The sequence below is a fragment of the Pseudoscardovia suis genome, assembly GCF_002797875.1.
Classification (GTDB): Bacteria; Actinomycetota; Actinomycetes; order Actinomycetales; family Bifidobacteriaceae; genus Pseudoscardovia; species Pseudoscardovia suis.
Genome location: NZ_PGFC01000002.1, coordinates 346,027 through 403,697 on the forward strand (window position 1 = coordinate 346,027; position 57,671 = coordinate 403,697).

General features: G+C 61.6%; 26 protein-coding genes (1 of these 26 running past the window's edge). 21 read left to right on the plus strand and 5 right to left on the minus strand.

All coding sequences use genetic code 11. The annotated features are described in order from the left end of the window. Nucleotides 1-171 precede the first annotated feature (171 nt). The 12 genes from CLV65_RS04140 to CLV65_RS04200 all read left to right on the plus strand — a co-directional run bounded on the left by CLV65_RS04140 (nt 172) and on the right by CLV65_RS04200 (nt 31,179). Nucleotides 172-1,161: a biotin--[acetyl-CoA-carboxylase] ligase gene (locus tag CLV65_RS04140; RefSeq protein ID WP_094690559.1), complete on the plus strand. Its 990-nt coding sequence runs from the start codon at nt 172-174 to the stop codon at nt 1,159-1,161. A 177-nt stretch (nt 1,162-1,338) separates the two neighbouring features. Beyond that, nucleotides 1,339-3,237, plus strand: coding sequence for an ATP-binding protein (locus CLV65_RS04145; RefSeq protein WP_211278390.1), 1,899 nt, complete (start codon nt 1,339-1,341; stop codon nt 3,235-3,237). Nucleotides 3,238-3,374: 137 nt separating this feature from the next. Continuing rightward, nucleotides 3,375-4,913: an acyl-CoA carboxylase subunit beta gene (locus CLV65_RS04150; RefSeq protein WP_244569084.1), complete on the plus strand. Its 1,539-nt coding sequence runs from the start codon at nt 3,375-3,377 to the stop codon at nt 4,911-4,913. A gap of 95 nt (nt 4,914-5,008) precedes the next feature. Next, a complete protein-coding gene (locus CLV65_RS04155) occupies nt 5,009-14,485 on the plus strand; it encodes a type I polyketide synthase (protein ID WP_094690558.1) in 9,477 nt (3,158 codons plus the stop codon). 75 nt (nt 14,486-14,560) lie between these two features. Next, complete coding sequence (locus tag CLV65_RS04160) at nt 14,561-15,097, plus strand: holo-ACP synthase (protein WP_094690557.1); 537 nt, start codon at nt 14,561-14,563, stop codon at nt 15,095-15,097. Nucleotides 15,098-15,215: 118 nt separating this feature from the next. Next, a complete protein-coding gene (locus CLV65_RS08710; RefSeq protein WP_144441834.1) occupies nt 15,216-19,898 on the plus strand; it encodes a PD-(D/E)XK nuclease family protein in 4,683 nt (1,560 codons plus the stop codon). Then, nucleotides 19,895-24,670 carry a UvrD-helicase domain-containing protein gene (locus CLV65_RS04175; RefSeq protein ID WP_094690555.1) on the plus strand — a complete coding sequence of 1,592 codons (4,776 nt, stop codon included), beginning with the start codon at nt 19,895-19,897 and terminating at the stop codon, nt 24,668-24,670. Before CLV65_RS08710 ends, CLV65_RS04175 begins: the two co-directional genes overlap by 4 nt. A 223-nt stretch (nt 24,671-24,893) precedes the next feature. After that, on the plus strand, nt 24,894-25,607 hold the full coding sequence (locus CLV65_RS04180; RefSeq protein WP_094690554.1) for a GNAT family N-acetyltransferase: 714 nt from the start codon (nt 24,894-24,896) through the stop codon (nt 25,605-25,607). Between the two features lie 199 nt (nt 25,608-25,806). After that, a complete protein-coding gene (locus tag CLV65_RS04185) occupies nt 25,807-27,183 on the plus strand; it encodes an MFS transporter (RefSeq protein ID WP_420848379.1) in 1,377 nt (458 codons plus the stop codon). 241 nt (nt 27,184-27,424) lie between these two features. Continuing rightward, nucleotides 27,425-28,171, plus strand: a complete 747-nt coding sequence (dapB, locus tag CLV65_RS04190) for a 4-hydroxy-tetrahydrodipicolinate reductase (protein WP_094690649.1) — start codon at nt 27,425-27,427, stop codon at nt 28,169-28,171. A gap of 59 nt (nt 28,172-28,230) precedes the next feature. Next, nucleotides 28,231-29,136 carry a 4-hydroxy-tetrahydrodipicolinate synthase gene (dapA, locus tag CLV65_RS04195; RefSeq protein WP_094690552.1) on the plus strand — a complete coding sequence of 302 codons (906 nt, stop codon included), beginning with the start codon at nt 28,231-28,233 and terminating at the stop codon, nt 29,134-29,136. Nucleotides 29,137-29,328: 192 nt separating this feature from the next. Then, nucleotides 29,329-31,179, plus strand: coding sequence for a ribonuclease J (locus CLV65_RS04200; RefSeq protein ID WP_094690551.1), 1,851 nt, complete (start codon nt 29,329-29,331; stop codon nt 31,177-31,179). A 143-nt stretch (nt 31,180-31,322) separates the two neighbouring features. On the opposite strand, the gene CLV65_RS04205 is transcribed toward CLV65_RS04200, so the two are convergent. Further along, nucleotides 31,323-32,951 carry a sodium/proline symporter gene (locus CLV65_RS04205; protein ID WP_094690550.1) on the minus strand — a complete coding sequence of 543 codons (1,629 nt, stop codon included), beginning with the start codon at nt 32,949-32,951 and terminating at the stop codon, nt 31,323-31,325. A gap of 971 nt (nt 32,952-33,922) precedes the next feature. Here CLV65_RS04205 and CLV65_RS04210 point away from each other — a divergent pair. Further along, complete coding sequence (locus CLV65_RS04210; RefSeq protein ID WP_094690549.1) at nt 33,923-37,471, plus strand: SpaA isopeptide-forming pilin-related protein; 3,549 nt, start codon at nt 33,923-33,925, stop codon at nt 37,469-37,471. A 316-nt stretch (nt 37,472-37,787) separates the two neighbouring features. After that, on the plus strand, nt 37,788-39,527 hold the full coding sequence (locus tag CLV65_RS08715; RefSeq protein WP_157847215.1) for a SpaH/EbpB family LPXTG-anchored major pilin: 1,740 nt from the start codon (nt 37,788-37,790) through the stop codon (nt 39,525-39,527). Between the two features lie 286 nt (nt 39,528-39,813). Here the strand turns inward: CLV65_RS08715 and rlmH are convergent, their stop codons facing one another. Continuing rightward, on the minus strand, nt 39,814-40,293 hold the full coding sequence (gene rlmH / locus CLV65_RS04220) for a 23S rRNA (pseudouridine(1915)-N(3))-methyltransferase RlmH (protein WP_094690548.1): 480 nt from the start codon (nt 40,291-40,293) through the stop codon (nt 39,814-39,816). Nucleotides 40,294-40,427: 134 nt separating this feature from the next. Between rlmH and CLV65_RS04225 the strand changes: the two genes are divergently transcribed. From CLV65_RS04225 to CLV65_RS04240, 4 genes are all read left to right on the plus strand, one after another. Continuing rightward, nucleotides 40,428-41,558: a hypothetical protein gene (locus CLV65_RS04225; protein WP_144441831.1), complete on the plus strand. Its 1,131-nt coding sequence runs from the start codon at nt 40,428-40,430 to the stop codon at nt 41,556-41,558. Nucleotides 41,559-41,956: 398 nt separating this feature from the next. Next, nucleotides 41,957-44,587 (plus strand): aminopeptidase N, encoded by a 2,631-nt coding sequence (gene pepN, locus CLV65_RS04230; protein ID WP_094690546.1) that lies wholly within the window; start codon nt 41,957-41,959, stop codon nt 44,585-44,587. 157 nt (nt 44,588-44,744) lie between these two features. Beyond that, complete coding sequence (gene glmM, locus CLV65_RS04235) at nt 44,745-46,121, plus strand: phosphoglucosamine mutase (protein ID WP_094690545.1); 1,377 nt, start codon at nt 44,745-44,747, stop codon at nt 46,119-46,121. A gap of 126 nt (nt 46,122-46,247) precedes the next feature. Continuing rightward, nucleotides 46,248-46,904, plus strand: a complete 657-nt coding sequence (locus CLV65_RS04240) for a peptide deformylase (RefSeq protein ID WP_094690544.1) — start codon at nt 46,248-46,250, stop codon at nt 46,902-46,904. A gap of 162 nt (nt 46,905-47,066) precedes the next feature. On the opposite strand, the gene amrB is transcribed toward CLV65_RS04240, so the two are convergent. Both amrB and phoA read right to left on the minus strand, forming a co-directional pair. After that, nucleotides 47,067-48,917, minus strand: coding sequence for an AmmeMemoRadiSam system protein B (gene amrB / locus CLV65_RS04245; RefSeq protein WP_158216087.1), 1,851 nt, complete (start codon nt 48,915-48,917; stop codon nt 47,067-47,069). Between the two features lie 1,303 nt (nt 48,918-50,220). Further along, a complete protein-coding gene (gene phoA / locus CLV65_RS04250; RefSeq protein ID WP_420848378.1) occupies nt 50,221-52,314 on the minus strand; it encodes an alkaline phosphatase in 2,094 nt (697 codons plus the stop codon). A 453-nt stretch (nt 52,315-52,767) separates the two neighbouring features. On the opposite strand from phoA, the gene xseA reads away from it, so the two are divergent. Both xseA and CLV65_RS04260 read left to right on the plus strand, forming a co-directional pair. Further along, on the plus strand, nt 52,768-54,081 hold the full coding sequence (gene xseA / locus CLV65_RS04255; RefSeq protein ID WP_157847216.1) for an exodeoxyribonuclease VII large subunit: 1,314 nt from the start codon (nt 52,768-52,770) through the stop codon (nt 54,079-54,081). A 334-nt stretch (nt 54,082-54,415) separates the two neighbouring features. Next, entirely contained in the window at nt 54,416-54,673 is a 258-nt protein-coding gene (locus CLV65_RS04260) for an exodeoxyribonuclease VII small subunit (RefSeq protein WP_094690647.1), read from the plus strand. Nucleotides 54,674-54,846: 173 nt separating this feature from the next. Here the strand turns inward: CLV65_RS04260 and CLV65_RS04265 are convergent, their stop codons facing one another. Next, entirely contained in the window at nt 54,847-55,935 is a 1,089-nt protein-coding gene (locus CLV65_RS04265; protein WP_094690540.1) for an endonuclease/exonuclease/phosphatase family protein, read from the minus strand. 281 nt (nt 55,936-56,216) lie between these two features. Here CLV65_RS04265 and CLV65_RS04270 point away from each other — a divergent pair, with 281 nt between their 5' ends. After that, nucleotides 56,217-57,671: the 5' portion of a peptide ABC transporter substrate-binding protein gene (locus CLV65_RS04270; RefSeq protein ID WP_094690539.1), read on the plus strand. The gene runs 219 nt beyond the window's last position; 1,455 of the gene's 1,674 nt are visible here — the first part of the coding sequence; the start codon lies at nt 56,217-56,219; its stop codon lies beyond the right edge, outside the window.

Below are 57,671 nucleotides of genomic sequence, written 5' to 3' on the forward strand. Positions count from 1 at the left end.
TTTGTAGAAACCTACAAAACCGATCGTGATGGTCGTTTGGAAATCACTACAAAAAAGGCGTAATCAAAGCGCTTTCTTCACATGGTAACGACACGTATCGGGTTCACTTTTGTAAAAACAAACAAAGTTTTTTGAAGATATTTGTTGACCCCGAGGTCGAATCCGAAGGGGATGGCGGGTAATTTCGCGTATGTGTTAATTACGGATTCACGTACTGAAGCAACAGCAAGTCGTGGTGTGCAGGAGGCGAGCGCAGCGCCGATGCGCGTGCCGGATGTCATTGCCGCCGACCGATGCGTTGTGCTTGACACCGTGGAGTCCACGAACACGCAGGCTCGCAAATTGCTGAGCGAAACGATCATGGCGGATGAGAACCGTTTCCCTCTGTATGTGCTGCTTGCGGATGAACAGACCGGCGGGCGCGGCAGGTTGGGGCGCACATGGATGAGCGGGCGCAATACGTCGTTCCTCAGCTCGTTCGTTGTGCGAATCCCCACGGCGCTTGCAACGGGCGCCACCAGCGGATGGCTGACCACGATCGCCGGCATCGACGCCGTTGAATCCCTGCGGTCGATCGCGCGCGAGCATGGCGTCGATCCTAGCCATATCGGGCTCAAATGGCCCAACGACATGTATTGGGATGATTGCAAGCTCGGAGGAATCCTCACGGAGCTTGCAGCAGTGCACACCGGTCTCACCGATGACGCCGTCGTGATTTTCGGTATCGGAATCAACCTGTTTCTTAGCGACCGGCCGACGCGCATCGCCACGTCATTGCACCGGCATGTGCCTGGGCTTCCCGCATACCCCGTGCTGCGCAACGAACTGGCGCAGCTCATCGCCCAACGTTTGCGGGTGGATGTGCAGCATTATTGCGAAGGCGCGCAGTCGAGCATTCCGCGGTTTGCAAAACGGGCGACCGCCCTCAGCTGCACGATAGGGCGGCGGGTGAGCGCCGAACTGCCTGGCGGAACGCGCATCACCGGCACGGCCATCGCCATACGCCCCAATGCTGCGTTGGAAATCCGCACGAATGACGGCGACATGGTGAGCGTGACGGCAGGCGACGTGGGACTGATACCCCAAGCGATGCCCGGACAGGAGCCATCTGCCAACGCCGCCGGAAGTGCAATGCCAGCGCATTCGCTGCGCTTGGGGTAACAGGAGCGAACGGTCGGCATCGCGGCATCGCGACATAGCTTGGTGCGCGCGCACTCGGCGAAATCGGATAGCAGTGCGAAAGGCCGTTCAGCACAGACTCACAGGCCTACAAGCTCCAGACCTACAAACGCAGACCATTCTTTCCAACCAACGGACCATTACCAGGGAGGACAATCCATGACCGATTCGCAGCTTACGCACATCAGCAAGCTGCTCGTCGCCAACCGCGGCGAGATTGCGTTGCGCGTCATCCGCACCGCACGCGAAATGGGCATCGCCACGGTGGCTGTCTACTCGGAATCCGACCGCGATGCGCCGTTCGCCTCCGCGGCAGACGAAGCGTATCGACTGCCAGGCGACACCTACGCCGAAACGTATCTCAATGAGTCGCTGATCATCGACGTGGCGCGTCGCAGCGGAGCGGACGCCATCCACCCTGGCTATGGATTCCTCTCGGAAGTGCCGTCCTTCGCCAAGGCTGTGCTGGATGCCGGGCTCATCTGGGTGGGTCCCAAGCCGGACGTGCTGGTGGACTTGGGCGACAAGATCACCGCGCGTCGCTTCGCCGAACGCGCCGACGTGTCACCGGTGCCCGGAATCTCCGAACCGGTGACGGACATCGCCACGTTGCTGCGCTTCTGCCATGACTACGGCTACCCAGTCATGCTCAAACGCACCGATGGCGGCGGCGGCCATGGCATCACCGTCGTGCGTGACGACGATGCGCTGCGCAGCTTCTTCATGAGCCATGACGCGCTCCAAGGCGGCGACCTGGGCAAGTACTTCATCGAGAAATTCGTGGCGAAGTCGCGGCATGTGGAGACGCAATGCGGCCGTGATTCACACGGCAACTTCACCGTGTATTCCACCCGCGACTGCTCCGTGCAGCGCCGCAACCAGAAGCTCATCGAGGAGGCTCCCGCGCCGTTCCTCACCGCCAAGGAGAACGCGCGGCTCGTCACGTATTCACGCAGGCTGTTCGAAGCCGCCAATTACGTGGGCTTGGGCACGTGCGAATTCATGCTCACCCCCACGCAGGATATCTACTTCCTCGAAGTGAACCCGCGCCTGCAGGTCGAGCATACGGTGAGCGAGGAAGTGTGCGGCATCGACCTGGTGCGTGAGCAACTCGTCATCGCCGATGGCGGCACCCTCACGCAGGCCGGGGAACCGCGCGGCCACAGCTTCGAGCTGCGCATCACCAGTGAAAACCCCGACACCAACCTTGCCCCGGGCTCGGGCACCATCGAGACCCTTGAATTCCCCTCCGGCCCTGGTGTGCGAGTGGACTTCGGCGTGAAGCAGGGCAGCGTCATCTCTCCCAAATTCGATTCGATGATGGGCAAGATCATCGTGACGGCGCAGAACCGCCAGGCCGCCATCGCCCGCGTGCTGCGCGCGTTGGGCGAATTCAAGCTCGAAGGCGTGTCAACGCCGTGTTCGCTGTTCGCCACGATCTTCCAAGACCCTGATTTCATTGGCGACGACCATGGATTCGCGGTGACGACGAAATGGCTGGAAGGCAAGTACCTGACGAAGAAGCCCGCCAGCGCCAAGGCCGGTCAGCCGGCATCCCTCACGGCGGGGCTTGACACGGCTCCCACGCAGGCCGAACAGCCGAGGGAATCGTTCGTGTTCGAAGTCAACGACAAGCGCGTGCAGGTCACGATTCCCGAGGAGTTCATCGGTGCTCTCGGCGCCCGCGGCGCCCATGCGGGGCGTCGTCGCGCGCAACCGTTGCGCGGCGCCGGCACCCAGGTGACCGGTGCGCCGCAGCAGCGCGGCGGATTGCACGACGGCAACATCTGCTCGCCCATGCAGGCGGTTGTCACGCGTGTCAATGCGGCGGCCGACGAGCATGTCAACAAGGGTGACCTGCTCATCGTGCTCGAATCCATGAAAATGGAGAACTACGTGTATGCTCCGGCGGCCGGAACCGTCAAGGAGATTCTCGTGGGGCCCTCCGATGGCGTGGATGCGGGCGAGCCGCTCGTGTCGTTCGACGTGGATTCGGCGAAGGGATCGGACAAGACAGCCACCAAAAACGCCAACAACACCGCAGCGAAGGAGGAGTAATGACAACGCTTGCCAATCCTGATGTGACGATCCGTGGCGCTGCATCTCCCGCAGAGCAAGGGGAGCGATCCCGGCGCACGGACATGCGAATCCCCACGCCGGCCGGCCCGAACGCATACGGCGGGCAGAGGCAGCCGATGCGCGAAGACCTTGCGCGTGCCGCGCAACTGGCGCAGGCCGCGGAGGACCATGCCCGCGAACGCCAGCATCCCAAGGGCAAACTCACTGCCCGTGAACGCCTCGATTTGCTGTTTGACTCCGGCACATTCCAAGAAATCGGACGTTTCGCCGGCGGCAACATCAACAAGGGCGTGCCCGGCGCCGCGGTCATCACCGGTTTCGGCGAGGTGTGGGGCCGCAAGGTCGCCGTTTACGCGCAGGACTTCTCCGTGCAGGGCGGTTCGATGGGCGTTGCGGAAGGCAACAAGATCTGCCATCTGATGGACATGGCACTCGAGATGAAGGTGCCGATCGTGGCAATCGTGGATTCCGGCGGCGCGCGCATCCAAGAAGGCGTGGCGGCGCTCACGCAATACGGCCGGATATTTCGCAAGACATGCCAGGCCTCCGGATTCGTGCCGCAGATTTCGCTGATCCTGGGGCCGTGCGCCGGTGGCGCCGTGTATTGCCCGGCATTGACGGATTTCATCATCATGACGAAAGAAAACTCGTACATGTTCGTCACCGGGCCGGACGTGGTCAAGGCGGCGACGGGCGAGAAAATCTCGATGGAGGATCTGGGCGGCGGCACCGTGCACAATTCCGTGAGCGGTGTGGCGCATTACTTGGGTGAGGATGAGCCGGACGCCATCGATTATGCGCGCACCGTGCTCGCCTACCTGCCCTCCAGCAGCGACGAACAACCGCCCGTGTATGCCTACAGTTCCGGCCATGCAGAAGATGTTGCCGCCCGTCGCATCGGCACGATCGTGCCGGTCAACGATCGCCAGCCCTATGACGTGGTGGACGTGATTCATTGCATCGCCGATTACGGGGAATTCGTGCAAGTGCAGGAACTCTACGCGCAGTCCGCCGTCGTGGGCTTCGCCTGCCTTGCCGGGCATCCGGTGGGCATCGTGGCGAACCAGCCGTGCGTGAACGCCGGCAGCCTTGACGTGAACTCCTCGGAGAAAGTCGCCCGTTTCGTGCGCATGTGCGATGCGTTCAACCTGCCGGTCGTCACATTGGTGGACGTGCCCGGTTACAAGCCCGGCAGTGACCAAGAGCATGCGGGAATCATCCGGCGCGGCGCCAAGGTCATCTACGCCTACGGCAACGCCCAAGTGCCGATGGTCACGGTGATTCTGCGCAAGGCCTTCGGCGGCGCTTACATCGTCATGGGTTCCAAAGCGATCGGCGCCGACCTCAACTATGCGTGGCCGCATTCGCAAATCGCGGTGCTTGGCGCGCAGGGCGCGGTCAACATCATCCACCGCAAGGAGCTGCGCCGTGCCCGCGAGGATGGCGAGGAGGCGGCTGAGAAGCTGCGAGCCAAGCTCGTTGCCGACTATGAGGCGACGACGGTGAACGCAAACCTGTCGCAGGAAATCGGCCAAATCGACGCGATGATCGACCCGGAGCAGACCCGCGACGTGCTCATCAACTCGCTGGCGACGCTGCGCACCAAGAAGCGGCAGCGCCTCACCGGCAAGAACCATGGCAACCAGCCGATGTGACGGCTACAGCTGCCTCCCAGGCACTTCTTCCTATGAATCCATCAATTCCATCACAAGACGAACAACATCAATCACAACACGAGACAAGAGGAACCATGACATCCTTCCTGACACGCCTGTGCGACGAACAAGTCATCCTGACCTTCGCAGGCCAGTCCACGCCGTGGACGGCAGCGCTCAAGCAGCTGGCCGATGACGCCGACCTTTCCGACCGCCTGCACGCCTTGGCGGCGGACTCCGAGCGCCTGCTCGAGCCCATCGCCGCCGACCTGCTTGCCACGACCGGCAAGCGCGTCGATCTGTTCGACTATGCCAGCGACTCCCCGGTATTGGGGGAGGCAGCCGACTCCACCGTGAGCGTGCCTGGCATCGCCCTCGCCCAGCTAGGCGCGCTGCTCTCCGCCGCAGACCTGGGCTTCAAGGCATCCGCCGTTTCCCCGGTCGCATCCCTGGGCCATTCGCAGGGCGTGCTCGCTGTGGACATGGTGCAGGCCGCCCATGAGGCGTCGGACGCGCAGTCCGAACGCGACGCCATCGTGCGCATCCTCGCCATCGCCAGGCTCATTGGCGCGGCTGGCGCCCGCCAAGCGCATCTGCTGGGACTCGACGGGGAGCGCGGCACATCCCCGATGATGTCGATCAAAGGCGCCACGCGCGCCCAAGTGGAGGAGCTCATCCGCCGTGTGAACAACCCGGCAGGCCCCATCAACATCGGCGTCATCAACTCCCGTACGCACATGGTCGTCTCCGGCCATCCCGCCGACCTCGCCAAGCTCGAGCAGCAGATCGGCCGCGAGCATGAGCGCCAGGCGAAGCTGCGCGCCCAGAAGGTGCGCGGCGGCAAGGTGTTCGACCCATCTGTGGAATATCTCGAAGTCACCGTGCCCTTCCACTCGGGGCTCATGGAGCCTGCGGTGCAGCAGGTGGCGGCATGGGCGAGCGAATGCGGTCTTGATGGCGCGCAGGCGCAGCGTCTCGCATCCCAAGTGCTCACCGATGATGTGGATTGGCAGCAGCAGGTGGATGATGCGCTCGCCAAGGCGGATGCCTCGAAGGTGTGGTTCGTGGACTTCGGCCCGGGCATCACGGCATCCAAGCTCACGACGGCGCTCGTGGACGGCACGGGCGCGGGCATCGTCTCGCTCGCCACGGCGAAGGACCGCATCGCCGCCATGGAACTCGACGGCGAACCGGAACGGCTCGCCGACTGGTCTGCATTCGCGCCGCGCGTCGTCGCGACAGCCAACGGCCGTGAAGTGAGCACCGCATTCACCCGCCTCACCGGCAAGAAGCCGGTGTTGCTCGCCGGCATGACGCCCACCACCGTGGATCCCGAAATCGTGGCGGCGGCCGCGAACGACGGTTATTGGGCAGAGCTCGCAGGCGGCGGCCAAGTGACGGAGGATGTGCTCGACACGCATGTGAATGAGCTTGAAAGCCAGCTGCGCGAAGGTGCATCCGTTGAATTCAACGCGATGTTCATGGACCGCTACCTGTGGAACCTCCAGTTCGGCGGCAAGCGACTCGTGCCGCGCAAACGCGCGTCGGGCGCCCCGATCGATGGCGTCGTCGTCTCCGCCGGCATCCCTGAGTTCGACGAAGCCGTGCAGCTGGTGCGCACGCTCAACAAGGACGGCTTCCCGTATGTGGCGTTCAAGCCCGGCACCGTCGACCAGATCCGTCAGGTGCTGCGCATCGCCGCGGCGCTCGAACCGACACAGGTCATCATGGAGGTCGAAGGCGGCTCCGCCGGCGGCCACCATTCATGGGAAAGCCTCGATGACCTGCTCATCAGCACCTACGCGCAGGTGCGCGACCACCGCAACGTCGTGCTCGTCGCCGGCGGCGGCATCGGCACGCCCGAACGCGCCGCGGACTACATCTGCGGCCAGTGGAGCCAGCGCTACGGCATGCCGCTCATGCCTGTGGACGGCGTGCTTGTGGGCACGGCGGTGATGACTGCGAAGGAAGCGCACACCAGCGACCAAGTCAAGGACCTCCTCGTGGCAACGCCCGGCATCAACCCGGACGCCAAGGACGGTGACGTGTTCGCCCCGCTGGGAGAAAGCTGGGTGCCTTCCGGCAAGGAACGCGGCGGCATGACCTCCGGTTTGTCGCATCTGCACGCAGACATCTACGAGATCGAGAATTCCTCCGCCAAGGCCGGGCGTTTGCTCGTCTACTTGGAGAAGCATCCCGACGAGTTGCCCGCCCGCCGTGACGAGGTGATCGCTGCGCTCGCCGCCACGAGCAAGCCGTATTTCGGCGACATCGAGACAATGACCTACCAGCAGTGGGCCCAGCGTTTCGCTGATCTGTGCTATCCGTGGGTGGACCGCACGTTCGCCGACCGCTTCCTTCACCTGCTGCACCGCATCGAAGCGCGCGTGGCACAGCAGGACAGCGGTGAATTCGAATCCGCCTTTGCTGACACCGACGCCGTGCTCGATGCACACGCGGCGCTCGCGAAGCTCGCAGAAACGTATCCGCAGGCGGCCAACCTGCATGTGACGCCGACCGATGCCGCATGGTTCCCGGCATTGTGCCGCGAATACCCCAAGCCCGTGCCGTTCGTGCCGGTCATCGACGGCGAACTGCTCGGCTGGTGGGGTCGCGACCAGCTGTGGCAGTCCGAGGACCCGCGGTATTCCGCGGATTCCGTGCGCATCATCCCCGGACCGATCGCCGTGGCGGGAGTCACCACGAAGAACGAGCCCGTCACACAGATCCTGGGACGCTTCACCGAGGCTTGCCTCGACCGTGCGCAATCCGAGCAGACGGCTAACGCTGCATCCGACAGCACGGTGTTCGCCGCCCTTGACGGTGCGGTGGACGCTGAGGCCGCCATCCGCCGCAACCCGCACATCAGCTGGATGGGCCACATGATGGACAATCCGGCCTTCGACACACCGCAGGGCGACGCAACATACGAAATCATGCCGGTCACAGGCGATGCCGAAGCCGCTGACACCGATGGGACCGTGTCGAAGTGGAACCTTGACGTGCACCTGGACACCCATTGGGATGGCGAAGCGGACGGCGGCACCGACAAGCACGCCGTGCGCGACATCGTGATCCCGCTGAACCTCGACGCCAGTGCGCCGTACCTGATGCCGGTCGTCGACAAGGCGCGCCTGCCCAAGCATGTGTATGCGATGCTTGCAGCCACCGCCGGAATCGGCAACACCGCCATCACCGGCGATGTGCTCGACGCAATGCCCCAGGTCGTTTCTGACGACACCGACCGGGAACAAGGCCATCCGTTCGGACATGTGGAGGCGCACTACACGCTGTCCGCCAACCTCGGCCCCGACCACGAGACGGTGACAGGCGCAGCCCTGCCAGCCAAGCTTGCCAAAGCGCGCATCGTGCCCGATGCGCTCGTGGGACCCGCATGGCCAGCGATCTACGCCGCACTGGGCTCCGTGCACGACGGCGACACGCCGATCATCGAAGGCCTGCTCAACGCAGTGCACCTCGACCACCTCATCAAGCTCACCGACGACCGTGATGCGCTCGCGGCTCACACCGGCCAGACCATCGACCTCACCGCATGGGCGGAGAACTATGCGGAATCCGCATCCGGGCGCGTCGTCACGATCCATGTGACGCACACGACCCAGGACGGCACCGTCATCGCCGAGCAGATCGAGCGTTTCGCCATCCGCGGTCGTGCCTACAGCGCCGAGCTGCCCGTCGACGCACCTGCATACGGCGGCATCGACGCGGATGTGCGCGACACCCCGCGCCGCCTGCTGCGCCGCGTCACGGTCACCGCCCCGACGGACATGACGGCGTTCGCCCGCACATCCGGCGACTTCAACCCCATCCACACGTCCCGCCGAGCCGCTGCAATCTCCGGGCTTGCAGCGCCCCTCGTGCACGGCATGTGGCTTTCCGCCACGGCGCAGCACGCCGTCGAAGCGCGCGATGTCAAGGGCAACGCCTGGCCGATCGAAGGCTGGACATACACGATGTATGGCATGGTGCAGCTGGGCGCCACGGTCACCATCGACGTGGAACGCACTGGCCGGGTCGCCGGCCGCGGCATCGTGCTCGAAGTGACATGCCACGCCGACGGTGAGCTCGTCTCGCGTGGCACGGCCATCACCCGCGCGCCCATCAGCGCATTCGTCTACCCTGGCCAGGGCATCCAGCACAAGGGCATGGTGCTCGACGAGCGCACCAAGAGCGCCGCCGCACGCGAAGTGTGGGAGCGCGCCGACGCCGTGACCCGCAGCAAGCTGGGATTCTCGATCCTCGCCATCGTGCGCGACAACCCCACCGACATCACCGCCAACGGCGTGCACTACCATCACCCGGACGGCCTGCTCAACCTCACGCAGTTCACGCAGGTGGCGCTCGCCACCGTCGCGTTCGCCCAGTCCGCGCGCTTGCGTGAAGCGGGGGCTCTCATCGAAGGCTCGTACTTCGCAGGTCATTCCTTGGGCGAATACGATGCGCTCAGCTCGTTCGCCGGCATCATTCCGCTCGAAACCGAGCTTGTGCTCGTGTTCCACCGCGGTTCCACGATGCACCATCTCATCGAACGCGACGAACAGGGACGCTCGAACTACCGCATGGGCGCCCTGCGACCCAACCAGTTCGGCGTGGGCGACGACGGCGTGAAGGAATATGTGGCGCAGGTTGCCAAGGAAAGCGGCGAATTCCTCGAAATCGTCAACTACAACCTCGAAGGCGCCCAGTATGCGGTGGCGGGCACGATTGCTGGCCTCAACGCTCTGCGCGCCGATGCGAACCGCCGTGCCAAGGAGGCTGGCGGCAAGCCAGCGTTCATGTTCGTGCCCGGCATCGACGTGCCGTTCCATTCGAGCAAGCTGCGCCGCGGCGTGCCCGAATTCCGTGACAAGCTCGATGCGCTGCTGCCGCAATACATCGACTACTCGCGTCTCGAAGGCCGCTACATCCCCAACCTCGTCGCCCGTCCGTTCGAGATGACGAAGGACTTCGCCCGTTCGATCCTCGAGGTCGTGCCCTCCGAGCGCATCAAGAAGGCGTTGGAGAAGGATTCCGTATGGGATTCGTATGCCAAGGATGACCAAAAGCTCGGCCGTCTGTTGCTTACCGAGCTGCTCAGCTGGCAGTTCGCATCCCCGGTGCGCTGGATCGAAACGCAGCGCCTGCTGTTCACGCCGCGCGAGGAAGGCGGCCTGGGCGTCACCAATTATGTGGAGGTCGGCCTGGGCAAGGCCCCGACGCTGGCGAACCTCGGCACGAAGACGCTGCGCCTGCCGCGCTTCGAAGGGCTTGACGTGAACGTGTGGAACGTAGGTCGTGATGAGGCGCGCGTGTATTGCACCGACACGGATTCGCTCGTGCCGCAGGAGGACCTTGACGCCACGTCGATCAGCATGGCGTCGGATTCGGCTGCGACCGCGGCACCTGTTGCGGCACCTGCTGCGACGCCCGCTGCACCGGTGGTAACGGCACCGACGGTAACGGCACCGGTGGCAGCGCCTGCCCCGGCTGCTGCAGCCGCCTCCGGTCCCGCCGCTGACATCCCGTTCACCGCTGCCGATGGCATCCGCACGCTGCTTGCCTACGAATCCAAGGTGCGCCCCGACCAGATCGGCGACCAAGACACCACCGACACGCTGACCAACGGCGTCTCGTCGCGCCGCAATCAGCTGCTCATGGACATCACCGGGGAACTGGGTGTGCCCAGCGTGGAAGGCGCCGCCGAGGCCACCGTGGCGAAACTGTGCGGCATTGTCACCTCCGTGGCACCCAAGTACCATGCCTTCGGCCAGGTGCTGAGCGACGCGGTGCGCGAACGCCTCCACGCGCTCTTCGGATCGGCGGGCATCAAGCCCACTCACATTGCGCAGCGTCTGCAAAGCGCCTGGGGCCTGGGCGAGGGGTGGACGGCGTTCGTGACCGCCGCCATCCTGCTGGGCACCCGTGACGGCGCCAGCTCGCGCGGCGGCGATCTTGCGACGCTTCCCGCGAACCCGGTGGCGAACGCCGCCGAGGCGGACGCCCTCATCGACGCAGCCGTGCAACAGGTGGCCACCGACCATGGTGTGGCGGTCGCACCGCTGTCGGCAGGCTCGGGCAGCGGCGGGGCAGTGGTGGATTCGGCAGCCCTCGATGCCTTCGCCGACACAGTGACCGGCAAGGATGGAGTGCTCGCCTCCACCGCACGCTTCGTGCTCGGGCAGCTGGGGGTCGACGCTCCCAAGTCCACCGGCGACGCTGACGAAGACGCCCGCCGCACCGTGCAGGCCGTCGAGGCCGAGCTCGGTTCTGGCTGGGTTGACCAAGTCGCGCCGCGGTTTGACGAACGCAAGGCGATTCTGTTTGACGACCGTTGGGCATCCGCTCGCGAAGACCTCGCGCACATCTACTACCAGCATGACGAGGAGCGTGCGGCGCTTGACTTCACCGGCGCCGGCGAAACCGTCGCCCAGCAGGCACGCTGGTATGAGCAGCAGGCGAAAGAGAGCGGCGACAAGAAGCTGCGCGACGTGTTCCGCACCATTGCGCAGCAGGCAGCGATGAGCGATGCTGACCTTGCCGCGGTCGATGAGGAAGCCGCCAAGAAGGCCGACAAGAAGCATGCAAGCGACGCCGACGTGCGTGCCGCGCGCCGCTTCGACGGCGACATCGCCGTGGTGACCGGCGTTTCCGCCAATTCAATCGCCGGGCAGGTCGTGGCGGGTCTGCTCGCCGGCGGTGCGACGGTCATCGCCACGAGCCACAGCTTCCGCCTCTCCATCGTGCAGTGGGCCAAGAAGACATACCGCACGCACGCCACGCGCGGCGCGGCCCTGTGGCTCGTGCCCGCGAACCTGTCGAGCTTCCGCGACGTGGATGCCCTCATCGAATGGATCGGCACGGAGCAGCGCGAGACGCACGGCGCCACGACCACCGTTGTCAAGCCCGCGATGGAGCCCACGGCATTGTTCCCGTTCGCCGCGCCGCCCGTGCATGGCACGATGGCGGATTCGGGCGCACTGTTCGAATCGCAGGCGCGCCTCATGCTGTGGAGCGTGGAGCGTCTGATTGCCGGACTTTCCGCCATCGGAGCGGATTCGGACGTCGACCACAAGCTGCACGTCGTGCTTCCCGGCTCGCCCAACAGGGGCGTGTTCGGCGGCGACGGCGCCTACGGCGAAGTCAAGAGCGCATTCGACGCCCTCGTCAACCGTGCCCGCCCCGAGCATGTGTGGTCCGATCGCGTGACATTCGCCCACCCCAAGATCGGTTGGGTGCGCGGCACCGGCCTCATGGGCGGCAACGACCCGCTCGTCAAGGTCGTGGAGAAGCATGGCCTCACCACCTACTCCACCGAGCAGATCGCCGACCGGTTGCTTGACTTGGCTACGGCGAAGTCTCGTGCCAAGGCCGCGGCGGATGGCCCCCTTGATGTCGATCTCACTGGCGGACTTGGCAGCGAACCGCTCGACATCCGCGCGCTGCGTGCAGAAGCCGAGGCGGACGCCGCCGCATCCGCACGCACGGAGATGGCTGATGAGGCTGCCGGGCAGGGCGCGGATGCTTCTGCGCAATCCCTGTCGCAGCCGACGCTCATCAAGGCGCTGCCGACGCCGCGCGTGCCCCAGCAGCCCAAGGCCGACCTTGCTGAATGGGGCGGCGTGACCGCACGTCCCGAGGACGAGGTCGTCATCGTGTCGATCGGCGAGCTTGGCCCGTGGGGCTTCGGCCGCACGCGTTTCGAAGCGGAGCTGGGCATTCATTCGGATGGCACAGTCAAACTGTCGGCAATGGGAGTGCTTGAGCTCGCATGGAACATGGGGCTCGTCTCATGGCAGGACAACCCCCAGCCTGGCTGGGTGGACGCCGAGGGCGAGACCATTGCCGAAGAGGACATCGCCGACCGTTACCGTGACGAGGTCATCGCCCGTTCCGGCATCAGGCCGTTCAACGAGGCGATGGGCGTGTCGTACAAGGATGGCGCCGACGAGGAATCCGCCGAGGTCTTCCTTGACCACGACGTGACGTTCACGGTGGCAAGCCAGCAGGAAGCCGACGAATACGTCGCCGCCGACCCCTCCCATACGCGCACCGGCAGGGACGATGAGACGGGCGAATGGACCGTCACATGCCTCAAGGGCGCCAGCGCCTTCGTGCCGCGTCGCGCCACGATGACGCGCACCGTGGGCGGTCAGTTCCCCGACGGTTTCGATCCCACCCGCTGGGGCATCCCCGCTTCGATGGTCGGTGACGTGGACCCGATCGCGTTGTGGAACATCGTCACCACCGTGGATGCGTTCCTCTCCGCGGGGTTCAGCCCCACGGAACTGCTGCAGGCCGTGCACCCCTCGCAGGTCGCCGACACGCAGGGCACCGGCTTCGGTGGCATGCATTCCATGCGCGAACTGTATGTCGACCGTTACCTCAACCGCGAGTATCCCAGCGACATCCTGCAGGAAGCGCTGCCGAACGTCGTGGCGGCGCACGTCATGCAGTCCTATGTGGGCGGATACGGCGCGATGATCCAGCCGGTCTCCGCATGCGCCACCGCAGCCGTCTCCATCGAGGAAGGCTTCGACAAGATCCGCCTCGGCAAGGCTGATTTCGTGGTCGCCGGCGCCATCGACGACATCGGCGTCGAATCCGTCAACGGCTTCGGATACATGAACGCCACCGCAAACTCCCAGGAGATGGCGGCAAAGGGCATCGCCCCGCGCTTCTTCTCCCGTGCGAACGACAGGCGCCGCGGCGGATTCATCGAATCGCAGGGCGGCGGCACCGTGCTGCTCACCCGCGGCGACATCGCCTTGCGCCTGGGGCTGCCGGTCGCCGGCGTCGTGGGCTACGTGCGTTCGTTCGCCGATGGCGCGCATACGTCGATCCCGGCTCCCGGCCTCGGCGCGCTCGCGGCTGCGCAGGGCGGCAAGGACTCCGTGCTGGTGCGCGACTTGGCGAAGCTCGGCGTGACGCCGGACGACATCGCCGTGGTCTCCAAGCACGACACGTCCACGAACGCCAACGATCCCAACGAATCCGAGCTGCACAACACGATTGAGCATGCCATCGGCCGCACGGCGGGCAATCCGCTGTACGTCGTGTCGCAGAAGAGCCTGACGGGTCACGCGAAGGGCGGTGCGTGCGTGTTCCAAGTGCATGGGCTCACGCAGATGTTCGAATCCGGCATCGTGCCGGCGAACGCGGCGCTCGATTGCGTGGACCCCAAGCTCAAGCGCGACGATTTCATGGTGTGGTTGCGCGAACCGCTCAATCTGCGCACCGCCGGCCGCACCGTGAAGGCGGGGCTCGCCACGTCGCTCGGCTTCGGGCATGTCTCCGGCTTAGTGGCGCTGGTGCATCCGGGTGCGTTCGAGGCATCCGTGGCGCATAGTGCCGGCGAGCAGGCTCTCGAGGCGTGGCGTGAGCGCGCCAACCAGCGCTTGGCTGCGGGCGCGGCGCATCTCGCGGCAGGCATGCTCGGCCATGCGCCGCTGTTCGAGCCGGTGGACGGCCGTCACCTGCGTGAGGACGGTCCCCATTACGACGGGCATGAGGTCGAGAAGGCCATGCTTCTCAACCCGGATGCTCGTTTGGGCGCCGACGGGTATTATGACTGATTGCAAGAATCGGGTGTTCGATGCCTTGTGGTCGGGCACCCCATGATCAGATACCCCTTGGATGAGGAGTGACGCATGACCGTACTGGGGCTTGGGCATGATGTGGTCGACGTGGAGTCGTTCCGCAGGCAATGCCTGAGCCCCGGTTCGTTATTTGTGGCACGTGCGTTCTGCCAGGCGGAGCGTCTGCAATGCCAGGCGCGGGCACAGGCGAGCGGCGATGACGAGCTGATGCATCTGGCGGCGCGGTGGGCTGGCAAGGAGGCTGTGCTCAAGGCGTGGTGCGAGGCGCTGGGCGAAGCGGAATATCCGTTGGGGCTCGATGGATTCGAGTGGAGCGGCATTCGCATCGTGGAGGACGCTCGGCGCCGGCCGCATGTGGAGTTCTCGGCTTCGCTGGGTCAGTCGGTGGCCGGCAGCCTGGGCAAGGTGCGCGGCAATGGCGCAGCGCGCGAGGGTGGCGATGGCCTGGCACACTGGGTCGGTGATGGTCTGGCTCGCGGGGTTGGTGAGAAATCCGGGAATGGCGATGGCATGGCGTTGCATTGGCATGTCTCGCTGAGCCATGATGGTCCGATTGCCTCGGCGATTGCGCTCGTTGAATGCAACTGAGACGTATCCATATGGTTGATGCTGGCGCGACGATGCGTCGGTTGGCATGTCGCGAAGAGAGATACGGTATGCTTGAAGACATTCGAACAAGTGTTCGAAGCAGACGATAGGGGGCATTGTGAAAACAGTATCCGTGGATGCGGCGCTTGACGACGTCGAATCATTGATGGGCGGCACGCTCATCAATGCGGACGGGGAGCCCACGCATGTGCTGCTCGTTGAGGGTGCGCCTCGCAGCGGCAAGACGACTTTCGCTTTGCAGACGCTGAAGAAGGCTTTGGAACGCTATGGCAACGATGGCGCGATGATGATCAGTTCCAACAGGCTCACCGCTCGCGACCTCAACGCCAAGGCGTTGCAAGACGTGGAATCAAGCACGAACCCGCGCATCGTGCGCACGCTGTCCGCTCTGGCCTTCTCTGTGCTCGCTGCCGTGCGCCGTGAGCTGGGGCTTGTGCCACCGCGGTTGCTCAATGGCGCCGAGCAGGATGCTGTGCTCACCGATGTGTTGAATGTGCACAAGGCCCATGCCGCTGCCGGAGAACTGTGCTCTACCTGCCGGTTGCTGCTTGACTACTTCGCTGCCGCTGATTCTGCAACGCCGCCCGGTGCTGCAGGCGCCGCGAATGCAACTGGCGTAACGGGTGCGGAAGGTGATGCGACGTCGGTTCGCACCACCACCGAAGAGACTTTCGCACAGTGCCTGTCGCAGGAGTTCGTCTCGCAGTTGCGCGACATGCTGGCGCGCATCAATGAGGTCGGTGCCGAGCACAGTGACTTGGGGCGCATTCTCCAGCGCCTCGATGAGCAGCAGATTCTCGTCGAGACCAAGATGCGCATGCGGGTGCAGTGGCAGCTTGCTTTCCGCTTGCGGGGAGAATACGCGCAAGCGGTGTCGCAGCGTTTCCCCGATGAGTTTCGTCTGGACTCGTCGTATCTGCTTCGTGAGGCGACGCAAGCATTGGCGCAGCGCAGCGCCGCTATGGCGGGTGACGGCTTGCCCCAGCTGTTGGTCGTCGATGATGTGCAGGACGTCACCCTTGCAGGCATGGCATTGCTGCAAGCCCTGAATCGCAGGGGAGTGCTGCTGGTGCTCGTCGGGTGCAATGACGAGGCGGTGCAGGTGTTCCGCGGCTCCTACCCGGAGTTCCTCATGCTGCGCGCACTGAAAAAGCCTGTGGCGCAAGGGCAGGTTTCGGATGTTTTTGCTGCGTCGGCGGTCGATGGTGAGAGAGGGCTTGCTGATTCGAATCTGGGCAGGTTCCATGCCGCTGCGGTGGAACTCGAACCGTGTATCAGCGAGGCGGATGTCACATACAAGGATGTGATTGCATCCCGTGTGTCGCTGGCGATTGGCGCTGATGAAGAAGGACTCGGCGCCGGCACGGCGCGCCCTGGCAAGCTGCCGGATGTCCGCGGTGCTTTGGCTTTGAAGCCATTGCCCCAAGACGACCCGTTGCTGGAACCTTCGCGAATCAACGTCGAGGGAAGTCTCTACCGGTCTGCATCGAATGAGGCTGATGCCACGATTCGTCAGATCAAGGACCTGCATGTGAGCCAGCCGAACGTGATGTGGAACGACATGGCGGTCATCGCGCATGACAACGCCACCGTGCATGCGCTGGGCATGCGTCTGAGGAACGCGGGAGTGCCGGTGCGGTATTCCTCCATCACCGCATCGTTCGCCAAGGATTCCACGGTGCAGGGGCTTTTCGCCCTCATCCGGCTGGGTATCCTGCGGTCGCGAGGCTACCGTGAGACCAAGGAGCTCGAAACGGAGCGCCTGCGCCGCAAACTCAGCCAGCAGCAGATGCGCAACGAAATCATCCAGTCCGCCATCAAGACATACCTTGCCAGCCCGCTGATCGATTCACTGGCCGGAACGAAGCCGACTGCCGCAGGCACTTCCGTGAAACCCACGGAAGACAGCCCACAGGGAAACACGCCGGGAAGCACACTGGAAAACACGCAGGGAAACACGCCGGCTGTTGGTGACCCCAGTGATGATGACGTTCACGTCGGCGTGACCCAGACCAATGACGCCATGAGAGCGTGGGAGAAGGCCCGCCCTGTGCGTATCGGCGCTGTACGCAACTCCATCCAGGCGTTACTGATGGTTCTTCTCACGATTCGCCAGAACCAGGCGGAAGCGCAGGAACAAGCGGACGGTGCGGTTTCACAGGAGGCGCGCCCTGTTCCGGGAATCTCCTTGGCGACGCCGTCGGAAAGCCTCGAGCCGCTGCTTGCTCTGTACGACGATGTGGCGACCGTTGATGTGGTGGATGAATACGACGAGCTGTGCGCCCAGCTGGTTGTCGGCGACACAACGGTGCGAGACAGCATCATCAAGGCATTGCGCAACATTGGCAAAGGTTCCGCTGATGTGCAGGCCTTCTGCACGCTGCCCGCACGTATTGACGCCGTGGCGCAGGCATACCAGGCGTCGCACGACCCGTATGAGATTCTGTGGGCAGCGTGGCAGGCAAGCGGCGTCGCCGACCGTTGGCAGCAGCAGGCGGTTGAGCTTGGCAGCTATGGCGACGCGGCGAACGACCGCCTCGACATGATGATGCGACTGTTCGACTACGCTCGCACGGGTGGGGAATTCGACTCCATCGAGGATTTCATGGACCAAGTGCGGCAGATGGATGTCATCGCCGATTCATTGTCGAAAACAGGACCGAATCCGGATGCCGTGACGCTTACCACGCCCGCTGGCGCCTGCGGCAGGTCATGGGATTACGTGTGGGTTCCCGCTGTGCAGCAGGACGTATGGCCGAACCTCACGGTGCGCAACACGATGTTCGCCACCGAGGATCTCACGGATATCATGCTGCGCGGCACGCTGGGAGTCTTGGGAACGCAGGGTGATTCCCACCGTGGACGTGTGGCGTCCGTGCTCCACAGCGAAGAGAAAGGTCTGCTCGTCGCCATCACCCGTGCCGCCAAGCGGCTTGCCGTCAGCGCCGTGTGGAGCGATGACACGACACCGTCCGACTTCCTCTTCACCTTCATGCCGGAATTGTTCCCGGTCTCCGATGACATCGCCAAGGTCAACTTCACCCAAGTGTCGGCGGATTCTGCGCCAGCGGCGAGTATCCCGATGCTTATCGAACGCGCTCGCAACGTGATTGCAAAAGAGGCGTATGAAGCGTTGGAAAGCCAGAAGAATGCGGCTGAAACGCTGGGCGTGGGTGAGCAATTCGACCCGATGAAGGTGCCGGGGCTTAGTTATGAGAAACTGAGCCCCGAAGCGCGTGATGCCGTGCGGACACTGAGATACCTTGCGTCACAAGGCTATGCGGATGCCATGCCCGACCAGTGGGCGTTCGTGTACGGTCGCACCGAGCGCGAGACATCTGCTGGCGCAACCGGTTCTGATGCCAGCTCCGTTGCGAATGACGGTTCCAACGCCGACAGATTTCAGGATGACAAATCCACAGGCGGCGAATCCTGGAGTGGCACATCCGCTGACAACAGTTCGGGGGTGCCAAGCATCTCGCAGGTGTCGCTCAGCCCATCGATGGTGGACACGTTGTGGGATTGTCCGGTATGCGCACTGCTTGACAGGGCTCTGGGAGGTCCCTCCGCCACGAAGATCAACCAATCCTTCGGCATCATCGTTCACAAGGTGGCGCAGATTGCCACCGAAAGGGGATGGGACAAGCCAGGATTCCCCAATGATGAACTGAGCCGTGACGAACGCATCGCGCAAATCACCAATCGGATGCAAAACGAGTACAACCGGCTGTCGGAAGCCATGCACGTGGACAACGACCCGCAGTCCCAATACTCCGCGCGCCGCAAGGAAATCACTGTGCACGACACGTTGCAGCACATCGCCTCGTACTTCGTCAACGTGAACAGCGAGGGTTACGCGGCGGATGCGAAATACGGTCCTCTCATTGGTAAATACGACCGTGTCGAGAGCGAATATCCTCTCCACGTGCAGTTCAGCATCCGCGAACTGCTTCCCTTCTTCCAAATGATGGATGTCGAGAATCTTGCGAGTGTGAGTGTGGAACGTTTCCAGCTCCTGCTGGATATTCTTGCCGGCGGTTTCGCACCAGGACTGACGCCAGATACGAAAGTCACGCTCAATGCGCGCATTGACCGTCTTGAGGTGCGCAATGACGTCGAGACGGGATTCCCTTTCTACCGCATCGTTGACTACAAGACGGGGCAACAAGGTCATACGGGTGCTGAAAACTACTCCGATTTGCAGCTGGTGTGCTACCAGCTCGCTTTGACGATGAGCCAAATACACGAGAATGGCGTGGACCTGCCGCTGATTCCCATCGCATCGGCAGGCTTGTTTGATATCGAGAAGAACGACGCACCATCGTCTTTCCACGCTGCAGAGAACTGCGCACAGCCTCCGCTGTTTGTCGACATGCCCTACCAAGACGGCGATGAATCCGGGCGGGTGCCCTGCTTGAACAACAGCAAGGATAGGCTGGATTCCCACTCCTTCGGATCCTCATTGCGCACATCGATCAACAACAGCGCTATCGACTCCATTGCTCGGGTCGTCGCTGTGGCGCAATACGAGTATGACAGCATCGGGGAGATTCCTGTTGAACTCGCATTTGTGCTCAGCAGCTTTGAGAATCACACGCTCGGCTGGTGGTCACTCACGATGCTGTCTCGTATTTTCTACGCTGCTTCTGTTGCCGGTACGCAAGGTACGGTGCCGGCTCATGAGGCTTCGAGGAAACATATGCGCTACTGCAGGCACAAGAGGGTGTGTCCTGCATGCGGAGGAGAGCTGACCACCGTCATGGGGAAGGAAGAACGATGAGCAATTCCATCGAGCAGCAGCGCGTCATTGATGTGCCGGAATCCAGTGATGTCCTCGTCATTGCAGGCGCTGGTTCCGGTAAGACCTACACCATGACGCAGCGCATCATCAAGCTCATCTGCGATGACCATGTGCCTGCCGAGAAGATCCTGGGCCTCACCTTCACCCGAAAGGCGGCAGGGGAGCTGCTCACGCGTGTGTCGAATGCCGTGTCGCAGGCCCGTCGCGATGCTCGGAAGGCAGCAGGCAATGCGGGGCCGGGCGATGCCGGGAACGTCGCTGGTGCCACTAACCCGGATTCGGCTTTCATGAAGCCACGGGTCTACACGTATGACGCATTCTTCCAATCCATCGTGCGCCAATACGGTTTGCTCATCGGCATGGACCCTGGCACGCAGCCGCTTAGCTCGGCGGGCGCTGTTCAGATGATTTCCGACATCATCGGCAAGAACATGGACTCCCTCTTCGCCGCCCACTACTTTACGGGTGATGATGGGAACGGCGATGCCGCCGGTTTGAGCCCCGATGCGGGTTCGGGCCAGTCGAATGCCAGCGGCATGTCTGACAGCGAGGATAAAGAATCCGACGCAGGCTCTTTCGAAGCCTTGGTCAGCGACATCCATTCGCTTGCCAACGAATGCGCGAGCTCCATGATCGGTGCAGATTGCCAGACCATTGCCGAGGCGCTCGACCGCATCCAGCGGTGGGACAATCAGTTCCTTGGCCAGCTTCGAGAAGCGCGAGCCCAGCTGCTTGGCATTGCACTCGAGGATGTCAAGGATCCAGTCGGTGCCGTGAAGAAACCGCAGCCGAATGCGATGCCCAAAACGGCACGAGAAGTTTTCTCAGGGGATTTTGAAGCATGGCTTCATGCTGTTTTCGATGAGAAAGCATGGACGGCTGCTGTGGATGAGGCAAAGAGCGCAGGACTGATTAAGAGACGCATTAATCTTCCGAAATGCAAAGACTCCGATTACGCCAACCCGATACAGAGGTACTACGATCAGGTCCTCCAATACCTGTTTTATGTGACGAAGCGGCGCAACATGCTCATCCCGCTGGCACGTCAGTTCGATGCGCGCAAACGCGAAGCAAAATTGGCGGAGTTCTCGGACTTCACCATTGCGGCGTTCCAGCTTTTGACACGCTTCCCATCCATCGGCGCTGACTATCGCCGGCGCTTCACCCATGTGTTCCTGGACGAATACCAAGACACCTCCACCACGCAGGCGACGCTGCTGGCACAGATCTTCCACCCTCAAGATGTGAATTCCACGGACTTAGTGAGTGGCGCGTCTCCGCGCAAGTCCGCGGTGACTGCGGTGGGCGATCCGTATCAGGCCATCTACGCATGGCGTGGAGCGAGCCCAGGTGCGTTCCGTCTGTTCCGTGAGAAGTTCGGCATCACCTCCGAGCCATATTCCCTCTCCGTCACGCGCCGCAATCCCAAGCTCGTTCTCGATGCCGCAAACCGGCTCACCGATGCATTCCGCAAACAGTGGACGCCTGATTCGAATGTGCCCCACAACAAGCGAGAAGTGGAGGTGCTTCCGCTCAAGCCTTTGGAAACGGAGGAAAGCGGTGGCGCTGCGATGGAAGCCTCCGTTGCAACAGACGCGAACGGAGCTGATCGCGCTGCAGATGCCGACGCTGACCCCGCGACGCATTCCCCGACGGGGGCGTCTTGCGGTGAGAAGGCGCCATTCCTTGGCCTCGCCGCTTTTGAAACGGGCGCTGAAGAGATTGCCGCAGTCGTGGAATTTGCAGCGCATGCGCAGATGTACAAGAAGGTGCCCAATCCTGCGAAACCAGGGGAGTTCGAGAAGCGGACGCCAGTCGCCATTCTGTTCCGTTCCACACGTCCCATGCAGGATGTGGCGGATGCCATCAGCCAGGCCGGCATGACGTACGAGATCATCGGCGCCAGCGGCTTGTTGCACCGAGCGGATGTCGCAGACCTCAAGGCGTTGCTGGAAGTCGTGGCAGACCACTCCAATACACCGGCGCTGCAGGAGCTTCTTGCGTCGCCTCGCTTCTCCATTCCTCACAGCGCTTTGAAGAAGCTCGCCACCATGGCGACGCAGAAGAACATCGACTTCCAGTACCGTACGTTGGAAGAGGCGGGCTATGTCACCTCTGACGAGAACACGACCGAATCCGACCGGAAGGATGCGGTGAACCGCCTGCGCGACGACGTGATGCTCCCCACTGGGGTTTTTCTCGCCGACCTGCTCATGGACGACGATTTCGATGAGCAACTGAGCTTGCTCGAAGTTCCCGATGACGTCGCCTTCAGGCTCCATGAGGCAAGCCTGATCCTGCGGCGCGCAGAGAAGGCATCGGAGCGTTCCCTGCGTGACGCGATGCATACGGCAAGTGCCGCATTGACGCTGCCGATGGATTCTTCGCTCGCTCGTATCGTGGCCGATGGCGAAGGGATGCCGAACTCCACGTATGGCGCGGCGTTCGATGCTGTGATGCAACAGGTGGATTCCTACGAGCAGGAGCTGCCTGACTCCATGCACCCTACGGTGCGTGGGTTCTTCGCATGGATGGCGGTGCAGGAACGCGAACCCGCTCCGCCTGCGGCGAACCTCGACCAGACCGCCGACGTGCAGCTCATGACCGTGCATCAGGCAAAGGGCTTGGAATGGCCGGCTGTCGCGGTCATGGACATGCGGAAAGATACGTTCCCCTCATCAACGGGAGACAATCTTCTGGTTGTCAAGCCTGGCAGCGCTTCATGGACTGAGAAAGACGGTCCGTCATACACCGCGACAAAGAGAAGCTGGCTGGAGAACCCAACCGCAATACCTGCTCCCGTGCGCGCGGATGCGGATCTTCTGCCCCGTTTCCCGCATGATGGCAGCTCCATCAGCGAGTGGAATGATGCCGCAGGGGAGTCCGACACGGATGATGGGCGTTCGACGTTCCCGACGATGGCCGTTCGTATTGAACGCGAGACATTGGACGCGCTGCGACTGAAAAACGGCTTCGGTCCGTGCGGAGCACAGGACTATCTCAGCCAGGCCGAGGAATATGGCCGGCGCGGGCATGATGAGGAACGTCGCTTGGCGTATGTGGCGCTCACCCGCGCTAAGAACGAGGCATTGCTCGTATGCTCGCGCAATGCGATGAGTGCGCCTGGCACATGGCGTTGGTCGGGATTGCCGAACACGCTTGACACCGATGCTGGGGCATCCAATTTTTGGAGCGAGCTCTACCATGCTTACGTGCCGCAGGGCCGCGAGGAGCATCCAGAAAATGACTATGCGGTCGCTCACATGTTGCAGGAAGGCGACGACGCGGACAACGATGCGCAACAAGACAAGCAGCTGATGCAGATCCTTGCGGCGCTGTTCGCCAATAGCTCCTCGCATTCTGCAAAAGGTTCGGAGGATGCGAAGGGTACTGCAAATGGCGACCCCCGTGCCTTCACCTTCGCTCGCAGTGAGGAGGAAGCCGAGCCATTGGTGCGTGACGAGCCTCATGAACCGCTGACCACGCTTGATGGCGTCCCGGTCGTCCAGCTTGCCGATGCTGTGAAGAACCGTCTTGACGATCCGTCAACAATCATCCCCGATGGATACAAAGTGCCCACGGGTGTCTTCATTGGCGAAGGTGCGGAGCAGTTGTCCCGTCTTGTTGTCAATGTGGCTTTTACATCCGCGGCGCAGCAGATGGCCGACAACGAGAACGAACATCTGCCGCAATGGCCATCCGATTTGCAACGCAGCACGCGTGCCGCGCTCGCAATGACCGCTGAGGTCATTGATCCGGCATCCGGTGGCGATCTGGCACAGGATGCCGCCGATGCCCGTGGCGTGATTCCCACTTCGGATATGCGCAAGCAGGCGGATGAGCATGCGAAGCAGATCATTGACGCAAGCGCGAAGTCCGCGAATGCAAACTCGCAAAGCGTTGCGTTGCTCAGCCGTGCGCGCCTGCTGGTCGCAGCCGATGCACAACGCCACGAGCAAGCACAGGATGTGATTGCCAGGGCGAACGCCGCGCGCAAAGGCACGAATGTTGGCACCACGAATCTGCGGTTCATCGCCTCGATCGCTGGGGACTCCGCCAAGACCATGCAGGTCGCGCGAAGCATACTGCGGCCAGTGCCGATGCCTCCGAACTCCGCGGCATCAGAAGGCACACGCTTTCACGAATGGGCGCAGCAGTTCATTGACGTGGCAACGGTTACAAAGGATGATTTGCTCTCTGGCGCGGAGTCGACCGATCACGGAGGCCTGGCAGATGTGGACTCCACGGATTCTATGGCGACTACCGTCAATGGCAAGCGCCAGGCGATGCTTGACGATGTTGACGCCGATGATTCCCTGACCAATGCAGAGAAGGAGTGGCGTCATCGACTCGCCACGTCGCCATGGGCGTCGCGCACACCATATGCCACGGAAGCGCCGTTGACGCTCGCCACTCCGGATGGTCCGGTGAACGGCACGCTCGATGCCGTGTTCTACGGCGGTTTGGATTCCCCTGATGCCGAGGGCAGGTTCACGATCGTCGATTGGAAGACCGGACGCATGCCATGCACCACAGCCGATCGCGACGTGTATCTCATCCAGCTCGACGTGTACCGTCTGCTGCTCGCCAGCCAATTGGGTGTGCCGCTCGACGCCATCGACGCCACGCTCTACTTCCTGTCGCAAGCTGATCCCGCGAAGCGAGTAATCCACGCTGACCTGAAAAGCGCGCAGGACATCGAGAAGGAGATTGCCCAAGGTCGATACCTTCGCATCGACACCGATGCTTGACAGCGCGGCCGCATGTCAACTTGGGTTGCGCTATTGGCGGAACCCAAGTTGACAGCTCCGGGTAGCGTGGAGTGCGTGAGGGGCGATCACCAGGCGTTTGCGCTTCAAGATACCCGTCGCTTGCTGATGCACGTCCGTCGAGATGTCGTCGACTGACATCAGCGAAGTGTCGGGAATCCGCCATGGTGCGACTCCTTGCTGTTATGAACGGAGGAGATATCTAATGACACTGGCGCACAGCAACGCGCGGCAGCGGGAGCATATCCATCATGCGTCATGCGCTCAGACGGTGCATGATGACGGTGGTGCATGCGAACATGTGGCGTTCAGGCCGGTCACGTCTGATGACGCGGATGAGCTGGCAGCCCTTAACATGCACACGTGGTTTCCCAAAGACCTGTATTCATACGCGCAGACAAGGCATTACGCGGCGCGTCTTGACGTGCTGCACTACCTGCGTTCCAGCACGTATGGAGAGGTGGCGACGCTGCGGGGCACAATCCTTGGCGTGGTGCTCGGGGCGGTCGAAGGCAAAAGACCAATCGTGCCTGCGGCAGCGGGATGGTATCGACAGGCGCATGTCAATGCGCCCATGGTTCCCGAAGGCATAACGGTGCGTCGCAATCTCGACAAGGAAATTCGCACCGACCTCGCATTGGAGCGTGACGTGCGCAAGGATGTTCCCGCTGAGCTCCAACTGTTCATCGTCTCCGCCGCCGCACGCGGCAAAGGCGTGGGCGGTCAGCTCTACAGCAGGTTCCTGGCGCATTTGCGCGAATGCGGCGAAAAACGCTACTTCCTCTACACCGACAGCGACTGCGACTACGGCTTTTATGAAGCCCATGGGCTCACGCGGGTCGCGCAAGGAACCGGAGACGATTACACCGGTTCAGGCAGGACGCTCGACAAATTCATTTATGTCGGCAAGCTCTCGTAGCGGTGTCTGCAGGTTGCGCAAGCCATATGACCGCGCAACCCATCCGCACGCTCGCTTGTCCCAACCGGCGACACCAGCCGTCAATCCGACGCGCAGACCAGTTGATCCACAAACTGCCTAACCGACCCGTCCGGTGCGTTTCAACCAACACGCCCGGTCTCCACCCCACCCTCAGTCCACTCCAGCCGGCATGCACACCATTGCCATGCCGCAGATCTGCATGAAAGGAATGACCATGGCCTCGCCATACGCGCGCATATTCTCCCTGCCGGGCGCTCCCGCCTTCGCGATTTCCGGCATGGTGGCGCGCCTGCCGATGTCCATGACAAGCTTGGGCATCGTGCTGGCCCTCAACAACTTGTATGGCAATTGGACGGTGGCCGGCACCATGAGCGCCGTATGCGTGCTCGCCATGGGTGTCGCCACTCCGGTCTACGCGCGTCTGTTCGACCGCCATGGGCAGAGCCGTGTAGGATGGCCAGCGCTTGCAGCGCAAGTCTCCATGCTCGTGGCTTTCGCCCTGGCAGCCATGATGCGCGTGCCATTGCCTGTTCTGTTCGTGCTCGCCATAGGGATTGGCGCCACGCAATTCGCGTTCGGCGCCCTCGTGCGCACCCGCTGGTCGTGGGCATTGCGTGACGTGGGCGACCCGAATTTGCTCAACACAGCGTATGCATTCGAATCAGCCGTGGACGAAGTCGTGTTCATCCTCGGACCGATCATCACCGCGGGTCTGGCCACCATGATTCATCCGGTCGTGCCGTTCTTTGTGGCGGCCGCCGCGGTGGGCATCGGCGGCGCCACCTACTTTCTGCAAAAACGCACCGAACCGCCTGTCGCGATTCTCACACCGGTAAATATCAAGGCGGGGGGTGCTGCGACGTCTGACGCGGCACACGCTGCGGCGGCTGATGGCGTCGTGGTTGATGGATCCGCCGCAGATGGTGCGACGTCACGGATGCGTGCGGTCGCAGATCCGTCGAAACACACGGCACTGCAATTCCCGGGCATATTCATGCTCATGGTCATGTGGGTTGTGTTCAACATGTGCTTCTCGATGTTTGATGTATCCATGACCAGCCTGACCAAGGCGCTGGGGCGCGCGAGCATCGTGGGCGTGCAGCTGGCCATGTTCGCGGTGGGCTCATGCATCGGTGCGCTTGTATTCGGCAGCATCCGGTTGCGCGGATCCCATTGGACACACATGCTGGTGTTCATGACCTACCTCACGCTCGGTTTCGTAGGCATCTATCTGGCGGGGAGCAATCTGCTGCTCATTGGCGCCATCGAACTCATCGCCGGGCTGGGCGTCGCTCCGATTTACGCGACCGGCAACCTTATTGTCAAACAGACCGTGCCGGCGAACTTCCTGACGGAGGGACTGTCGTGGCTGAGCACATCCGTGAACATCGGGCAGTCCATTGGCTCCACCATCGTGGGCATCGTGCTTGATGCGCACGGCCCTGCCGCCGGCCTTGCCCTGCCGATGATGGCGTGCGCGGTATCGATTCCGCTGATCGCGCTTTCCGCTTTGTCGGCCCGCCGCGGTTTGCGACGAGCAGGCAAGAGCGAGTGAGAATGGCGGGTGTGAATGGACGTCGCGCTGATAGCCTGCCACATCCGTAGTGCCATCGCACAGGAGTCCACTTGCCATAGGCCGAGGCCTGACGGTGAAAGGATGGCGGGCAACCCAGTGATTCTGTAGCGCCCGTCGAGTAAAACAGGGTGAAGAAGCGGTTTCGGCGGTGGCCCCAACCGCAGTCATTGCCGGCGCTGCCGGCATCGCACAGGAACATCGATACAACGGAGGAATCATCATGACGATTCGAGTCTCAGTGGTGGGCGCCAAAGGGCGCATGGGAGCGACTGTCGTGGGCGCGGTCCAGTCGGCGCCGGACATGGAGCTCGCACTCGCCCTCGACGCGGGCGACGACCTTACGCAGATCACCCCAGCCAACACCGATGTCGTCGTGGAGTTCACGGTTCCCGCTGTGAGCCTCTCCAATGTGCTCACGCTCGTGGGGCAGGGTGTGAACGTCGTTGTCGGCACCACCGGCTGGACCGATGAGAAGCTCGCCCAAGTGGGCGAGGCGCTGGCGGCGCATCCCGACAATTCCGTGTTCATCGCCCCGAACTTCGCCATCTCCACGGTGCTCGCCGAGCATTTCGCCGCCCAGGCAGCCCGTTACTTCGAATCCGTCGAAATCGTGGAAATGCATCATCCCAACAAGGTGGACGCGCCTTCCGGCACCGCCATTCACACCGCTCACGTCATTGCCGCCGCCCGCAAGGAAGCGTCCATGCCGCCGATCCCTGACAACACGCAGACCGACGGCGGCTCCCGCGGCCAGGTCGTTGACGGCATCCACGTGCATGCGGTGCGTCTGCGCGGCCTCAACGCCCACGAGGAGGTGCTGTTCGGCAATGCTGGCGAGCAGCTCGTATTGCGTGCCGACAGCTTCGACCGCAGCTCGTTCATGCCCGGCGTGCTGCTCGCCGTTCGCCATGCCGGCGAGAACCCCGGCAAGGTGACTGTGGGCCTTGACGCGTACTTGGAACTGTAGACGCTGTAAAAATGGACGATGCGCGGGACCCGTCTCACCCAAGGTCTACCGTGGGAGCCATGACTGAAGCAACTTCTCATCTGCTTGATCCCGCGCCTTTCGGGCGCATCATTCCGGCCATGGTCACCCCTATGAAGGCTGACGGCGCCATTGATTATGATGCCGCACAGAACCTGGCCAAGCAGCTGGTGAAGGACGGAGCCGACGGCCTGCTCGTCAACGGCACGACCGGCGAATCGCCCTGCACCCACATGGATGAGAAAATCGACCTTGTGCGCGCTGTCAAGGAAGCCGTGGATGTGCCCGTGATTTCGGGCGCTGGCTCCAACGACACTGCGCACACTGTTCGCATGGTGGAAAACATCCAGGAGGCCGGTGCGGACGCGCTTCTCGTGGTCGCTCCGTATTATTCCCGCCCGTCTCAGCGTGGCATCCTCGAGCATTACAAGGCAGTGGATGCCGTGGCTGAAAAGCCCTTCATCGTCTACGATGTGCCTGGCCGAACCGGCGTGAAGATCGCCACCGAAACCTACGACGAGCTTGCGAAGCTTAAGCACGTGACGGCCGTCAAGGACGCCACCGGCAATCTTGGCAACGCCCTTGAACGCCACAGCCGCACGGGACTGACCTGGTATTCCGGCGACGACGGCATCTTCCTGCCGTTCCTGTCGGTGGGCGCCGTGGGCGTCATCTCCGTCATCGCGCATGTGGCCAGCAAGCCTATGCGTGAGCTCGCCGACGCGTTCGACCGCGGAGACATCCGCGAAGCGCAGCGCATCGCCGCCCAGCTCGTGCCGCTTGTGCACGCGCTCAACGGCGACGGTTTCCAGGCCGTCATGGCCAAGGCAGCCCTCAAGGTGAAGGGTTACATCCCGTGCGCTGCGATGCGTCTGCCGAATGTGGAAGCGAACGCAGAACAATACAAGAAGGTCGAAGACGGCATGCGTGCCGCCGGTCTGCTCTGACCCAGATCTGACCGTTTGCATAGCACTGCCGCATAGCTCAGCGAAGCTGGCCGATCTGCGCGATGCCATGATGCATCGCGCGCAGACCGGCCGCTTCTGTGATTGTGAGGTTCGCGCATAGGGCGCGGACGAAAAAGCCGCGATGCAGGCGCCTTCGGCGTTTGCAGCGGCGTAAGGAAAAAGAAAACAGCTATGGCAGAAACAACAGAAAAGCGAAATCCTGCGAAATCACGGCGTTCGTCCGGTTCTCGCAGGTCCCGTGGCGGCAGGGGAGGCCGTCGCTCCGCCGCACCGCGCTCCCATGAGGTGGGCGGCAACCAGACTCCGGAACTGGGCCTCGTCGCCCCTCCGAAGTATCGCAAGGGTTCGATGCGCATCGTGCCGCTCGGCGGCTTGGGCGAAATCGGCCGCAACATGAATGTGGTCGAATACAACGGGCACATCCTCATCATCGACTGCGGCGTGCTCTTCCCTGAGGAGGAACAGCCGGGCGTCGATTTGATCCTGCCTGATTTCTCATACATCAAGGACCGTCTCGACAAGGTCGACGGCATGGTGCTCACGCACGGCCATGAAGATCATATCGGCGGCGTGCCCTACCTGCTCAAGCTGCGCCCGGACATCCCGCTGTACGGTTCCGAGCTCACGCTGTCGTTCGTCAAGGCAAAGTGCGATGAGCACAACATCAACCCGATCCTGCACGTTGTGGAAGGCCGTGACAAGGCCAAGGTCGGCCCGTTCAACCTTGAGTTCATCACGGTCACGCATTCCATCCCGGATGCTCTCGCCGTGTTCGTGCGCACGCCTGCCGGCAGCCTCATCGATACCGGCGACATCAAGCTCGACCAGCTGCCCCTCGACCACAAGATCACCGATCTGGTGGAATTCGGCCGCTTGGGCGAGAACCCGGGCGTCGACCTGTTCATGTGCGATTCGACGAACGCCGAGGTCCCCGGCTTCGTCAAGCCCGAGACGTCCATCGGCCCGGCGCTTGACAAGGCGTTTTCCGAGGCCACGCGCAAGATCATCGTCGCGTCGTTCTCCAGCCACGTGCACCGTGTGCAGCAAGTGGTCGACACCGCTCACAAGTATGGCCGCAAGGTTGTGTTCGTGGGCCGTTCGATGGTGCGCAACATGGCCATCGCCGCCGACAAGGGCTACTTGCACATCCCCGAGGGCACTGTCGTGGACCTCAAGAAGTCCGCTGACATCCAGGACGACAAGATCGTCTACATGTGCACCGGATCCCAAGGCGAGCCTCTCGCAGCCCTCGGCCGCATTGCCGACGGCAACCATCCGGACATCCACATCGAGGAATTCGACACGGTGATTCTCGCCAGCTCGCTGATCCCGGGCAACGAGAACAGCGTCTACGGCGTCATCAACAAGCTCACGCGCCTGGGCGCCAAGGTCGTCAACCGCGACAACGCCGCGATCCACGTCTCCGGTCATGCCAATCAGGGCGAGCTGCTGTATCTGTACAACATCATCAAGCCCAAGTGCGCCATGCCGATTCACGGCGAAAACCGCCATCTGGTCGCCAATGGTCTCGTTGCCGTCAAGACTGGTGTGCCGCCGCAGAACGTTGTGCTTGCCGAGGACGGCGACGTGGTCGACCTGTATCACGGTCAGGCTGCGGTCGTCGGTTCCGTGCCGTGCGGCTACGTGTATGTGGATGGCGATTCCGTGGGCGAGCTCACCGAGGAAGACCTCGAGAAGCGTCGCATCCTGTCGGAGGAGGGCTTCGTCAGCGCATTCGTCGTCGTGGATTCCGAGAACCACGACGTCGTGACCGAGCCGAAGATCTTCCTCAACGCCGTTGCCGAAGACGAATCCAGCATCGAATCCGTCAAGGATCAGATTGTGCGCGACCTTGAGGATGCGCTCATCCATGGCAACACGAACACGCAGAAGCTGCAGCAGGTCATGCGCCGCACGCTTGGCGCGTGGATTTCGCGCAAGTGGCATCGCCGTCCGATGATCGTGCCTGTCGTGGCCGACATCGCCGACGAGGAAGAGGACGCTCATCCCGTCGCTGCGTGAGCAACGTGCGTGAATCGCTAGCTTGAATTAACGGTTGCATAAAGGCCCGGGCGCATTGCCCGGGCCTTTTGTATATGCTATGCGCGTGATGCGCACAGGGTGTCTGAAACCGACATCAGGCGAGAACATGCCTGAAGCGCGGATCAGATTTTCTCGCGCTCCTCGGCGGCGTGGATTTCGGCGGCGACCAAGTCGTCGTCCACCACGCGGTCCTTCGGATCGTCGAGATAATGGTCAAATTCATACAGCACCGTGTCATCAGGGGCAGGCGTGAGCAGCGACACGACGATGATGAACAGCAGCGACACGAGGAACGCCGGCAGCAGTTCGTAGATGGCGAACACGCCGCCGAGCGGCTTGATGAGATTGTGCCAGATGAGCACGGTTGCGGTGCCCGAAACCATGCCGGCGATGGCGCCGTATTTATTGGTGCGGCGCCAATACAGGGACGTGAGCATCAGCGGACCGAACGATGCGCCCAAGCCCGCCCACGCGTAGGAGACGACTTGGAAAATCGAGGAATTCTGGTCGAACGCCACGAAGATGCCGAAAAGGAACATCACAAGCAGCGTGGTGCGTGCCACCATCATGACCTGGCGGTCGCTGGCTTTGCGGTTGATGACACCGCGGTAGATGTTTTCGCCCACCGCGCTGGCGCCGATGATCATGTAGCTTGACGACGAGCTCATGGATGCGGCGAAGATGCCGGAGACCACGATGCCGCACAGGAAGCTGGGCAGCAGTGCCTGCGCGATGACGATGAAGATGTTTTCAGCGGATGCCTCGGTGCCGAATTGCGTGGGCATCATCGCGCGTCCCGCCAAGCCGATGCACACACCGCAGGTGAGGGAGATGACACACCAGACGGTGGCGATGATACGGGATTTGCGAATCTCTTCGGAGCTTCGGATGGAGAGGAACCTCACCAGCACCTGCGGCATGCCGAAGTATCCCAGGCCCCAGGCGAGCATGGAGATGATCGTGATGATGCCGTAGTTCGTCGGTGCGCCGAACACCGCCTGCCCGTCCTTCACAATCTGCTGGCCCATCGAATCAAGCACCGGCGTCGCCAGATGCGTGCCATCGAGGAAGCCGGGAATGCCGCGCAGGAATGCAATGGTGTTGTCAATGCCACCGGCGGAGGCGACGGAACCGATGAACACGACGGCGAGCGCGAAGAACATCAGCATGCCTTGGATGAAGTCGGTGACGACGACGGACAGGTAACCGCCGATGAGGGTGTAGGCGAACACCACGGCGGCGCCGATCACCATCGTCAGGTGGTAATCCCAGCCGAACAGCGTGGAGAACAGCTTGCCCACCGTCACGAAGCAGCTGCCCACATACACGCAGAAGAACACGAGGATGATGACCGCGGAAATCGTGGAGATGACGTTCTTGGAATCATGGAAGCGCTTGGAGAAGAAATCCGGGATCGTGATGGCGTCGCCGGCGACCACGGAGTAGCGGCGCAGACGGCGTGCCACGAGCTTCCAGTTGAGGTATGTGCCGATTGCCAGGCCGATGGCGGTCCACATTGCGTCGGCGGCGCCCGTGAAGTATGCCAGTCCCGGCAGGCCCATCAGCAGCCATCCGCTCATGTCGGACGCTTCGGCGCTCAGCGCCGTCAGCCACGGACCGACCCCGCGGTTGCCTGCGAAGTATTGTTTGGCGGATGAATTCGAACGCTTCGAATAGGCAAAGCCGATGGACAGCATGGCCACGAAGTAGATGACCATGGCAAGCATTACCCAGAAGTCTTTGGTGACCATGAGGTTCAATGATCCTTTTCTCGTTCTTGATCGTGCTCTTGACATGTAATTGCGCTTGTAATTGCGTGCAGTCGCGGTGCGATCGCCGGTCGTTCGCGGCGCCCAATCCAATTCAAGTCCAATTAACCATTGTCCAACTTACTCACGGGTTGCTACCGGGGGACTAGAGGTTGTGGATGGCGTGGTGATACGGCCGGTGTTTCGTTCGGTGCTGGTGCGCGTGCGTGCGTTATGAGGAACACGGACTGGTGTTCGATGTATGTCTGATCCGCGGTGTTTTGCCGGTTAATTGCCGACGATGGAGGCGAAGATTCCCTTTACCAGTGGTTGTGGCTTCCGTCTTCGGCGAGCTTTTGGTCCGGTCGCCGATTTTGGAGGTTTGGGGGTCTTTTGGGGGACTCCTAACCTCTTTCTTCGGCGTCTCGTGGAGGGGTCGCCGATGGCGGAGGTTTCGGTCTTGGGAGTTGGGCGTGTGACTTCCGTTTTCGGCGAGTGGTGGATTCGGTCGCCGATTTTGGAGGTTTGGGGGTCGGGGAGGGTGCTTGTGGCTTCCGTTTTCGGCGACATTTGAATTTGTCGCCGATTCTGGAGGTTACGGGTGAATTGTCTGGGGGGGGGTACGTTCAAAGCAATTCGTTTTGCACGTTGGTGCGTGATACCGCGGGGATACAGTGTTTCGGCTTGGTTTCTCTCGCCATCGTGACCGTGGCGGAACGGTAACGCTGTCCCGTGATGCTGCGGTATTCCGTTCCGACAATCCCCACCACAGAAACTTAAACATTAGGGAATGCTGGAACTGTATCGGCTCGAATGCATTTGCGGTGTTGCGTACACATCGCATGGTTTCTCAGAGGGCAGCGTTGCAAGTATCGGTTTGCTAAAAGACAGGTATTTGTGGACTGGTTGGGAGAATAGTCATGGGGACGGCTCGGCACAAGGAACATGGTGCGAGGAGGAACAAAATATTCCTCTTGCTGACGTTCGTGCTGTCTGTGGCGTTAATCGTCACGGCTTCCGTAGGGGTCTCGCGGTCTTGGGCGGCAATTCCGAAGAGCGATGACCTGTCGAAGTTCGTCACAGACGTGTCGATATCCGGGATTTCAGCGGACAGTCAAGGTGTGTACCAGTATCGCGATGGGGACGAGGCGACACTGCGATTCACCTTCGCCGAAAACGATAACATCCAATTCGGCGACTCACAGCTGACATATGTGCTCCCTGCAGGCTTCGATGCGGTGAATGCCTCAGGTACTTTTGACGTGCCTGTGCTTGAATCCGGTGTGATGCACACGGTGCGGGGAAACAAATGGGAGATTCGCAATGGCGCGTTGATCATCACCTGGAATACGGACGATTCCAATATCGAACACTTGCGAGATTCGGCGAATGCGCGAATCGTGCTTGGCATTAAATTCACCCTGCATGGGGTCAACGGTATGGTGAAATTCGGCGATGGTGTCGAACGAACCTTCGCGCTTGACACCAGCAACGACCTGTCGACGACGAAAAGCTCCGTCTATGACGAGGCGGCAGGGAAAATCCATTACACCGCCACTGTGAAGTCAACGGGAATCAGCACGGGCGTGACGACAACCGACACCATTGCGGGGAACGCCATCGCCTACGATCCCAGTTCACTGCGCATAGCGGGGAACTCAGGAACCTATTCGGTCCAGACCCAGGGCAACGGATTCGTATTGTCGGTCCCCACGATGGCCAATGGCGAGACAATCACCCTCACTTATGACGGCATCATCGACTATTCAGCGTTCCATGGCTCTGTGACCGCTGACAACGCCAGCAACACCCTCACCGCAACAAGCAACGGTGATTCGAATCCGTCGAACAACACCGTCACCACGGATGACTCCCACACCATTGCCTTGTCGGATGTGAGCAAGAGCGGAACCGCGGAATCATCTTCGCAATCCTCCGGTTCCAGCCGGACCGTCCACTGGACGATTGATTCCAACAGCAAACGCCACGTCTCGCTTGCGGGCGGCACCATCAAGGACAGCATCGCCCAATATTCGCAAAGCCGCATGTCATACGCCGGAGATGGAATCACCATCACTGTCACGGATGCCAGCGGCACCCAGATCGCCACAAGGAAGGTCAGCTGGGCCGATCTCGGCGTCACCGATCCTTCCTCAGACAAGGCATGGACGTATGCCGTCCCTTCCACGGACGGTGTGTATTCGTATCACATCGCATATGACACAACGGTTGACATGACGGGAGCGTTGTCGGATCTCACAGTAGCCAACTCTGCTACGTCCGCCTCGGTGCAATCAGGCACGCAGAGCACCAACGCATACGTGGGGATTGGCACGCAATTCAGCCTGGAGACTCACAAAACCGCGGTGGCGAACGAATCCGATTACCACCACACGGTGTGGAGCATAGACGCCTCGGTTCCCGCCACTGGCTACAACAGCCTTATGGTCACCGATAACCTTCCCTCCACATGGGGAACCGTTACTGATAGCTCCGGCGCCTCGGTTTCTCGGCAGTTGTATGACGCATACGTGGATGGCTCCCTGAGCGTCACGGGTCTGGAAGCGGGGGAGTCCTACACCGTGGATGCTTCCGACCCCTCGAAGGTGGTTATCACTTTTTACGCCGATACGGCTCACACCATTCCCGGGCTATCCGCCACGTCCACGGCTCGCACCATCGCCATCAAGCTCACCACGCAAAATAACGACGATTGGCTCGCCATCGGTAAAAACGGCGGATGGCAGGCGACTCACACCAACAACGAGACGGTTACGGCCAACGGACAGTCGAAAAGCGCGTCCGCCAGCGTGACCCCGATGCAGCAGTCCATCACCAAGCAATCCGAATACATGGGCACGCGAAACGTCAACGGCGTCGACCTGCCCGTTTACAAGTTCACACTCACCCTCGAGGGGGTCAACAGCGACGACTTCGACATCTCCGACGACTTCGACGCATCCTTGTTTTCATTCGCAACAACCGATCAGGTGGGCATGTGGGGACAGAACAAAGTGTTCGGAGGCGACCAGTATTACCAAGGGCAGGAAGGCAGCGCGCCAATCACCTGGAGCGAGACCTCGTCCGGGGCGATCATCCACGTGTCCTCTGGGGCGATTGCGAAAAACAACGGCGCATATTATTCGCGGTACAAAATCTGGTACTGCCTTATTGCCAAGGATGCCAACGCCGTGAGCACGCTCAACCAGCGTGCTACCGACAACAACGGCACCACGACGTTCACGAACACCGCTACATGGAATGGCAACAGCTCGGGGAGCATCGTCTCCACATACACGTATCGCATGGTGAACAAGGAGCAGACGTCGGTCGATCCACAGAAGAGGACCGCGACCTTCAGAATCACGTTGAACCCTGCGAGCACCGACATCAACCCCTATGGCGATACGCTCATCCTGACCGATACGATGTCGTCGAACATGGCACTTGACGTGAATTCCCTGCAAACGACACCGACCGATGGTGTCTCGTTCCAGCTTGACAGTCAGACGAATACTTTAAGCGTCACGTTCCCCGACAAGACGCCCGTGACCCTTACATACACCGTTTATCTCAAGGGAAGCGGCTACATCACTTATTCCAATAAAGCATCATTGCATGGGCAGACCAGTAGCATTGAAAGCTCGACGAATGTGTCCAGCGAATCCTCCAGCGGCGCTTCCGTCCCCAGCATCCGCCTGCTGAAAAACGATTCCGGAGACCTCACGAAGCCCCTGCCGGGTGCGCATTTCAAGCTGTACAAGGCGGATGATGACTCCTCCCCAGTCACGGAGAACGAGTTCGTGTCGGGCAGCGATGGAATCGTCACAGTCACCGGCCGGCAGGATCGCGATGGGTGGTCTCTGCACCCAGGCACGAAATACTATCTCAAGGAAACCGCCGCGCCCAGTGGATATTCCCTGCGGTCCGACCCCATCTACTTCACAATCTCCGACTCTCCCACAGGAGAAGACGAATACCCGGATTCCTACACCATTCCTTGGGTGAACACACCGGTGAGCAACAGCACGTCGTTCACTCTCCGAAAGGTGGATGAAATCAACAACAGCACGGTGCTTGCCGGGGCTCAGTTCACCCTCACCGGGACGAATGCGGACGGTGTGAGCACAACCTCATCGGTGGTGACCGCAGCGGACGGCATGGCCAGTTTCACTGGCGTCACGCCAGGGACCTACACCCTCAAGGAGACCCGGGCGCCGAATGGATATGAGGCGTCGGATGTCGAGCATTCCGTCGTCGTGTTGTCGACACTGGCCATCACCTATGACGGACAGGCTATTGCGCAGGAAACCGATGGAACGGCATCGATTACCGTGCAAAATCACAAGAAACAGTTTTTCCTTCCGAATACAGGGCGCTTCGGTGGCATGTGGGCTTTTGCAGGGGCGGGGGGAATCACCATGCTGCTGGGAAGCACCGTTGCGTTGGCCGAGACGGGGAAAGCACCGCGTCATGGCTCAAGACGGTCAGGTAAGCATCCTCGACGGGATTCCCGCAGGTGAGGGGTGGCGAAATGACACGATTGCTGCTGCCTCGCGGACAGCCTGTTGCCGAGCCCGGATGTGTCTGCGTCTGCCGAATCCATCATGTTTCGGTTGTGCCCGTTGGCTCATTCCGGCCACTCGTTCTATCTGTCTAATTCGATCCATCCATTTGTCCATCTATCCGTTGTTTTCACTAACAAACAACTCGCCCAGTAACCAAACTCACTCATTAATCGTTGTTTACCGCAACAATTCCTGTCCGCCGTGCAGACGCACAGTGCATTTGCGCAGCGGACAGGTCCAGAGAGAATTCCAAGAGAAAGGAAAAGACACAATGAGTGTCCTTGCGAAAAACAAGTCGTGCAGGGTGGCCGTCGCCATCCTGTCAATTCTGGGAATGCTTGCTGCCGTGGTCGCCTTGGCGCCGCAGCGCGCCATCGCGGATTCGTCCACCGGTGCAAGCATCACCCTCCAGTCCTCCGATAGTCTGGCCAACAGAACCTTCCAAGCGTGGGAGCCCATCAGAATCTCGAGTCAATCCTCGGATGGCAGCCTCACCGTAGACATCACCGACGAGTATCTGCCATACGTGCGCACAGCCGCTGCAAATCTGAACCTCCCCATTGACAAGGACACGACGAACGATAGGAATGTCACCGCCACGTCGTCGGAGGATGATGTCGTCGAAGCGGTGTCACATCTGGCACAACGTCAGCATGATGGCAGCAGCGACGAGGAGGCGCGCTCCTTCGCAAAAGAACTCCAAACGGTGCTTGTAGACAACAAAGTGGCGCCCACAAAGACGAATGACGATTTTGTGCCGCAGTCTTCCGGCGCGCGGAAGCTGTCCGGCCTCGATTACGGCTGGTATCTGATTCAGGAGACCACGGGGGACAATCCCGCCTTGCCGTCGGCACAGGCCGACAACTCTCCGGTGTCTCTGGTCATGACGACACCTGTGACCGGTGGTGACGTGCCCGTGACCGTGAAGTCCAAGACTCCCGAATCACACAAGAACATCGTGGAGGCAGATCATTCCCAGCAGCGCAAGGCTGCAGTGGTGAACCAGAACGAGCCGATCCATTACCAGCTGACGTTCTATGTGCCTGCCCAGTGGAGCAGCCAGTATGCCGACAAGGGCTTCTGGTTCACGATGAACGACACTCTGGATTCGTCGCTTGTTTTCGATCACGCGGATGCCATCCAGATCGGCGACGCCTTTGATTCCACCACTTCCGATGTGGACTTCTCTGCGGCGAACGGATTGTATGACACAAGCCTGGCGCCTACCACCACCACAGCGGATGGCAAGACCCTCACCTGGGCCTTCGGCGACGACACCGGCACCAACCTGACCGCCAACGTCGCCAACAAGGCGCTGGCGGGCAAGTGGGTGAAGCTGTATTACACCGCGCACCTGTCCCAGGACGCACCGATCAACACGGCCATCGGCAATGCCTACGATGTGACGTACCAGCACAGTCCGTATTCGACGACGGGCGGTGAGAAGACGCCAACCGAGCATCCGTATGTGTACACGATGAACTTGCAGGTCGATAAGATCGACGGGTCCAATTCCGCTGAGCTCTCTGGCGTTGAGTTCCAGGTGTATTCCGATGAAGAATGCACGAAGCTCGTCAAGTTCTCTTCTAACGGCTCCGCATATGAGTATGATCCCAATGGCGCCGTGACGACGCTTGTGACGGGTGAAGACGGCAAGATCAACGTGGAAGGCGTTGCCGGCAGCGCCGATGGCGTTACGTATTATCTGAAGGAAACCAAGGCCGCTGCCGGATACCGTGCATTGAATTCCGCCATCGCAGTGACGGTGTCGGTGCAAGGGTTCAGCGACCAGGCTGATCTTGTCCGCACGGACGGAACTACACAGACCCTGACCTACTCCCTCGCCAAGCAGGGCGGCAATACCTCTGTCAGCAACGGTGTGCTGGTGGTGAAGAACTACCGTGGCCTGCTGCCGTCCACCGGTGCTGCTGGCATCATCCTATTTGCTGTGGTCGGTGTTTTGCTGATTGGCGGTGGAGCACTGATGTTGCGCCGAACCAAGAAGCAGTGATGCAACCCTAGGCGCTGAGATGTTGAGGCGCTGAGTGGGGCATGAGCCGTGTGCCGCATGCTCGGCTCGCGTTTTGCAAGCCGCCTGTACCATGCCTGTCATGGTGCAGGCGGTCTTTTCATTGCCGGTCACCGCTGCGTTGCCGGTCACCGCTGGGGCGCATCCCCATCACGCATGCGGCTCGTGAAATGCGTGTGCTGGCTGAGCCTGTTATGGAAAGCCCGGGTCTTCGCCTGAAAGCGACAAATCCAATCCGGTCCAGTTCCCGGGAAGTCCCGAGGCGATTCTACTTATGGTATGGTTCGTGCGCGTTGATTTTGAACGCGCGGTAGATTTGCTCAAGCAAAATCACACGCATAAGCTGGTGCGGGAAGGTCATGGGGGAGAAGCTCAGCTTCCAGTCGGCGCGCGCCAGGATCTCTGGCGCCAGCCCAAGCGAGCCGCCGATGATGAACTGGATGTGGCTGGCGCCGTGCAGTGCGAGATCATCGAGTTTTGCAGCAAAACGCTCCGAGGCGAGCATCTGCCCGTCGATGGCCAGTGCGATTACGTATGCACCATCCTTGATATGCTTCGCGATGCGCTCGCCCTCCTTGCGTTTGATGAGCTCGTCGGTGCCGGGCGTCGCGTGCTCGGGCGTCTTTTCGTCGGCCACTTCAATGATGGTGAGTTTGCAAAATCGCGACAGCCGTTTCGAATACTCCTCGATTGCATCGCGCAGATAGCGCTCCTTGATGCGACCGGGGGCGATGATGTCGATGTTCATGTTTGCGTTCCTTCCGTCACTGCCATGGTAGCGGCGGGCTGCGGCGGATGACGATATGATGGAAACGGGATTAATCACGGATTGGATCAGTGGCAGACGGTGCGGGGTATGCTATGACACAGTATGGTAGGGGCATGATGGAAGAAGGGGCCATGACGGAAACCGCGAAAAAAGCTGAGGAACGAACCACGGGGAATGTCGCAGGCGGCGTTGATATGACCGGGCGGAAGGCGCGCTGCTTGGCGAAGGCCGTGGCGGGATTGGTGATTGCCTGCGCGGTATGCGTGGGCGGCGGCATCGCAGGTGGAGCCTCAGGTGGCGCCGCGGATGGCGTGTTCAGTGACATGATCGTTGCGTCCGCTTATGCCGACGACACGACCTCATGCACCACGGTCACCACGCCCGAACAGGCGCTCGCGTGCGCTCAACAGGCAGCGGATGCCGCCAACGCGGCAGTGCAATCCGCCCAGCAGCGACTCGACCAGGCGAAGACGGCGCTTGCCCAGGCCGCACAGGACGTGGCGAACGACCAGTCCGCGAATGAGCGCGCCCAGCAGGCGCTGAACGATTTGAAGGATGCCAAGGCGGCGCTTGACGCTGCCGCCAACTCCGATCAAGCGAAGCAGGCGATTGCCAAGGCCAAGTCCGACCTATCCGATGCCACGTCGGCCATCACAGGGCTGGACCCTGATTCATTCGATCCCGCCGTTGCCAAGGCGGCGGTGGACACCGCGCTCGCCCAGGCCCAGACCGTTGCGCAACAGGCGGCGCAGCGTCTGCAGGATGCCCAGTCCGCCCAGCAAATCGCACAGGATGCACTCAACCGTGCGCAGGCTGATGTTGATGCGGCGAAATCCCGCAAGGATGCCGCCGACAAGGCTCTCGATCAGGCCAAGGATGCATTGGCGCAAGCGGGGAAGGCGCTCAATTCGGCAGCTGCGCCATCCAGCTCTTCTTCTCGCGCGTCAGCCTCCTCGCCGACCTCCACGGGCAGCGCCTCCCCATTGCGTGCGTCTGCCGCGGCATCTCCGACATCGGGCGCCGCGACGAGCAGCGCGAATCCTTCCGGCCGGGCATCCGCCGACAATGAGTACCACGGCAACTCCGCCCCTTCGGGCGTGAATCTGGCGTCCACCGGCACCCGCGTGGCACTCGCCGTGGTGGGCGTGCTTGCCGTTGCTGGCATCGCGCTGTGCGCAATCGCCCGTGCGCGCAGAAGGAGAGCGGGGGCTGAAGCGCAGGCGGGTGAACCGTACGAAGTGTGAGCCTGCGTGCAGTGTGAGCCTGTGTGCGGTATGAATCTGCGTGAAATATGAATTGGACGTCGCCATTGTCGTTTGATTCGTCTGTCGCTTGATTCCTCTGCCGTTCGTTTTCCGGTCGTTCGATTCGTTTGCTCTGCCATCGCCAGTCTCGCTGTCCGTTTGCTTTGTCGTCCGTCAGCCCTGTCGTCCGTCAGCGTTGCTGTCTGTTTCTCTGTCATTCCTCAGATTGCCATCCATCAGCCTTGCCGTCCGTCCGCTGTGAGCGGACACCGAGAGGTCGGGTATGGTTGGTAGCTGATATAGGCCGCGCACGATGTGTGCCGGCGTGTGGCGCCAGGAAGCGCCGCGTGAAGAAAACACCAAGGAACAAGAAGAAGCACAGGTCAAGGAGTCCCAGCATGCCAGGAGCGAATCTCACACAACAGGAAGCCATCGAACGCCGCGGCGTCATCCACGGCGTTCCCCAATACAACGTCACGCTCGACCTGACGGGCGGCGACAAGGCCGACGGGTCGGAACGAACCGAGAACTTCGGCTCCATCACCACCATCGCCTTCGACGCCGAACCGGGCGCCTCCACCTTCCTGGACCTCATCGTCGACTCCGCTGACCGTGTACAGTCCGTGGAATTCAACGGACGCACGCTCGCCCCGGCCGCAGTCTACAAGGATTCACGCATCGAGCTCACCGACCTGGCCGAGCACAACACCGTCACTGTTGCCGCCACCTGCCAGTATTCGCACACCGGCGAAGGCCTGCACCGCAGCGTGGATCCTGCGGATGGCAACGTGTACTTGTATTCCCAGTTCGAAGTGCCGGACGCCCGCCGTGTATACGCCGTGTTCGACCAGCCTGACATCAAGGCGGTGTTCCACTTCACCGTGACCGCCCCGGCGGCATGGACCGTCGTGACGAACATGCCGGCCGCCCACGTCGATGATGCTGACGTCACGGGCGAGGAGTCCGCCAAGCGCTGGGTCTTCCAACCCACACCCACCATGAGCAGCTACCTCACCGCGTTCTGCGCCGGCCCCTACGCCAGCTGGCACACCGAATACAAGAACGAGGACGGCCGCACGGTGCCGATGGGCATCTATTGCCGTCAGGCGCTCAAGGACGCGATGGCCAAGGACGTGGATTACCTGTTCGATATCACGAAGCGTGGCTTCGCCTTCTACGCTGAGCAGTGGGGCATCCCATACCCTTATGCCAAGTATGACCAACTGTTCGTGCCGGAATACAACGCCGGCGCAATGGAAAACATCGGCACCGTCACGATCCGTGACTCCTATGTGTTCGAATCCAAGGTGACGGATGCGCTCGCCGAACGCCGCGTCGTCACAGTGCTTCACGAACTGGCGCACATGTGGTTCGGCGACCTGGTGACGATGAAGTGGTGGAACGACCTGTGGCTCAACGAGTCCTTCGCCGAATTCATGTCGACGCTGTGCACGGCGGAGGCAACCGAATGGAAGGACGCATGGGCGACATTCAGCTCCGGTGAGAAAAGCTGGGGAGAGGCGCAGGACCAAAAGCCCACGACGCATCCGATCGTGGCTCCGATCAAGGATCTCAACGACACCTACGTCAACTTCGACGGCATCACCTACGCCAAGGGCGCGTCCGTGCTGCGTCAGCTCGTGGCATACGTGGGGCGCAAGGCATTCTTCCGCGGAATCCACAGCTACCTGACCAAACACCAGTATTCCAACGCCACGCTCGCCGACCTGCTCGCCGAGCTCGAAGCCGCGAGCGGCCGCGACTTGAAGACATGGAGCGCGCAGTGGCTTGAACAGGCGGGCATCAACACCCTCGCCACGCAGGTGGAGACCGACGCGAACGGCATCATCTCCGATCTGCGCATCGAGCAGACCGCGCCCAGCGAGCATCCGGTGCTGCGTGCGCACCGCCTCGCCGTCGGTTTCTACAACCTCACCGCCAATGGCACCGTTGAGCGGACGGAGCGTTTCGAACTCGACGTCGACGGCGCCAGCACACAGGTGACGGACGCCATCGGCAAGCACAGGCCCGACTTCATCCTCGTCAATGACGATGACCTCACCTATGCCAAGCTGCGCTTCGACGCTGCCTCGCTCGACTTCGCGCTCGCCAACCTGAGCAAATTCACCGATGCTCTGGCGCGTTCCATCGTGTGGCTTGCGCTGTGGGACATGACGCGCGACGCCGAACTGCCCGCGACACGTTTCATCGATACGTCGCTCGCCGCGCTCGCCACCGAAACCGAATCCACCACCTTCCGCTACGCGCTCGCACAAGTGAACCTCGCCGCATGGCATTACACGGCTCCCTCCACGCGCCGCGCCACCGTGGAGCGCGTCGCCGCCGCACTGTGGCAGCTCGCCCACAGCGCCAATGCCGGCTCCGACGAGCAGTTCCAGCTCGTCAACGCATGGCTTGGCTATGGCATCGGCGATGACTTCGCGGCCACGGCCCGCGGCCTGCTGGACGGCTCGACCACGCTGCCCGGCCTCGCCATCGACAACAACATGCGCTGGTCCATCATCATTGCGCTCGCCGCCGCCGGTGACATCGACGCGGCAGGAATCGACAAGCAGCTCGCAGCGAACGAAACGACCGAGAACCGTCAGTTCGCCTACATGGCGAAGGGCGCCATCCCCACGGCGGAAGCGAAGGCGTGGGCATGGGACGAAGCGCTGCATGACGCGACGCTGACGAATTCCCAAATCGAGGATCTGGCGGGCGGCTTCTCGCTCACGCCCAGCGCCGAGTTGCAGCAACCGTACGTCGCTCGGTATTTCGAGGCAATCGACTGGGTGTGGCAGCACAAGACGTTCCACATGTCCGAGGCGCTGCTGCAAGGCACGTCGCGCGGATCGGGGCTGTATCCCTCGTACGCAGACCCTGCCACGCTCGTCGACGCAGGCGACGCCTGGCTTGCCGCTCATGAAGACGCCGATCGCGCCTTGCGCCGCATGATCAGCGAGAACGTGGACGGTTCCCGACGCATGCTGCGCGTCAGCCAGTGGAATTCGAAGCTCGAAGGCTGATGCGAATCCGCCCTGCCATATCGCGCCGTCACAGCGCGATATGGCAGGATGACGCGATAATTCGCTATATTTGATTGCGGATAGTGAATGCGCGCCGCCTTGGTCGTGGCGCGCATTGTGACGATGCACCTGGCAGGGTGCTTTTCAAGGAGCTGCAATGCCTCAAATGTTCGGCACCGATGGTGTGCGCGGATTGGCAAATCGTGATTTGGACGCTCAACTTGCGTTGAACCTGGGAGACGCCGCCGTGCGTGTGCTGGGCGACGACCAGGTCGAAGGACGCCACAGGGCTCTCATCGGCCGTGACACGCGAGTTTCCGGCGACTTCCTCGCCGCCGCCCTCGGCGCCGGCATGGCGGCCGGCGGGTTTGACGTGATTGACGTGGGCATCATCCCCACGCCGGGCATCGCATTCCTCACCTCGGTGCTCAACGTTGAGATGGGCGCCGTCATCTCCGCTTCTCACAACCCGATGCCTGACAACGGCATCAAGTTCTTCGCGCGCGGCGGTTTCAAACTGCCCGATGCCAAGGAAGACGAGATCGAGGCGATCCTGGGGCAGGATTGGGAACGCCCCACCGGCGCTGGCGTCGGCCGCATCTCCCATGACACGGTGACCGCCACGAACCTGTACATCGACCATCTGGTCTCCGCCGTCGCCCCGCAGCCCGAGGATTCCACCTCGCCCGCCCCGCAGCCCCTCAAGGGATTGCGCATCGTGGCGGACTGCGCGAACGGCGCCACGTCTGTCGTCGCTCCCGAAGCCTTGCGCCGCGCCGGTGCGGATGTCGTTGTCATCAACGCATCCCCGGACGGCTACAACATCAACGACCATGCCGGCTCCACCCACCCCGAACAGCTGCAGGCGATGGTCAAGGCGTCCGACGCCCAGATGGGCGTGGCCTTCGATGGCGACGCTGACCGCTGCCTTGCAGTGGACGAAGACGGCACGCTTGTCAACGGCGACCAGATCATGGGCATCCTCGCCCGCGCCTACAAGCGCGAAGGCAAGCTCGCGCACGACACGCTCGTCGTGACCGTTATGAGCAACCTAGGCCTCAAGCTCGCGTTGAAGGACATGGGCATCAAGACCGTGCAGACGAACGTGGGCGACCGCTATGTGCTCGAGGAGATGCTGCGCGGCGGTTACACGATTGGCGGCGAACAGTCCGGCCACGTCATCAACCGCGAATTTGCCACGACCGGCGATGGCACCCTCACCGCATTGCGCCTGAGCTACGAGGTCATGAAGTCCGGCAAGAGCCTTAAGGAACTCGCGGCGGACTTCCCGCAGCTGCCGCAGACCCTCATCAACGTGCCCAACGTCGACAAGAAGGCCGCCAAGACGAACGCAGCCGTGCAGGCAGCGGTCGCTCGTGAGGAGAAGCTGCTGGGAGACACCGGCCGCGTGCTGCTGCGCCCCTCCGGCACCGAGCCTCTTGTGCGCGTCATGGTGGAGGCCGCCACCCAGAAGCAGGCGGATGAAGTTTGCAAGCGCCTGGCGCAGGTCGTGGCGGACGAACTCAAGGCATAGCGTCGCGGGTGTCGTTGGCATGATGCCACGGCAGTCACGCCAACGACACCCATTCACGCGGCATTCGACGGCAGCACGATATTGGCACGACGCCATCGGCGTGACACACATCAATCAGGAGCATTCATGGCTTTCGACAAAGCGAACAAAGACAAGCATCTCGACAAGGCCGTGCGCGAAATGATCGCGCAGGCAGGCAAGGACGGCGTGCTGCCCATCACCCAGATGGGCGAGCCCGTGCTGCGTCGCGTGACCGACGAATACGTGGGCCAGCTGGACGGGCGCACCCTGAAAAACCTCATCAAGGCAATGCGTACGACGATGCTTGAAGCCCCTGGTGTGGGGCTTGCAGGGCCGCAGGTGGGTCTGAGCCTCGCCATCGCCGTCGTCGAGGACCATAAGCGCAAGGACGACGAGGACGATCCGCGCGACATCCAGAACTTCCCGTTCCACGCCATCATCAACCCCAAGTACGAGCCGGTCGGGGATGCAACCGCCAGCTATTACGAAGGATGCCTCTCGTTTGAAGGCTATCAGGCAGTGCGCAAGAGGTGGCTGGAGATCGACGCCACCTGGCAGGACGAGCAGGCGCAATGGCATACGGAGCGTTTGCACGGCTGGCCGGCGCGCATCTTCCAACATGAGACGGATCATCTCAGCGGCGAAGTGTACATCGACAAGGCGGAGATTCGCTCCCTCGCTAACGATGACAATCTGAGCTACTACTGGTGCGACGACCCCGTGCCCACGCACGCCGCGGAAGTGCTCGGCTTCGAGCTGTGACTGATGGCTGCATGCGGCTGAATCGCTGACAGCATGCAGCGCTGACAGCATGCAGCCGGTTAGGTCAGCTAGGTCGGTTAGGTCGGTGTCAGGCTGACGTTTGCGGCCTGCGATGCATCGTGCACACAGTGCATATGTGCACGATACATCGCAGGCCGTGTTTTATTTTTCGGGCTCGTCGAAGGAGACGACGCTGTAACGCTCCGCCACGATGTCATCGTCCCAGTAATCGGCGGGAAGCCCCATCTTCAGCAGCAACCGCGAGATGAAATCCCGTGGGTCGTTCAGCTGTTCCCATACGCGCGGCAGATAGGTGACGACGGATTTGCCTCGCCGCAGTATCACGCCGTCAGAATACGGGTGCAGGCGTTCGGCGAGCTCTTCGCGTGATTGTGCGTCGATGCGCTCGGGCTTGCTCAGCACCGATACCTCAATCCGCAGCAAGGGCAGTTCTTCCACGGCAACGGGTGCGAAACGTGGATCTTCGAACGCTGCGTTCAATGCGTGCGCCACCACGTCGTCGCGCAAGGGGCGCGTGGCCACGAGCGAGCCGACGCATCCGCGCAGTCGCTCGTTTTCGGTCAGTGTTACGAATGTGGCGGCCTTGCGATTGAGCCATTTGGTGTATTCCGTCGTGACGATCTGCTGCTCCGGACGTCCCAGTTCATGTGCGATTGAATTGCGGGCGATTGCCAGCAGCGCCTCGCCAGCATTGTAGGGAATCATGTTCGTCGTGTTCGTCGCAGGATCCGATGAGTAATTGTCGGGGTCTGCGCTGAACTTCTTGTAGCTTTCCGTGTGCTTGACGAGGTTCGACAGTCCGCGCTCCAAGCTTTCCTTGCGGCGCTCTTGGCGCACTTGGTGCACCACGGCGATTTTGTGCGCTTCGGTGTGCAGATGCGCGATGCGTTCGCCGACTTCATGCAGGTCTGTTGCGATGTCGCTGGGACTGGGGACGTGCGGCGCGTCCTGTGCCTGGCTTGCGGCTGTAGCGTGCGAAGCAGCGGCGGTGGTTTGCGAAGTGTGGGAAGTCTCGGCAGCACCGGCAGTCCTGACAGTCTGGGCAGCGCCGGAAGCCTGGGAAGGATTCGATGAATCGGAATGGGTTGCTGAATCATCCCATATGGCAAACGAAGCGTAGCCCACGACAGCTTCATTCGTGTCCGCAATGGGGATGCGTCCCTGCCCCGCGACCGACACTTGATCGCTGTCACCGGATGTGCTGCATCCCAGCAGAACCGGCTTGATGTCGCGCTCGATGCAGACATCAAGCAACCCATTGACGGCGTTGGCGCCGCAAGCCATCTGGGTGCGAATCGGAAGGAGGCGTTCGCAGATGCGGCCGATTGTCTGATCGTCGATTCTGCGGGCGGTGTCATGCGGGTAATAGTGCGACAGGTCGGTTGTGATGATGAACATCGTGCCTGGGTCATCCCAGAAGGCACGCATCACATCGCCCACCTCCTGCGGACTCGCATCCCCCACGTTGAGCGGCACAATCGGCACGGTTCCCAAGGTCTGTTGCAAGAAGGGGAGCTGGACCTCCAAGGAATGCTCCGCTTGGTGCGTCTGATCGTTCACCGTCATGCACGGCACATGGTCGAGCAAGTACTGCTCGGCTTCGCGGTCGACGGGGAAGTCCCCCAGCGGCGAGCCGAAAGCGGAGGCGTTGCAGCATGCCACCCCGCGTACTGCAACGGTGTGAGTAGGACCCATGATGACGACGCGGTTGATCTCGCCGCGCCCATCCTCCAACAGGGCGTACGCCAGCGCCGCCGTGCCACCGGAAAACGTGTAACCCGCGTGAGGCGTGATGATTGCCTTGGGCAGGTTCGCCTTGATGCGTCGCTCCGTGGCCAGTTCGACCACCGCGGATTCGGCATATCGCAGTTCGCGGTCGACGCGTTCGCGAAGGATGAACGTGTCGGCGGGATAGAACGTGCCGGCGACGGCTGGTGTGCGCACGTAGGCTTTACTTGGTTCGAGAGTCTTGTCGGGAGTGAGTATCGCCATTGAAACCACCTCTTCATCCATTATCGTACAGGAAATACCGTGCAAGGCGCGCTGATGGAGGCAGATTCTCCCTGTGTCTTCACCGTGCGTTCACGATGGGGCAGTCGTGGGGATGGGTGGGTTGGGTATCCTCCGTTTTCGGCGAGTGAATCAGTGGGTCGCCGAAGACGGAGGTTTGGACCTCTGTTTGGGGTTCTGTGACTGCCGTGTTCGGCGACGGTTTTGGGGTGTCGCCGATGGCGGAGGTTTGGTGGGGTTGAGGCGGCTTGTTATCTTCCGTCTTCGGCGAGTGAATCGGTGTGTCGCCGAAGGTGGAGGTTTGGACCTCTGTTTGGGGTTCTGTGACTGCCGTGTTCGGCGACTGTCGGGTTGTTCGCCGAATGTGGAAGTTTGGGACCTGTTGAGAGGTGTGTCATCTTCCGTCTTCGGCGACGGTTTTGGGTGTCGCCGATGGCGGAGGTTTGGACCTCTGTTTGGGGGTCTGTGACTGCTGTATTCGGCGACTCTCGGATTGTTCGCCGAACACGGATGTTCGGGACCTGTTGAGGGGTCTGTTATCTTCCGTCTTCGGCGACGGTTTTAGGTCTCGCCGATGGCGGAGGTTTGGTGGGGTTGAGACGGTTTGTTAACTTCCGTCTTCGGCGACGGTTTTGGGTGTCGCCGATGGCGGAGGTTAGGTGGGGTTGAGGCGGCTTGTTATCTTCCGTTTTCGGCGAGTGGGTTGGTGGGTCGCCGATGGCGGAGGTTTGGGCTCCTGTTTGGGGGTCTGTAACCTCCGTTTTCGGCGAGTGGGTTGGTGGGTCGCCGATGGCGGAGGTTTGGGCTCCTGTTTGGGGGTCTGTAACCTCCGTTTTCGGCGAAGTGGTTCATGGGTCGCCGAAGACGGAGGCTTGGGATCCTTTTTAGGAATCTGTCACTTCCGTCTTCGGCGACCTATTGTTTTGTCGCCGATGGCGGAGGCTGGGCCAGAGGAGAAACGGGAGTGGAGGGAGGAGAAATTGTTGCGGATGGTGGGCGGAGAATAATGAAATCCCTCCCGCCGGAATATGGAAGGGACGAGGCGTTGGTTTTGAGAAATCGGGGTGAATTTGAGAAACCGAACTGACTCAAAGGGACCAAGCCGAATCAAAAGGAAGTGCGCCAACTCCAGGGGAATCGTGCTGACTCAAAGAAACCGAACTGACTCAAAGGAACCATGCCGAATCAAAAGAAAGCGCGCCGACTCCGGGGAATCAGGAATCCGATCCTAGGAGTCGGCGCGCCTTCAGGGGAGCGCAGGGCTTACAGGCTTACAGGAGTGTCATCACTCGGCGTCATCGTCACGGAAGGCGATGCCGTTGGAGCGCAGCTTGATGCCGGCCGCCGCGCAGACCACGGCGAGGATAGCGATGAGGGCGATTGCAACACCGGTCTTGGCCAGGGTTGCGGCTTCCTTCTGCTTTGCTGCCTGTGCCTCGGCCTGAGCGATGGCCTCGCCGTCGGTCGTCGGGACTGCGACGTCGCCGTTGTTGTCGGTCGTTGCGGAGGCGTTGTTCGCGACACCCTGGAATTCCTTGACGATCTTCTTGCCGGACTGCTTACCGGTCACGGTCAGCTCGTAGGTGCCGCCCTCGACAATTGCGTCAGCGGGGAAGGCGATCGGGGTGGTCTGGGTGGTGCGAACGCGCACGCCGCACACGCCTTGGTGGCCGTTGTCAACCGTGCAGCCGTCCTGCGAAGCGATCGTCTTGCCGGTTGCCTTGTCGGCGAGCGAGTAGGAGAGCGACGCGTCGCCGTTGAAACCAGTCACATTCGCGGTGTAGGAGCCATCGGCAGCCTTGGACACCGTGGCGTCGGCGCCGTCGGACTGTGCGGCGATTTCTTCAGTGCTGCTCGCCAGTCCCAGCGTCTTGGCAATCGTGAAGAAGTTATCTGTCTGGTCGGTCAGGCCATTCACACGGGAGGCGCCGGGGCCGGAGGCTGCGATGCGCAGCTGGGTGCCGGTGTGGCTCATGGAGCCACCCTGATCCATCGGGGAGGAAGACGTGGCGTAGGCGACGTAGAGGGCGGAGCCGTCCTTGGCGCGCAGTGGGGTGGTCAGACCGTAGTAGGTCGGCCACGACACGATCTGGCTCGTGTGGGCGTGGTCAGCGGTCACGATGATGAGCGTGTTGGACAGATCCACCTTGGCGAGGGCGGCGGCGATGGCCTTGTCGAGGTCGTCGGTTTCGCCGATCTGGCCGCAGGCGTTGGCGTTGTGGTCCTGCTTGTCGATCGAGGCGCCCTCGACCTGCAGGAAGTAGCCGTTGTCCTTGCCGTTCTGGTTGTTGGAGAGCAGGTCGATGGCCTTGGACGTCATGTCAGCCAGGGATGCGCCCTTGTTGCCGAGCCACTCGGAGTTGGTGGAGCAGCTCACGAGGCTCTGGTTGCCGTCCTGCTGGCCGGCAAGTGCCATCTGCTCAGCCGTGTCATGGTCGAGTGCCTTCGATTCGTTGTACTGCGTCGGCATGTTGCCGGAGGAGAACAGGCCGAGCACCGGGGAGTCCTGGTTCGCTTCGGTCAGCGAGGCGAGCTGGGAAGAATCCTCGAAGTACTGGTAGCCGCGTTCGGTGGCCTGTTCCTTGAGGGTCTTTCCGGCCCACTGGCCGGCCTGTGCGGTCTGGTTGAAGTACTTGTTGCCGCCGCCGAGCGTCACATCGGCGCGAGTGTCGAGCAGCTGTTCCGAGATGGAGCCGATGCCGCCGTTCTGCAGCAGCTGTTCGGCGTCGCAACGCTGCTCGGAATCATCGGAGGTGCCGTCGGTCTTGCCCTGCGGGCCGTAGCAGGAGCGCTGCGTCGAGTGGGATTCCATGACTGCCGGCGTGGCGTCCTGGACTTCGGCGGTGGTCACGTTGCCGGTCGCCAGGCCCTTTGCCTTGGCGAGCTCGAGGAGGTTCATCTGCGGGGTGAAGCTGTTGTCGACGGACACAGCGTTGTTGTAGGTCTTGGTGCCCGTTGCCCAGCCTGAGCCGGATGCGGCGGAATCGGTGACCGCCGTCACCTGGTTGGTGCGGCTCGATCCATCGCCGGTCGCGTAGGTGGTGTATTGGCCGACGCCGGTCTCGGTGGCAGAGGTGGCGCCCGCCTGGCCGATCTTGTCGATGCCGTTGAGCGTGCCGCCGGGGCCATAGAGGTAGTCGCGGGCGACGGTGATCTCGGAGTCACCCATGCCGTCGCCGATGAAGAGGATGACGTTCTTGGCCTTGCCGGTGGCCGGTGTGCTGGCGATGCGCTGTGCGCCGCCGTGCTGGCTCAGCGTCTGCACGTCGGCGGTTTCGGTGGCCGAAGCCATGGGCACGGCGCCCAGAAGGGTGGCACCGGCGAGAACAGCGGTGAATCCGGCCATGACCTTGCGCCGGATAGTGTTATTGGTATGCATTGATCCGTTGATCTTTCTTCTCTAATACCTATTCCAGAAGCACCGGCAAGTGGTGGCACGCCGGTGCGATGAAAGCCCGGAGGGAATGGGCCTTCTCCTTGCGCGGGACGGATGCCGTTGGAGAGCCGGCTCTGTTCCGCCGCCACGATTGACGTTAGATATGCGAAGTGAATTGACTCAGGACTATGAGTGAATTGCAGGTGCAATGATGGTGAATTTCTCGGGCAGTTTCTGGGAATCATCTTTGAGCGGAAGAATCGTCGGATGCCTCGCTCCACGGGCAGGAATGCGGCGGATAGCGGGTACTATAAGTCGAAGGGAAAGTGCCTGACTGGGCGATGCGACAAGCGACAACGCAACAGTGCAGACCATGGAAGATGCAGCCAAGGAAGGCACAGTCGCGAAAACACAAGCGCGAAAAACACCGCTGCGAACAGCAAGGAGGAAACGGTTATGCAGGAGGCAAATACCTTAGCCGGTGCCGGTGCGCCGCAGCCGCGTGACATCGATTATCAGATGTGGGGCAGGCAGCAGGTGCCGCGTTTTGCACGCGACACGACGGCTGAGGAGCCGTGGCCGGTGGGACTTACCAGCCACCAGTACGCCGGTGCCGTGAGCAGGTGGCCTGGCTGTTGGGTGACCGGGCAAATCATGCAGATTGACATGCGCCGTCGCGGTTCCGTATACATCACGTTGCGCGACAATGACGAGGATGTGTCGATGCGCGTCATCGCATTCGGCGAGCCTGCCAACCAAGCGTTTCAACTGGGTCTCAAGCAGGGCGACAAGATCGTGCTGTTTGGCAGGCCAGAGGTGTGGGAGAAACAAACATCGCTGTCGTTCAAAGCAACGCAGATCCGTCGGTGCGGAGAGGGCGACCTTGCCGAGCGCATCGATCAGCTGCGCCGCCGCTTGAAGGGAGAGGGGCTGTTCGACGAAGCCAATAAGGTGCCGCTGCCGGAATTTCCCCGCTGCATTGGTCTCATCTGCGCGCCCGGTGCCCGTGCCGAAGGCGATGTGAAAACGAACGCGAGCCTGCGCTGGCCCATCATCCGTTTCAAGACCGCCTACGTCAAAGTGCAGGGCCCCGATTGCCCACGTGAGGTCATACATGCAATCGAACAGCTTGACGCCGACCCGGAGGTGGATGTCATCATCGTCACCCGTGGCGGCGGCAGCTTCGAAGATCTCATCGGATTCTCGGACGAAGGCGTGGTGCGGGCCACCGCAGCCTGCCGCACGCCCATTGTCTCGGCCATTGGCCATGAGGATGACTGGACGCTTATCGAGCTTGCGGCGGATTACCGCGCTACCACGCCGACTGGCGCTGCGCAGGCCGTTGTGCCGGACGTCAACGAGCAATGGAACATCATCGCCAATAACCTCGCCGCCCTCGATACGCTCATGGATCGCACGGTGAAGGTAGAGGAGGGGCGTCTGGCCGGCTATCTGTCGAACCCGATGCTCACCAACCCCGCCTTGATGCTTGATCCGCTGGAAGAAAAGCTCAAGCACCAGCGCGAGACCCTGTTGAATTCCATGATTCGTCTTGTGGATTACGACACCTCGAGCATCGAATCCAGCGTTGCCACCCTCACTGCACTGAGCCCTCAGTCCACCCTCGATCGCGGTTACGCGATTGCGCAGACGGCGCAGGGGCATGTGATTACCGATCCCACGTCCGTGGCGGATGGCGAGGAAGTGACGGTCATTGTCAGTCGCGGCATCATGACAGCCACGAAGACGGCTGCAAGCGTAAGGCAATAACAGACGCGGCAAGACACGGATCAGCCCATGCTTCGGCGGAACGCCGTGCCCATGGCGAGATGCCCGTGCCCTTGGCGAAAGGAGAAATCCGCACAACACCATGACATCGATGCGGCAACACGGCCCCGCTTACACAGCAAATACAACACACGATCGCGTACACCACAACTGCACAGCAAAACAGCAAAACAACAAAGGAGACACCATGACAGACGAAAATACGCAGGCCGCGGCGACTGAAACCACAGACGCCACTGAGAACACAGACGCCACTGAAACCACGGGTGCCACGGCTGACGCCAGCACGGCGCAGACGGCGTCCGGCTCGGCGACGATGAAAGGAATGACCGACGAGGAACGCGCCCGTGTGGCGGCAATGAGCTACGAGGAGGCGCGTGACCAGCTCACCGCCATCGTCGCCAAGCTGCAGCACGGCGGCCTGTCTCTTGAGGATTCGCTGCGCTATTGGCAGATTGGCGAGGCACTGGCTGCACGCGCCCAGTCACTGCTCCAAGAGGTGCGCTCGCAGTTGGATGCCGCCCGTGAACGCCAGCAGTCAGGCGTGGAGCATGCAGGCACGCAGCTCAACTGAAGCAGGCCGCGGGTAAAACGCGCGAGGGGTGGGTGTGGTCCAAAAGGATCACGCCCACCCCTCATGCGTTGCGCGCATTCTGCCGTGCGCATATGCGAGAGAACCGATCGCTGCCGGTGCAGTTGCACCGATTCAGCTGCACCGGCAGCGATCGTTGACCGCGGCGGCTCATTTCACTTCGTCGTCTCGCTGCTCGGCTCGATCGTGGCGAGCACTGCCTTGTGGTCCGTTCCTGCGATCTTCATTGTCGTTGCGTCGCCCACATGCACGCCTTGGTTGACGAGGATATGGTCAAGGGAAGCCATGGATGGCATGATGGCTCCGTCCGACGGCCAGGTGAACTGCATTCCGGTGCGTGTGACCCGCGCGGCGTCGCGGAATCCCGCATCCAGCGTGCGCTGCAGATGTTTTTGGCTGGTGGTGGCGTTGAAATCGCCCATGAGCACATAGGCGGTGCTTGACACCGCGTTGTGCGAAGCCCAGCCGCTTATCTCATCGAGCGAAGCCGCCCACTGGCTCGCGCTCCCGCTGCTTGCCTTTGCCGTGTTGATATTGATGAAGCGAATCGTGTTGCCTTTGAAGGTGACACTGGCGGCGGGGTATTGCTGGCCGTTTGACGCCGTGATGGAAGAGGCGGAGGGGTCTCCCAGCGTCGCCATGGTGAAAATCACGTTGATGTCGCCCGTCGAGTCCGCCTCGGATTGGATGAGATTGGGCAAGTACTTGTCGAGTCCGGCGTTCTGAAGCTGCGTGATGAAGCTCTCAGTGGCGTCTTGCAAGGCGAGGACCTCCACCCGTCGATCCGCCACGGTGTCGACTATCTGGTTGGGGTCGGCCAGGCCGCCCTTGACGTTGAGCGTCATGATGCGGGCGCATTGGTCATCGGTGCTGGCCAGCTTGCTGGCTTTGATGCCGTCCTTGAGCTGGGGGTCGTTGGAATCGGCGGTTGCCATGTCCGCCATGATTTCACGGGTGCCGGGCGAAAGCTCGGTGTCGGCATGCCCCAGATACGGCATGATCGCCATTCCCTGGGCGATCATGCACAGGGCGAGGACCACGAGCGCCACGCCTCGGCGTGAGAAAATCGCAATCGCGGCGGTGATGACAATGAGCACGATGAACCATGGCGACAGTGCGCTGATGGTGGGCATGAGCGGCAGCGTCTCCCATGAATACGGAGTCCACCACGTGGCGGTGCCCAGTATGCAGATGGCGCATAGAAATCCCAAGAACAACCTGATTCCCAAATGCCTGGACTGCATGTTTTCTCTCTTTCTTCCAGTTCACAGCTCTTCACGTTCGATGTCGGGGAAGTCTGTCTGTGACAATCATCTTGGTGGCATTGTGGCGTCTTCCCGTCATCGGGATGTCGTCTCTGATGCCATTCGATGGTTCCATGATATTCCATCGAAGGGTTCCATTGGATGAATTGCCGGTTCGCCGTGCCGTGGCAGGTTCGCGCTGGGCGTAGCGCGGTTGGCGTCATGGAATACTCTTGAGACACAGGATCCATGTCGCAGCATCGTTGAGAAGAAGGAACCACATGCCACGTCTGCCCAAGCAGCACATTTTGCGCACATCAACAGCCCGGTTCGGGCGTTTCCTCGCCGCAATCCTCGCGGTGATCCTTGCTGTTGTGCCATTGACGGCGTGCTCGGCCAAGAAGTCGAACAGTTCCTCTGTCAGCTCCGATGCCATCATCACCGTCAATTCCGTTGAGCCCACGACCGAGCTGCTTCCTGGCAACATCGCCGACACCGCGGGATGGAAGATCATCACGCAGGTGTTCGATGGCCTCGTGACCTTCTCGGACACGGGCGGTCTCGAATATGACGACGCCGAGTCCATCACTCCCAATGACGACGCCACGCAATACACGATCAAGCTCAAAAGCGGCCGCGCGTTCTCGAACGGCGAGGCAGTGACCGCCGAAAGCTACGCACGCGCATGGTCCTATGCCGCCAATGCGGCGAACGGGCAGCTTGGCGCGGCCATCTTCGCCACGATCAAGGGCTATGACGATGTGCAGAACGCCAAGGGAGATCCCAACGCCCAGCTGTCGGGCCTCAAGGTCATCGATGACACGACGCTGCAGGTGACTCTCAAGCAACCGGATTCCTCGTTCCCCTACAAGGTCGGCGACGTGGCGTTCCTGCCGTTGCCGTCCGTGGCGTATTCCGACATGGATGCCTTCGGCAAGGCGCCGATTGGCAACGGCCCGTATGTGCTGCAGTCCTGGACCCCTGACCAGAGCATTGAATTGCGCCGCAACGACTCGTATACCGGTCCCCGCAACGCACAGAACGGTGGCATCAGCTTCCGCGTGTATTCCGATCTCAACACCGCCTACGCTGATCTGCAATCAGGCAACCTTGACGTGCTCGACCAGATTCCCACGTCCGCGCTGAGCACGTATCAGACCGATTCAACCATCAACGCGTTCACGCAGAAGGGACCGGCGTTCAAGTCGATCACTATCCCGCAGAACCTGGAGCATTTCAGCGGGCAGGAGGGCGCGCTGCGCCGTGAGGCCATCAGCATGGCGATCGACCGCTCGTCCATCACGTCCAAGGTGCTGTATGGAAGCGCCACCCCCGCCACCGACTTCCTGGCGCCTACGATCGCCGGGTACTCCGACAAGATCGACACGAACGGCGTGCTCAGCTACAACCCTGACAAAGCCAAGGAACTGTGGGCGAAGGCGAATGCAATCTCGCCATGGAGCGGCACATTCCGCATCGCCTACAATGCGGACGGCGACAACAAGCAATGGGTGGATGCCGTTGCCAATTCCATCAAGAACGCGCTGGGCATCGATGCACAGGGCGACAGCATCGCCACGAGCAAGGACTTCAGCACGCAGGTCAACCAGCGCACGATCGACGCGGCGTTCCGCTCGGGCATCCAATCCGATTACCCGCATCCCGAAGGCTACTTGGTGCAAGGCTATGATTCCGCGTACGCTGACGGCAAGGGACTGAACAACGGCGATTACAAG

Excerpts from the sequence above, each read along its gene's own strand:
- CLV65_RS04140 (WP_094690559.1), top strand. The coding sequence starts at position 172 with ATGGCGGGTAATTTCGCGTATGTGTTAATTACGGATTCACGTACTGAA.
- CLV65_RS04145 (WP_211278390.1), top strand. The coding sequence starts at position 1,339 with ATGACCGATTCGCAGCTTACGCACATCAGCAAGCTGCTCGTCGCCAAC.
- CLV65_RS04150 (WP_244569084.1), top strand. The coding sequence starts at position 3,375 with ATGCGCGAAGACCTTGCGCGTGCCGCGCAACTGGCGCAGGCCGCGGAG.
- CLV65_RS04155 (WP_094690558.1), top strand. The coding sequence starts at position 5,009 with ATGACATCCTTCCTGACACGCCTGTGCGACGAACAAGTCATCCTGACC.
- CLV65_RS04160 (WP_094690557.1), top strand. The coding sequence starts at position 14,561 with ATGACCGTACTGGGGCTTGGGCATGATGTGGTCGACGTGGAGTCGTTC.
- CLV65_RS04175 (WP_094690555.1), top strand. The coding sequence starts at position 19,895 with ATGAGCAATTCCATCGAGCAGCAGCGCGTCATTGATGTGCCGGAATCC.
- CLV65_RS04180 (WP_094690554.1), top strand. The coding sequence starts at position 24,894 with ATGACACTGGCGCACAGCAACGCGCGGCAGCGGGAGCATATCCATCAT.
- dapB (WP_094690649.1), top strand. The coding sequence starts at position 27,425 with ATGACGATTCGAGTCTCAGTGGTGGGCGCCAAAGGGCGCATGGGAGCG.
- dapA (WP_094690552.1), top strand. The coding sequence starts at position 28,231 with ATGACTGAAGCAACTTCTCATCTGCTTGATCCCGCGCCTTTCGGGCGC.
- CLV65_RS04200 (WP_094690551.1), top strand. The coding sequence starts at position 29,329 with ATGGCAGAAACAACAGAAAAGCGAAATCCTGCGAAATCACGGCGTTCG.
- CLV65_RS04205 (WP_094690550.1), bottom strand. The coding sequence starts at position 32,951 with ATGGTCACCAAAGACTTCTGGGTAATGCTTGCCATGGTCATCTACTTC.
- CLV65_RS08715 (WP_157847215.1), top strand. The coding sequence starts at position 37,788 with ATGAGTGTCCTTGCGAAAAACAAGTCGTGCAGGGTGGCCGTCGCCATC.
- rlmH (WP_094690548.1), bottom strand. The coding sequence starts at position 40,293 with ATGAACATCGACATCATCGCCCCCGGTCGCATCAAGGAGCGCTATCTG.
- CLV65_RS04225 (WP_144441831.1), top strand. The coding sequence starts at position 40,428 with ATGATGGAAGAAGGGGCCATGACGGAAACCGCGAAAAAAGCTGAGGAA.
- pepN (WP_094690546.1), top strand. The coding sequence starts at position 41,957 with ATGCCAGGAGCGAATCTCACACAACAGGAAGCCATCGAACGCCGCGGC.
- glmM (WP_094690545.1), top strand. The coding sequence starts at position 44,745 with ATGCCTCAAATGTTCGGCACCGATGGTGTGCGCGGATTGGCAAATCGT.
- CLV65_RS04240 (WP_094690544.1), top strand. The coding sequence starts at position 46,248 with ATGGCTTTCGACAAAGCGAACAAAGACAAGCATCTCGACAAGGCCGTG.
- amrB (WP_158216087.1), bottom strand. The coding sequence starts at position 48,917 with ATGGCGATACTCACTCCCGACAAGACTCTCGAACCAAGTAAAGCCTAC.
- phoA (WP_420848378.1), bottom strand. The coding sequence starts at position 52,314 with ATGCATACCAATAACACTATCCGGCGCAAGGTCATGGCCGGATTCACC.
- xseA (WP_157847216.1), top strand. The coding sequence starts at position 52,768 with ATGCAGGAGGCAAATACCTTAGCCGGTGCCGGTGCGCCGCAGCCGCGT.
- CLV65_RS04260 (WP_094690647.1), top strand. The coding sequence starts at position 54,416 with ATGAAAGGAATGACCGACGAGGAACGCGCCCGTGTGGCGGCAATGAGC.
- CLV65_RS04265 (WP_094690540.1), bottom strand. The coding sequence starts at position 55,935 with ATGCAGTCCAGGCATTTGGGAATCAGGTTGTTCTTGGGATTTCTATGC.